Origin of the sequence: Ruficoccus sp. ZRK36 (assembly GCF_019603315.1) — a bacterium.
Lineage (GTDB): Bacteria > Verrucomicrobiota > Verrucomicrobiia > Opitutales > Cerasicoccaceae > Ruficoccus.
Window position 1 is genome coordinate 903124 of record NZ_CP080649.1, and the last position, 56091, is coordinate 959214.

The window sequence follows — 56091 nt, forward strand, 5'->3', positions numbered from 1 at the left end:
GCCTGCTCGGGGCTCATGCCCGCGAAGCTCGCAACCGGTTTAGCGGATGCGGTCTCTATCTGATCAGCCGCAGGTGTCGAGTGACAGCCGATTAACGGTAAACAACCGGCAACGACAAAAATCAGGGAAAAACAGCGGAAGACGCACACCACAGGTCCGCGCACCGAGTTGATCATTACCAAAAAGCTATTCATCGAGATAAACCATATCTGAAAGATGCCAAGCAGGCACGCAGGTCAGGATCATCACAAGCGTTTCGTCGCCGAGCGTCCAGATCTGATGATGCTGACCGGGACGTACCAGGATCGTGTCGCCGGGCTCAATGGTGCCCAAGTCTCCGTCTAATTCCACCCGACCGCGGCCCTCCAGAACGTAGAAGCTCTCTTCGGAAATCGGGTGGTAGTGCGGCCTGGAACTTGCTCCAGGTTTGATCTCAACCCGGAATAAACTGTGGATTTTTGTGCCGGCTGAGCGAGGGCCGACTAGTTCGTAAATGCTTTCTCCGTGGGGCCAGTGGATGGGCTCCAAGCGGCGGGTCTTGGACAGGTGATGCATATTACCTGCACTAATGTTTGAGACAAAAGAAGATGCAAACCTATTTTAGGGGTTAGTCCCTAACGCCGTTAGATTAATAAGACATCGTTGTCCCGAGATAATTCAGCATCCAAATCTCTTTCCACAGCCGGTAGCGCCCCTCCTGTGTCAGATGACCATACTCCTCCTGCAGATCCGTCGGCATGAGGAATCCCAGCTGGCGATTCAGGCGCTCCAGCGCCTGCTGCTCACGGTTTAGCTCCAGCACGGGCTCATCATCGGGGTCCCAGGGCTGCACCTTTACACCGTTGAGGCCAAGCTCATGGAGCCGCCGACGGTGGAAGCGGATCAACGGCTGCAGGCGGCGGATGAGCGGCTTGCGGCGGATATCCCAGGTCTCCGGGTAGTAGCCGCCAAAGGGCAGAAAGATGTTATCGCTGACGATCCGGCGGCCATCGGTGGTATTCGTCGTCAGGATGTAGGCGACATTGACCGCCCCGGCCCGCTGCGGGAAGAACAGGATCTGGCAACGCGTCTCGCCATTGCCCTCCTGATAGATCGTTGAGCGGATAGAGAAGGTGTTGGCGAACTCGGCCTTGACCGCCTGAAGCTTTTTAAAGCCCTGCCCACGCAACCAGTCACGCATGGCGATAAATTTACGCTGGGCCGGCCACTCATCCCCGTCGAGATTGGGGCCGAACTTCGGAAAAAGCGGGATCGGGCTCTTACTGATGGCAGCGATGAGCAGCCAGTTGTAAACGGTCTCGATCAGAAACCAGCCGATGAAAGCGACCAGCGTCAGCAGCCAGAAGGGCCGCGCGCTCCACTCAAAGGCATGAGCAAAAACCGCCATACCCACCGCAAACAGGATCCAGCGCAGCCAGCGGTTTAAAATACCGATCAGAGGCAGGCGCCAGTTGATGTTCCCCAGGCTGATAAGCAGGGACAACAACAACAATCCGATGACAATCTGGACGGCAAGGGACATAATACTATGTCAGGTGCTCGCTCAGTATTGTTCCGTCCTGACGAGTGGGTGAAGCAGCACTCCTTAGCTCAGGCGCAGCGGCATGATGACGCAGAGGAAATCATCCAGCGTCTTGAACACGCCCGGGCTCAGCTCATCCTTGAACTCGAAGTAAATCTCGTCGGCATTGAGGGCCTTGAGCGGGTCCATGAGGAAGTGCGGGTTAAAGGCGACCTGAACTTCCTTACCCTCGTAGGCGATAGCCATACGCTCGCGGGATTCACCGACCTCGGGGGACGAACCGCTGATTTCGAGCAGGTTGTTACCCAGCTTCAGCTTGACCGAGTTGTTCTTGTCGCTGGTGACGAGGGCGGCACGCTGCACACACTCGGCCATCAGCTCACGCTCGATCTTGATGCGGCTTTCGGTCTCCTTCGGGATGACCTGGCGGTAGTTCGGGTAGTTACCCTCGACGATCTTCGAGACCAGATAGATCGACTCGGTGAGGCCGGAGGAATCGGCCGCGTCCTCAGCGATGCGGATCTCAAAGGCGACCTGACGGTCGGTAAAGGTGATTTTCAGCTCTTCGCCCTGGCCGAGCAGGCGCTCGAGCTCAGTCACGGTCTTGGCCGGGAGGATAAAGTTACCGGCGTTTTCAGCGGTCACTTCCAGCTCCTTGCCGGTGAGGGCGAGACGGCGGCCATCGGTGGCCACGAGCGTCAGCTTTTCATCCCCGAAGACGAAGTACACGCCGTTGAGAATGTAGCGGTTTTCGTCCGAGCTCATGGCGTAGGACACGCTCTTGAGCATCGACAGGATATCACCCTGCTGGAGGTTGAAAACGTGCTGATCTGCAAAAGAGGGCAGGGGCGGGAATTCCTCCTGGGCGATGCCCATGATGCGGAACTCCGAACCGCCGGAGGAGCAGGTGATCTTGGCCTGGTTGCCACTGGAGGCATCCAGCTCGACTCCGGTATCAGGCAGGGCGCGAACGATCGTAGCCAGGCGGCGTACGGGCAGCGTGATACCGCCCGGTTGCTCCACTTCGCACTTGATGCGGCAGCGGATGCCCAGGTCGAGATTGGTCGTGGTCAGTGAAAGCGTGTCGCCCTCAGCCTGGATGAGCACATTGCTCAAAATCGGCATGGTGGCGCGGGTGCCAACGACGTTGAGCACCTGCTGGAGTCCGTTCACGAAGTGGTCCCGGTGAATCTTAAACTTCATGTGACAGCGAGAGTGAGTGGTTTTGGAATAACTGACAACCCTTGAATATTAATGTATTAGATATTTAAAAAGGGTATTACTCTTAATAAGGGCTGTCGGTGAGTGGAATAACCCGGTAAACCCGATGGCTACCAAGTGCTTGCCGAACAATTTGGCGGTGGATAACTCCGGGCGCAAGCCTCAATAACCCTGAATAAGTTACCCTCTTTTTTTACCGACACAGTTATTCCCAACTTACCGGCACCTTTTTGTTACCTTTCTCCACAGAGGCAGAAAACGGGTGACTTTTCATAAATTCTGGGCACGACAAAGTTGGTCGACCTGCTTGTTGTCGGCAATCAGAAGGGGGGTGAGATAGCCTCTCTCTTACTACTGCTCGGAGGCCATGGCCTGGAGGGCGTCCTCGACCTTGTACTTGTTGAGCTTGCGGCGCATCACATCGAGGGCACGCATGACGGCGCGGACCTTGACGGTGGAGCGTTCGCCCGGATAGACCATGCGCACGCACCAAGTACCGGCGGGGGCATGGTAGCCGATGTAGATAGTGCCGACCGGGTTCTCCTGGGTGCCGCCGTTGGGGCCGGCAAAGCCCGTCACGGAGAGGGCGTACTCGGTGGAGAGGCGCTCGGCTGCGCCGGTGGCCATGGCCACGGCGGTTTCGGCGCTGACGGCTCCGTGCTGGGAGATGATGCACTCGGGGACCCCGAGCAGCTCCATCTTGGCGTCATTGTTGTAGCACACGATGCCCCCGGCAAAGACCTTGGAGGCGCCGGGGATGTCGGTAAAGGCGTTTGAGAGCAGGCCGCCGGTGCAGGATTCGGCCACGGCGAGCGTTTTTTCGTCCGCACGCAGGTGGTCAAAGATGACCTTGGCGATGGAATCCTCGCCGTAGCAGACGAAGTCCTCGCCGAGCGCTTCGCGGCACTCCTTGGCGATGTTCTGCACGGCGCAGCGGGAGAAGTCTCCGCGCCCGCGGCTCAGGCGCACATCGACCATGCCCTGATGGGCACAATAGGCCACGCCGAGCCCCTCGTGCTTGACGAAAATCGGGGTCAGCAGGTGGTCGAGGGCACTCTCGCCAATGCCCATCGTGCGCAGCTGCACGTAGGCCTCGTCGAGTTTGCACATGCCCTCGGCGCAGAGGCGGGGCAGGACCTGATCGGCGAGCATGGGGATCATTTCATTGGCGGGGCCGGGCAGCATGGCCAGGCACTTGCCGTCCTTTTTCAGCCAGATGCCGGGTGCGGTGCCGTTGGGATTGGGTAAAATCTCCGCGCCCTTGGGCAGGTAGCACTGCTTGAGGTTGTTCGGGCTGACGGTGCGGCCCATGCGCTCAAAGCGCTTGCGGATGGCCTGCTCGATTTCCTCGGCGTAGATCAGCTCCAGCCCGAGCACGTCGGCGATGACTTCGCGGGTGTTGTCGTCGCTGGTCGGGCCGAGGCCGCCGGTGGTCAGAATGATGTCCGACTGGTTCCAGCTCTCCGTGAAAAAGCGGCGGATCTCGTCCGGGGCATCGTTAAAGCAGACGTTGCGCTGGAGAAAGAGGCCGTGGCGGGCCAGTTCGCGCCCGATGTGGGCGAGGTGGGTGTTCTCGCGGATGCCGAGCAGCAGCTCGTCGCCGAGATTCAGAAGTTCTACGCGGGGATTTGACGACATGGGTAAATACGGGTTCAGTCGGACCAGTGACCACCCGTTACCCTGCGCTCGCGCATTTTGGAGCGGACTTTGGCCGACTATTCCCGTCTAATTAACGCACGCGCCCGCAAATGCCAACCCCGCAAACCAAGAAAAAATTGAATGAGGCGGTGCGGCGACTGCCGCACACCCCCGGCGTCTACCTGATGAAGGACCGGGTCGGGACCGTCTTGTACGTGGGCAAGGCCAAGGACCTGAAGAAGCGCGTCAGCACGTATTTCCAGCCCTCTCGCAAGCGCCAGATCGCCCAGCCCAAAGTCACCGCCATGATCGAGTTGGTGCACGAGGTCGAGACGATCGATGTGAAAACCGAGACCGAGGCGCTGCTGCTGGAGGGCCGCCTGATCAAGGAGTACAAGCCCAAGTACAACACCGATTTTACCGACAACAAACAGTTCCTGCTCGTGCGGGTGGACATCGGCGCGGAGCTGCCGCGCTTCCGGCTGACCCGTAACCGCAAGGACGACGGTGCGCGCTATTTCGGTCCGTTTGTGCACGCCGGATTGTTGCGTAAGACCCTGGCGCAGATGCGGATAAAGTTTGGCATCCTCCTCGGGGACGCCCACCCGGTGCGTCTGCCCGATGGTCGCTGGATGCGCTACGACGACGCCCGGGCCGAGATTTACAAGGCCGCCGAACCGGTCAGCGTGGAGGAGTATCGGGGCTTTGTGGAGGAGGCCTGTGCCTTTCTCGATGGGAAATCCCGCGAGTGGCTGGCCAAGCTGAAGGAAAAAATGGCCGTCGCCGCCGAGGCCCGCGAATACGAGAAAGCCGCCGAGCTGCGCGACCAGGTGCAGGCTATGGAGGCGACGCTGGAGCCGGCCCGCCGTTTTACCCGGACCACGCTGCCGCTGCCGGACGCCCCGGCCGAGGCCATGGCCTCACTGCAGGCTTCGCTCGAGCTACCGACGCTGCCGCAGCACATGGAGTGTTTCGATATTTCGCACATCTCGGGTTCCTTCGTGGTGGCGTCGATGGCGTACTTCGCCAGCGGCAAGCCCGACCGCGCACAGAATCGCCGCTACAGGATCAAGAGTTTCGTGGGAAATGATGACTTCCGGGCGATGGAGGAGGTCGTCGGCCGCCGCTACCTGCGCTTGAAGGAGGAGGGCCGGGCCTTTCCGGATCTGGTCGTGATCGACGGTGGGCAGGGCCAGGTCCACGCCGCGATGAAGGCCTTTATGTTCCACGGGCTGGAGATGCCGCCGCTCATTGGCTTGGCTAAAAAGGAGGAGACGGTGATTTTCGCCGACGGGCGCGAGCCGCTCAACCTGCCGCACCACAACAGCGGGCTGCGGCTGCTCCAGCGTCTGCGCGACGAGGCTCACCGCCTGGCCAACGGCTACAACGCCCAGCTGCGGTCCAAGCGTATCCGCGAGACGATTCTGGACGAGTTCGAGGGGCTGGGCCCGGTCCGCCGCAAGGCCCTGCTGGATCACTTTCACTCGATCGACCGCCTCCGCAAGGCCAGCCCCGAGGAGCTTCAGCAGGTCGAGGGCATCGGCCCCAAGCTCGCCGCTGCGCTGCATGCGTTTCTGCGCCGCGAGCCGTCCGGCCCCGCCATGCAAAAGGGGGACCCTGCGGCCCCCCTACGTTTACACTAAAATGATCGGTGGTTTCAGAACAACTCAGGCAGCTTTGCGCTGAGCGTTACTGCGGATACGCCGGTAGGTCAATGCGCCCAGCCCGGCGGCGCCCATCAGCCAGATGCCGTCGGAGGGTTCGGGGACGAGTGTCAGCGAGCCGCGAATCATGTCCGCCCCGCTGTTACCGCTGAAGCGAATGATAAAGGCGTAGGTCCCGTTGGTGGCTTTTTCCGGGAAGAAGGTTTCGCCGGGCACCGGGAAGGCGATGTTTGCGTCGGGATAAGAGGCGTTGTTCCCCAGGATCATGTCGTATGGCTGGTCTTCGTCGGTGAAGTTGAACTCGATCGACATGACTTCGTTGCCGCTGACATCCGGTGCGACCACGGCACCTTCGACTCCGGAGGAAAAGCTCATGGTCAGCTGGTCGTAGTTGCCGGAGGGGGCGTCTGAGGTCGCATTGATTATGCTAATGCTGCCTGTGGTGGGGCTCACACTCTGAAACTCGGCACTGTACCAGCCATCCACGGTTACCTCGCCATTACTGACTGCGCCCCGGTAGGAGCCCGTCGTGGTGTAAAAGCTTAGGGGGAACGCATTGGACGGCTCCACACTGGTGTCGACATCCATGCTGATGCTGAAGGTATCTCCCGCGCTGAAGCTGCTCTGCAGCGACGTCGAGACATAGTTCAACTCGCCGGCAAACTGCCAGGTTTGGATTTCAGCGCAAACAGGCGAAGCGAGAGCAAAGAGGAAAGCGGCGGAATAAGATTTGTTCATGGTATTGATTAGCGGATGATGAGCGAACGCTAGGGCTCCTTCTCCTGCTGTCAACTGGTAAGCAACAGCTTATATAAAATCCACGGCTATCGGCCGGATCTGCGTATGGAAACCGTCCCTAGGCTGCTACAGTATTGGCGATGTGGGGCACTACAGGGTTTTACCAGGCGGTATCTACGAGACTTGTATAACCGTGCCTACGGCATTTTACTTTAAATAAAGTATTGTTTAACAACGCCTTACGTCATTGAATGATGGGTATGCGAGTTACCATTAAAAGCAAGCCCGACCTGTCGATGCTGAATAATGTGGCCTGCGAAGCACCCCGTGCCGCTGCGCCTTTACCGCGGGTTAGTTACCGCTCGGGTACGCCCGGTCTGTTGAATGGAGCCTCGCGTGATCAGGCCGGGGCCTGGAACTCTTTTTGGAGCCGCCTGTTGCGGCGCTAGTCCGGTGAGAGGACCGAGGCGGCGCGGCCTGTGGGAATGAGGTCGCGCCGCTTGCATGCGAGAAGGGCTTGCAGTAAGTTGCGCCCATGAAAAATCCCTTGCTGATTCTCGCCGGTGCGCTCGGACTGAGCAGTGCCGTTCAAGCTGAGCCCCTCAAAGTGGGGGATGACGCCCCTGTCATGGTTGTCGTCAATCAGGACGGTGAAGAAGTGGACCTAGGCAATGTCTATGCCGAAGGAACCACGCTCGTCTACTTTTACCCCAAGGCCGACACTCCCGGCTGTACGGCTCAGGCCTGCAGTCTGCGTGATGCCTACACAGAGCTGACCGATGCCGGGGTGACAGTGATCGGCGTCAGCGGGGACTCTGTGAAATCGCAGAAGGCATTCGCCGAGAAGTACAAGCTGCCGTTTACGCTGGTCTCCGACCCGGACAGCAAGCTGATGGAAGCCTTTGGAGTGCCCCATCGGTTGAGCTTTGCCTCCCGCCAGGCATACTTGATCCGGGACGGCAAGATCGTCTGGCTTGACTATAAGGCATCGACGAAGCAGCAGGCCGCCGATGCACTGGCCGCCCTTAAGGATGTTTCCGACGGCAGCTAAGCGTCGTTATTCTACCGCTACGTGTAGTAACCTTTGGCCCTACTGACATCATAGCGGTTCAGGTGTCCGAGGACTCTCTAAGCAGTCATCCATTACTGGCCCACGTCGGGCTCTTGGACACTTGTTATTGATAGATGTTTATCAACTAGGGTGGGGCACGCTAATTGAACATCACTAGATATGTGATGAGTGACATCCCTGCGCTGAATAGCAGTGCCAGAGTGCCTAGTATACGACTGGACCAAATGATCGTGCGGTGATCACCATTGCAAAAATCACTCGGCGACTCATGAGTCAGGCTATAGATCAGTGAATGATAGCGGTCTATAAGCTTTTCCTGGCTCGCAAGTACGAGATGTAATCCTAGCGCCGCAGAGATTAGGACCAATGCAGGTAGAAGCATATAAGGCATCATGTTTACGACCGCACCCATAACAGGGTTAATTGCCTAGGCACCCAGGGCCGCACAATCAATGTTTTATACCGCCGTATTGAGGCACAAACGAATAATAAGACAGGCGAAACGAGCCATTAGATATGCTGTCTTAAATCCCGGCACATGTATCTACGGGCTCCTAAGGCTGTCCTTGAAAGCCTCTTAACGTATCTGGACAGGTCTTTGCGTGACCTTACCTAGATCGCTACGTAAAAGATGACTCCGATGCTGAAGAGCAACAACACCACGCCGACCGCCTTAAGGCGCCAGATAATCTTCGGCATATTCCTGAAGTCTTCATCCTTCAGGGGCTGCATCGTCCGGGCCAGCTGGTAGTTCTGGTATTTTACCGTGAGGTTGTCTGCATTGGCCAGCACGAGATAGCACCCGAGAGCAGCGGGCACGCCGATTAATGCAGCGATACAAATCCAAAAAAGTCCTTCAAGCATTGCACTCGATATCAAAAAAAGCCATACACCTAGTTATTCTTCGTTCTTTTCAGAACTTATCACCATTCCCATAGAACCAAATTTGCAAAAAGGTAACCTCCGAATGCAGAAATTTCACATTTTTACAATTTTCTGTACTACGGTGTAGAAAAATCAGAAAAATAAAAAAGAATGGTTGACTTCGCCAAATAGAGTGATTCTATTGGGCGTATAAACTTTTTACGACTTCTCCTACGGGAGATGGGGTAACAAGCAACGAGATAAAGTAGAAAACAAATGGCGGAGCGTTTAGGGGTAGGCGCTCCGCCTTCATTTTATCTGGTCACAACGAGCCGCCAGAGTAATCCAGGCTCGGGGATGAGGATGCATTGATGCATCCGGACCCATCGGTAAAGAGGCGTTTCTAAGATCTGCATAAAATGCGCAAGCCTCCGACTACCAAGGATAAGCGAACATCGCCTCGTGCGTATGTGGCACTCCTGCGGGGCATCAATGTAGGCGGAAAAAACAAGATCCCCATGCCGGTGCTCAGGCAGAGCTTTGAGCGGGTGGGGATGACGAATGTCGCCACCTATATCAACTCCGGTAACGTCATCTTTACCGCTGGCGAGTACCCCCAGTCGGCACTGGCAGCGATCCTGGAAAAGGCGATCGAGGAAGACTTCGGACTGGAGATACCGGTGTTAGTGCGCAGCCGGGAGGAGATCGCAGCCGTCCACGCGGCTTTGCCGTCCCACTGGGAGAATGGAAAAGCTATGAAGGCGGACGTGCTCTTCCTCTGGGACGAGGTTGACGAGCCTGCTGTGCTGGAGCGCCTACCGCTCAAGCCCGGACTGGCCGAGGCCCTTTACGTGCCCGGAGCGGTGATAGTCGGAATTGACCGTGCCAACGTCAGCCGTAGTGGCCTGAGCCGTCTGGTCGGCTCACGTCTTTATGCGGCCATGACGATCCGCAACGTGAATACGCTCCGGCGTATCCATGCGCTGCTCTCAGGCGAAGAATAGTCGCGCGAGAGTGCGCTAGGTGTCCAGTGACTCGCGCAGCGTTTCCCAGGCCTTTTTCTGCGCCTCGGTTTGAGCCGGGGGAACGACAATCATGATGACCACGTAGAGGTCGCCACGGGTGCCATCGGCCTTTGCCATACCGAGCCCCTTGAGGCGCATGCGTCGCCCGGAGGGAGAGCCCGCTGGCACGTTGACCGATACGCGCTCTTTCAGCGTGGGCACGGTATGCTTCGCGCCGAGTGCGGCGTCCCAGGGCATGATTTCGAGCTCATATTCGAGATCGGCCCCTTCGACATGGAAGTCCGGGTGGCGCTCCAGTTTGACGTTTAGCAACAGGTCTCCAGCCGGACCGCCATTGCGGCCGCCCCGGCCTTTACCGCCGAGCCGGATCTGCTGCCCTTCGCGGACGCCTGCCGGGACTTTGACGCGCAAGGTCTCGACGCGGGTACTGCCTGCATGGTCAGGGCGCTTGAGACTGATTTCGCGGGTGGAGCCGTTGTTGGCCTCCTCCAGGGAGACGAGCAGGTCTGCCTGCAGGTCGCTGCCACGCTGGGGGCGCTGAGAGGCTCCACCGAAACCTCCGCCATAGCCGCTTCCGTCCTGATACTCGAAGCCTCCGACACCGCCTCGGCCTGCAGAGCCGAAGATGTGCTCGAAAAAGTCGCTGAAGCCCGTCCCGCCGAAGTGGAAGTCACGCGGGGTGCCACCGCCGGTACTGAAGCGCACGCCTTGGCCGCCACCCCAGTTGGGCGGCGGGGTGAAGTTCGCGCCCGCCTGCCAGTTACTGCCGAGCGCGTCGTACTTCTCGCGCTTGGCCGGGTCGCTCAGTACCTCGTAGGCCTCGTTGATCTCCTTGAACTTGGCCTCGGCACTTTCTTTGTCCTTGGCATGGTCGGGGTGGTATTCCCGCGCCAGCTTGCGGAATGCCTTTTTGATCTCGTCCTGGGGAGCCTCGCGGCTCACGCCCAGCACTTCATAGTAGTCACGATAACGCACAGACACGTTATAGAATTTGAATCAATTTTTTCTGAGAATCAACTGCTGCTTTACACTGTTTGCCGGGTTCCTTTCCTTAGCAGGGCATGAGAGCGGCTTCACTGACTCAAAAGTAGCATTCGGCGGCGGGTAAAAATCGGGATTGCCCCGATGGCAGGCAGCTTGCCATAGTCGTGGCCATGTCTGGAGCGGCTTTCACCTTCATCTGCGGGGACGACGATTTTCTCGTCGGCCAGGAAGGTCGGGCCCTCTTTACAGAAAAAACCCGCGACCTGGCGGACGATTTTTCCAAGGAAACGGTCGAGGCCGCCGCCCAGAACGTGGGCGAGGTCGAGGAGGTGGTGAATCGCTTCCGCGACTCCGTGCAGACGCTCTCCATGTTTGGAGACAAGAAGGTCGTCTGGCTCAAGGATGTGAGCTTCCTGGCCGACTCGGTCACGGGTCGCGCCGAGGGCACGAAAAAGCTGGTCGAGGACCTGCAGAGCGTGCTTGAGGGGCTCGATCCGGCCGCCGTCGAGGTGCTGATCACGGCCTTTCCCGTGGATCGCCGCCGTAAGGAGTTCAAGTGGTTCCAGAAAAACTCGGACTTCCATGACCTCAAGGGCGCCGGAGATGAGGACTCGCTCATCGAGCTGGCCCGCACCGAGGCCGCCAACCTCGACGCCTCGCTCTCCATGCGCGGGGCCGCCGCCCTCGTCGCCCGCGTGCAGGGAAACACCCGGCTCATCCTGGAGGAGACCCGTAAGCTCGCCACCTACGCCGGACCCGGCGGGGAGATCTCCGAGAACCACGTGGCTGAGCTCGTACCGGCCTTCGGGGAGGGGGACTTTTTCGAGGCCGCCGAGGCGTTCTTCTCCATGGACCTGGGCTGGACGCTGGAGGCCCTGCGCCGGCACTTTTTCACCAGTAATGAGGCGCGGCCGCTCATTGCCTCGATGCAGAACCGCAACCGTCTCATGATCCAGCTGCGGGTGCTGATGGATGCCGGAGAGCTGAAGCTGAGTCCGCGCGGCTTCGCCAAGCCTGAGTTTGACCGCGCCGCGCGCACCTACGCCAAGCACTTTGGGGGCTTCGACACGAAGGCCTCCTTTAACGTCTTTACCCAAAACCTCTGGTACCTCGGCAACAAGATCGCCCCCAGCGCCCGCCCGCTCAACCTCAAGCGCCTGATCGACTTCCAGCTGGAGTTCATGCGGGCCTTCGAGGACCTCATCCGCCGCTCCACCGACCAGGAGGCCGTCATGCGCGACCTCGCCATCCGTTGCCTGTCCTAGGCACTGCGAGCTTCAGTAAAAAAGAGACCGGCGCGGGGTTACCGGGCCGGTCCACATGGGTTGGTTGTTTGAGTGTGCCATGGTGCCGGCGCATGTGCGCCGGTCATCAGCAAAGTTTTATCCGTGGCCGTTGAGGGTTATCCCGAGGCCGCTCGGGGCCACATCCTTGACCAGCGAGCGGGGCAGGGTGCGGCGGCGGGGCCGGGGCTCCTCTACCTCGGGTGAGCAGGTCAGGTCGCTCCACGGGCACGGGTCGTAGTGGCCGTAGTTTTCGACGATTTCCTCGCCTGCGTAGATATCGCGCAGGGTGACCGAGCACAGCGGGTCCCCGTCGGAGGGGGCGCCGGAGTTGGGCTCGTCCGAGTGGTTGACGTAGCGCGCATTGTCCAGGCAGACGATGATGCTGTCCAGACGCTGGGAGTAGTAGCCATAGATGCGGGCGGCGCTGAGGATCCCGTTGATGGTTTTGTTGGTGCGCGAGGCGGCGAGGGTTTCGAGCTGGACGCGGCCCAGGAGCATGACGTTGTCGACGGTGGCTTTCCACCATGTGGTGCCGGCAGGAATAAACGTCCGGGCGAAAACGCCGCAGCCGTGGATCGGGCTGGGGCGGACCTCCGTGTAGATGTCGAGCAGACTGTCGGAGGAGGAGGGAACGGGATTCATGGACATGACGGATCCGGATTTTAAAGCTCCTGACCCTCACGCACTCCCGACGGTTTTGACCCCGTCCGCGGCCGATATTTCCTCTGTTGTTCCGCCGCCTCATCAGGTGCGACCACAAAGCAATAACCGGGCGCTCAAGCCAAGAATTGAAGACGTTTGTGGTGTGTTGATGATGGTTGCCGCGGGCCCGAAACGGACCGCTCGCGGGCGGTTATATCGACGGGGTAAATATCTGTGTTAATTTGTGCTAAATGTCGAGATTGATATACGCGGAAACCGCAGATTTTTAAGGGGGCTCAGCGGCGGGTTTCCCGCCCGGTAAAGCACTCGACACCGGGCCTGAATCCGGGCAGGCTTGCTGCCATGAAAATCCGCCCGATGTGTTCGCTTTCGCGCCTCTGCGCTGTGCTTGTTTTTGCCCTGCTGGCGACTCCGGCCTGGGCGCTGCCGGTACGCGAGGTCGCCGGTCGCGAGGCCGTGGACGCGTGGCTGAAGCTCGTGGACAACGGCGAGTACGCCGAAAGCTGGAAGGCGACGGCCCCGCTGTTTCGCGAGTCGATCAAGCAGCAGGAGTGGGTCGAGCTGATCAGTAAGGTCCGCTCACCGCTGGGCAAGGTCGAGAGCCGTACGCTCAAGGCCCTCTTTATCACCGATGAGCTGCCGGATGCCCCTCCGGGCGAGTACCTGGTTGCGCAGTTTCAGACGAAATTCGCCGGGCGCGAGGACATGGCCATCGAGACCGTCACCCCCATGTGGGACAACGATGCCCAAGCCTGGTATGTATGCGGCTACTACATCAAGTAGCGGATAGCGGATGTCGGACCGATTCTCCAGAGCCTCTCGAATGTCGATGAAACGCTTGCGCCTTTTCCGTCCGGATCGACGCAGACATGGCTTTTCCCGCAGCGGGTTGATCGCTGGGCTGGCCATGGCGGGCCTCGTCACGGCACTCGTGCTTTGGGATGATGGCTCACGGACGCCCAGCTCGCCCCCCACGCTTCAGCAGTCAACGCCCAATCAAGCGCCTCCTCCGCAAACGCCTGGCGCAGAGACGGCCTTCCAGCAGCACCTGGACAAGGTCTGGATCACGGGCGAGGGGGTTGTGGTCAGAGTGCTGCCAGACGACGAAAAAGGCTCCCGCCATCAGCGCTTCATCCTGCGCCTGCCCTTGGGTCAGACACTGTTGATTGCCCACAATATAGACGTCGCGCCTCGCATCCCTGACCTGAAAAACGGCGACAGCGTCCGCTACTACGGCGAGTATGTCTGGAATAAGAAGGGCGGCCTCGTGCACTGGACGCATCGCAAATCTGCTGCCGTATCCGCCGGATGGCTGGAAAGGGACGGCGTCAGGTATGAGTGAGAGTCGGCTATCCCGGCTCTACGCCAGATAGAATCCGTGGCTCGGGTAGTAGTCGGGCTCGGTGGCTGCTCGTCGCTTACGCGTGCTGCGATACTCGGCCTCAAGCAGGCCGGCCCAGGTGCGTAGATATAGGGCGACATCCGCGGGCTGGTTACGCCTCAGGTAGCGCATCCCTCCGGGTAGCGCCATGAGTACACGCACATCGCTCAGGTACTCGAGCCGATGGAGGTCGCGCCGGTCGAGTCCGGCCGCCATCATGCGCGAAATAATCTCGTCGATGGGCAGGCCGCTGGAGGGGCAGTAGTCGTTGGCATACTCGGACCACTCGGTGAGCTCGTGCTGTTGGGCACACTGGAAAATTTCACTCGGGCTCAGCCCGGTAATGACTTGGGCGAGGTGGCCACAGTTGCACTTACCTGCGTGTGCCCAGTGGTACCCGTCGCCCCGCTCGATTTGCCGGGCGGTTTCCCGGAGAGCTTGTATGAGTTGCGGGCGCGCTTTGGCCATGACGCCCTAATTTGCCCCCGAGTCGGCTTAAATTCAAGTGGTTGACCCAGTTTTTATCTGAAGCGCTCTCTGGCAGATGAGTGAGAAATAGCCGTGCAATTTGCCGCGATCCTCTTTTTATCGGTGCCATGGAGAGCATTCCCAATGTGCTGGCCGACCGCTATGCCAGCGAGCCGATGAAGAAAATCTGGTCGCCCCGCGGCCGTATTATCCTTGAGCGCGAGTTCTGGATCGCCGTGCTGAAGGCGCAGGCCGATCTCGGCCTGGGCGTCCCCGAGGGCGTCGTCGCCGACTACGAGAAGGTACTGGAGCAGGTGGATCTGGAGGCGATTAAGAAGCGCGAAAAGATCACCCGTCACGACGTCAAGGCGCGCCTGGAGGAGTTCTGCGACCTGGCCGGGCATCAGCAGCTCCACAAGGGGATGACCAGCCGCGACCTGACCGAAAACGTCGAGCAGCTGCAGGTTTATCGTGGGCTGGAACTGCTCCGTGAAAAGACCGCCGCCGCGCTGGTCGCGCTCAGCCGCAAGGCCGTGGAGACGCAGAGCCTGCCCGTCACCGCCCGTACGCACAACGTGGCCGCTCAGCTCACGACCTTTGGCAAGCGCCTCTCGATGTTCGGTGAGGACCTGCTGCTGGCCTTCGAGAACCTCGACCGCCTCATGCAGCACTACCCGGTGCGTGGCCTCAAGGGTGCCGTCGGCACCCAGACCGACCAGCTCCGCCTCTTCGAGGGTGACAGCGCCAAGGCCGCCCAGCTCGATCAGCGCGTGAGCGAGCACCTCGGGCTGCCCGCTTCGCTCGACTGCGTAGGCCAGGTCTATCCGCGCAGCCTCGACTTCGAGGTGGTGAGCGCGATTTACCAGATCGCCTGCGGGCCGGCATCTTTGGCCAAGACCCTGCGCCTGATGGCCGGGCACGAGCTGGCCTCCGAGGGCTTCGCCAAGGGCCAGACCGGCTCCTCCGCCATGCCCCACAAGATGAACTCGCGCAGCTGCGAGCGCATCAACGGTTTTCACCACATCCTGCGCGGCCACGTCACTATGGCGGCCGAGCTCGGCGGGGACCAGTGGAACGAGGGCGACGTCTCCTGCTCGGTCGTGCGCCGGGTTGTCCTGCCGGATGCCTTCTTCGCGCTCGACGGCCTGCTGGAGACCCTGCTCACGATCCTGCGTCAGATGGAGGTCTACCCGGAAATGACCGCCAAGGAAAACGCCTACTACCTGCCCTTCCTCTCGACCACGGCCTTCCTCATGGAGGCGGTCAAGGCCGGGGTGGGCCGCGAAGAGGCGCACGAGGTGATCAAGGAGCATGCGCTCGCTACCGTGCGCGACCTGCGCACCGGCAAGATCAAGGAGAACGACCTAGTCGATCGCCTGGCCAAGGACTCGCGCCTCGGTCTGGCCGAGGACAAGCTCCACGCCGTGGTCGAACGCGCCAAGGAGGAGACCGGAGCCGCCGTCAAGCAGGTGGGCCGCTTCGCCGAAAAGGTCGTCCCCATCGCCGAGATCTTCTCCGCCGCCGCCGAGTACGTCCCCGAAGAGATTCTCTAGGGGCAGGACGACGCGCCTTAGCGCCCGCTAACCCGTTTTTCCGAGCCCGTGGAGCCCGCCGCTTCACGGGCTTTTTTTGTCTTCGTTGTCTATGGACTGATTTGCCTCGCGAATAAGCTCAACCGACCAGCTGTCAGGGCCATTTCTTTTGATGACACTTTCCACGTAGGCGTCGCGTTCGGCTTTAGGTTTTGGCCGCAATGGTAGTCCCCAGAAGAGTGGTCGTTCGTACAATCCGGGGCGGTAATAAGATATGCGGGGTTTTCCATCGATGGATTCATCGTAGGCGAGCTGGTACAGTATGGAATGCAATTCGGCGTGATAGAAAACCGGACCATCGCGTTCGCCGATGCGCCAATAACCGGCAATGAGAGGACCGGCGAGATAGAGGCATCCGAGTAGTACCGTGCCTACCGCGAAAGTCTTCTTTTTGCTCCAGCGCCTCATCTAGATTTCTGTCGTATATCACGATTGGGCAGTTATTGCGTACATACAGGCTCATTTTTTATCTCTTTCCCTGTTTCTAGTTGAATTTAAGGCCTAAATAAGTTTTATTTATGGAGTAACCCCAACCCAAGGATCTCTCCATGAGCGACGAAACCGCCAAGCCCCAAGGCCACGTCGATTACGAACACGAGGATTACGGTGACTACCCGCAACCCACCGGTAAGGACAAGCTGGTCCTGGTCGGCATGCTGGGTGGGCTGGTCCTGCTCTTCCTGTTCATCATCGTGGCGGTCGGCTTCTGACCCGAAACCTTTTCTTGTGTCGACTCCGGCTGTGTGAATGCGGCGTGCAGCTTCCGCGGTCGGTAGTCGGCCCCTTTTATTCAGATGAACGGCCCGCTGCGGGCCGTTCTGCGCTGGGAGAGTGTCCCCAAAAACGCCGGTACAGGCGAGAAAAGTAGAGCGGGTCCGGGTAGCCAACCTCGGCAGCGATGCGCTTGAGCTGCCAGTCCGTGGCGCGGATCAGCTGGCGGGCACGCCGCAGGCGCAGCCGCTGCACATACTCGCCCGGCGTGCAGTGCATGGCCTGGCGAAACTGCAGGCGAAAGTAGTTTGGGGTCAGCTCACAGGCGGCTTCCAGTCGCGCCAGTGCATCGGCCTCGTAAGCATGGGCCTCCAGCCAGCGCAGGGCTCTCTGCACCTCCGGGTGTGGCGAGGGGAGTGCCTGAAAATCGTCCCCCTGCAGCGTCGGCTCGGCCTCGGGCCAGAAGCGGGCCAGTAGCGACTTTAGCTCAGCCTCAAGCTTCAGCTTTATTAGGGCGCTCTGCGGCGCTTGGGCCTGCGCCCACAGCGCAGCCATGTCGGCCAGTGTGCGCTTGTCGCGGGTAAAAGCCGCTTTGTTTGGCCTGCGCCGGTAGCCCTGCACGGGAGCGAGTTCGCGCGGATCATCGTCAAACTCACACCAGGCGATTTCGCAGTCCCCCTGCAGCGGTGTCGCCCACATCCGCCGCGTCCACGCCGGTACAAACAGCTCGTCCCCGGCCTCAGCGATAAATGTCCGGCCCTCGATCGTATAGCGCATGGACCCGCGCAGGATCAGGATCAGGCGGCAGGTGGTGACGATCTCGTCCTCTGCCCCAAGCCCGCTGCTGAAGACACCGCGCGTGGCCCGGCTGACCACAAGCGGAGCGCGCAGCACGCGTGCGAGCAGGTTCTCCGCGGTTTGTGGGGGAAGAGTATTCATGAAAACATAGAATATTGTGTATAAATTGTTGATTTTGTCTATATCATTGAGGGTCTCGATCATGTGTCTGCGCTGGCGAGTGGAGAGGGGGGTAGGTGAAAATGCTGACCATGCAGACAGATGTTATCCGCGAACCCGCTCGCGACCTGCCGGTGACGGGCGAATACGATCTTTGCGTCCTCGGGGGCTCCTGCACGGGTGTCTTTGCGGCGATCCGTGCGGCCCGGCTGGGGTTGTCCGTGGCGCTGGTTGAGCGCATGGGCACGCTGGGTGGCGTGGCCACGCTATCGCTGGTCAATATCTGGCACAGCGATCTGGACGAAGCCTTTGAAAAGCGGATCTTTGCCGGGCTCTCGACCGAGCTGATGGAGCGCCTGAAAAAGCGTGACGCAGTCACCGAGCGCCCCCGTGATGCCGGCATCGCATGGACCTTTAACAGCGCCGAGATGCAGATCGAGCTGGACGAGGTCATCGCCGAGGCGGGCGTCCACCCGTGGCTGCACACGGCATTCTGTGCTCCCCATGTGGAGGATGGGCGACTGACCGCCGTTATCGTGGAGAATAAATCCGGCCGCTGTGCCCTGCGGGCCCGGTTCTTTATCGACGCCACCGGCGACGGGGACCTCTGCCATCGCCTCGGCCTCCCCACCTACACCTCGGCCCGCTTCCAGCCCTCCACGACGTGTGCGCTTCTGGAGGGATGGAACCGCGAGTGGGGCAATGTGATCGGCCGCCATGCCGCCGAGTATGGGCTGCCCGAGGGTTTTGTCTGGTCCGCGCCGGTACCGGGGACCCAGCTCGGGATGCTGGCTGGGACGCGTGTCTTTGAGAACTGCTCCGAGGCCGAGGGGCTGACCCGTGCCGAGATTGAGGGTCGCCGCCAGATACGTGCGATCCAGGCCCTCGTTCACGAAAAAGTGCCCGGCTCGCGGATGGGGTTGGTCGGCCTGCCAGCCCGGATCGGTATCCGGGAGACGCGTCATGTGCGCTGCCTGCATCAGCTCAGCGGCGAGGAGGTGCTCCACGGCCGCAGCTTCCAGGACGCCATCGCCAACGGCTCCTACCGCGTGGACATCCACCACACCGACAAGCCGGGCATCACGTTCCGCTACCTGAACGGCACCGAGGTCTACGCGCGCCCTGGTTTTCCCTCTGAGGAGCGGCGCTGGCGCGAACCTCAGGCCGTGGACCCGACTTTTTACCAGATCCCGTACCGCTGTCTCGTGCCGCAGGGGCCGTACGATAACCTGCTCGCAGCCGGGCGCTTTATCGACGCCGATGAGCAGGCCCACGCCGCCATCCGCGTCATGGTCAATATGAACCAGACCGGCGAGGCCGCCGGGACCGCTGCTGCCCTTGCCCTGCGTGACGGCATCAGTGCAGCCGCCGTTGATCCGGCCAAGCTTCGCACTGCCCTCGCCGACGGTGGCTCCGTCATGCTGTAGCGGTTGCTCGGCGTTTGATCCGAATGTGGGGCTCCGCTCCTACACGGCCCAAAGCCCGCACCCCCCAATTGCTTCTCCAGCTGGACTGCCGTGTACTGTCACACTATTGGTCCAGCTGGATCGCCGCACTTTTTATGCTGGCAAGGTGGGAGCGTGTTGGTAGGACTTGTGCCCACGCGTGGAAGAAGGGCTCTTTTTCATCATCGGATACATCCTGGCCGGGCTGGGGCTCTTTTTTGTGGGCATCCAGATCATCGACCAGCATTTGAAGCGGTTGACTGGCTGCCGACTGCACGCGATTTTCCTGCGGCTGACCGCGACCCGCTGGCGGGCCGCCTGGTGGGGGTTCTGGATCGGGGCTGTTACGCAGACGGCGGCGGCTATCACCTTTCTGACCATCAGCGTGGTCTCCAGTGGCCTGATGAAGCGCCAGCGGGCGATCTCGCTGCTGAACTGGTCCAACCCCGGCACCTGTTTGCTGATCTTCTTTCTGGTACTGCCTCTGAATCTCTTCATCGCCTATCTGGTGGGGATTGCGGGGATTCTCTACGCCTTTCAGGTGCCGCGTCGCGGGCGTGACTTGCTGGGTTTTCTCTTCGGGATGGGGCTGCTGTTCACGGGATTGTTCACGCTTCAGGACTACGGGGAGGATTTTCAGAACTTCGTCTGGTTCCGGCATATCATGGAGGCCACAGCGGGCCAGTACCTGCTGGTGTTTGCCGCCGGGTGCGCGCTGACGGTTATCGCGCAGTCCGGTAACGCCGTCATCCTCGTCACCATCGTGCTGGCTCAGGCCGGTCTGATGGGCCGCCTGGAGGCGCTGATGGCGATCTACGGGGTCAACCTCGGAGCGAGCCTGATCACGCATCTGCTCACACTTCGCCTCAAGGGCACGCCCAAGCAGATGGCGATGTTCCAGGTTTACTACGGGTGGATCGGTACGCTGATCCTGGTGCCGCTGTTTTTCATCGAGGTGTGGGGCGGAGTGCCGCTGGTAGCGGCGTTTCTGGACCGGTTTTCGACCTCGCTCTCGACCGAGATGGCCGTGGCCAACCTGCTCTACTGCGTGCTGACGACGCTTGTAATCATGCCGCTGGAGGGGCCGCTCTCGCGCTGGCTCAACCGCGCCTATCCGCCCCCGGTGGACGAGGATGCCAGCCGCCCGAAGTTCCTCTATCCCCGCTGCGAGGCCCAGCCGGAAACCTGCCTGGACCTGATCGAGATGGAGCAGACGCGGCTCGGTGAGCAGCTCGGGCGCTACCTCCGGCTCGACCCGCACTCAAACTTCCTGAGCGAGGAGGCACGGGCCATCCACGAGAGCTGCCAGAGCCTGCGCGGCACGATCGAGCATTACCTTCAATTGCTTGTCCATCAGTCACTTGCCACGGATACCGTTCACCGGGTCGGCATCCTGAACGAGCGGCTGGACGTCTACGGAGCGCTGGAGGCAGAGTTTTATAAAACCCTGCCCCGTGCCAAGGTCCTCGCCCGGCGGCGGGACACCAGCGGCGGGCGGCTCTATGAGGGCTTCGAGGCGGCTGCCTTGACGGTGCTGGACGCGGTCGAGTCTCGCAGCGCGGACGATATTGCCCTGGCCCTGTTGATCACAGAGGACGGCAGCGATACGCTCTCGCGCCTGCGACAGGGCGTGGTGGAGACGACTCGCGAGGTCGCCCCGCGTGAGCAGGCCGAGCTGCTTCAGCTCGTGGCCGGTGTGGAGCGGCTGATCTGGCTCTCGAACTCTCTGGTACGCTCGCTTGAGCACGCTGCCACCCGGCCTGTTCTCAAGGCTGACGCCGGTTGAGGCCGCTGCTAAATTTTTGTCAGTGTGCGCGAGGGCGCGCTTGATCGCGTTTTTACGTTGCCAAGCCCTGTGGCGGTGCTCAAAAGTTGCGCTCTTTTAAACACTTGAACCCACAGACAGACATGTCCGAAGAACTCACCGGAAACATTTTGATCATCCAGGACGGCGAACCCACCGCCACCGTTAATTCAACCCTGGCTGGCGCCGTCACCGAGGCGCTGAACCACGGCTGTATCGAGGAGATCTACGGCGGGCTCAACGGCCTGCGTGGCCTCATGAACGAGGAGATCATCGATCTGGCCGAAGAATCCCAGCAAGTGATCCGCGGCCTGCGTGTCACCCCCGGCGCTGCTTTGGGTGTCAGCCGCGGTGCTGTCCGTCGCCCCGAAGAATTTGAGCGCATCCTGACGGTGCTCGAGGCCCACAACATCTGCTTCCTGCTGATCATCGGCGATCGCGAGACGATCGAAGCCGGTGCCCGCCTGAGCGAAATGGCCGAAGCCAAGGGCTCCAGCCTCCGCGTCATCGGGATGCCCAAGTCCCTGACCAACGAGCTTTCCGTCACCGACCACTGCCCCGGCTATGGCAGCGTGGCCAAGCTCATCGCCACCACCGTAAAGGAACTGGCCGTCGATGCAGCCTCTCAGGGGAACCATGACCTGGTCTCCATCCTCGAAGTCGGCGGTGGCCACACTGGCTGGTTGGCAGCGGCTTCCTCGCTGGCCAAGCGCCGTAACGAGCCCTCCGATCCGCCTCACCTGATTTTGATGCCCGAGGTTGCTTTCAGCCCCGAGACTTTCGTGGAGCAGGTCAGCCAGATCCTCAAGACCCACAGCTACTGCCAGATCGTGGTGGGCGAAGGCCTTGTGGACAGCGACGGCAACTACCTGGCCACCTCCATCCCTGCGGAAATGGCCTCCCTGCCAACGATCACCAGCCCGCTGGTCTTCCTGCGCACGCTGCTGGAGCAGCACCTCTCGATCAAGGTCCAGGGCGCGCAGCTCGGCTCCACCCAGCGTTGTGGCTCCCATGCCGCTTCCCTGACCGACAGCAACGAAGCTTTCCTCAGCGGCCAGTCGGCTGTCACCGCCGCCGTAGGTGGCGAAACCGGTAAGATGGTTACCCTCTCGCGCGGCGACACCGATACCTACAGCTGCGAAACCGGTCTGGCCTCGCTGGCCGATATCGCTGACAGCAGCAAAACCTTCCCCGCCAACTGGATCAACGAGGACGGAATCAGCATCAGCTACCAGTTTTACAAGTACGCCAGCCCCCTGATGGTCGGCGAAGTGACCGTCCCGTTCGAAAACGGTACGCCTCAGTTCGTCGCCTTGGTCGCCAACCGGGTGGACAAGCGCCTCGAAGCCTATTCGATGGCTTAAAGGGAACTTGGGCCGTTTTGGCCTGACGTATTTTCCGACTCTTACGCTCCCCGCATCTCATGATGCGGGGAGCCCCATTTTCGCCTCTGACTCACCGGACAGCTAGGAGACCCAACGACCATGACATTTCTGGACAGGCTTGAGCGCCGCTTCGGCGGCCTGGCCATCAAGAACCTGACCCTCATCCTGATCATGGGGCAGCTCGCGGTCTTTGGGCTCACGTCTATGGGGGTGCTGTCCACCCAGCAGCTCACCCTGATCCCGGCCTATGTGCTGCAGGGCGAGGTCTGGCGCCTCCTGACCTATCTTTTCATTCCGCCGGCCACGGGCATGATCTTTCTGATCATCGCCTGGTATGTCTTCTTCATGCTGGGGCGGGCGCTGGAGGAGACCTGGGGCGATTTTCGCTATAATCTTTTTATCCTCGTGGGGACACTGGCCACGGCAGTGGCATCTTTCGCCGCACCGGGTCAGGAGACGGGTAATGCCTTTCTCGCCGGTTCGGTCTTTCTGGCTTTTGCCTTTCTGTACCCGAACTTCGAGTTCCTGCTTTTCTTCATCCTGCCGGTTAAGGTCAAGTGGCTGGCTGCCCTGACCTGGGGGATGTATGCCTTCCAGTTCATTGCCGGGCCGGGCTCCACCCGGTTGATGGTTCTCGCCGCCACGGCGAATTTTTTCCTCTTCTTTGGCCCGTCCATGCTCCGGCGTGGCAAGGCCATCAAGCGCCGTCAGGCTTTTGAGCACAAACAGCGCGTCGAGGCCGAGAAGCCCTTCCACCTGTGCTGCATTTGTGGGGCGACAGACAAGACCAAGCCCGACGATCAGTTCTACTACAAGGACGGGCGCGGCTACTGTGAGAAGCACACCGGCCTCATGGATAAGCCCGAGGCCGAACAGCTTGCCGCTGCCGGCGGCCAGTTCCAGAGCGAGTAAACGGGCACCTATCCCCGTTTACAGAGGGGACTGAGGAGGTGGTCGCGAGGCTCGCCGCGTTTAGCTAAAGCCCTGCGTGGCAAATGTCTCTGCACTGAGTCTTACTCGGCGAACCGCTTACTGCGGTGCATTCGGGCCGAAGTCTCCGGGCAGGCGTCCATCGGGATCGGTGTTGTTCATGCCGGCCATCTTGCGGGCGATTTCCCCCTCCAGATAGAGCGAGCGGGTGGGGAAGGCCACAGACAGGCCACGGGCCTTGATGGCGCGCATGATCTTGCAGTTGATGCGCTGGCGCGCGTCCATGTGTACGAGCCACGCGGTGGACTTCGTAAAGTAGTACACGAGAATGTCCAGCGAGCTGTCCCCGAAGTCCGTGAAGTTGACCAAAATGAAGTCTTGATCCACGCCCTCGTCCTCTCGGAGGATCTGGCGGATGTCCTCCACGATGGCTTCCATGTCATCGGCGCTCGTCTCATAGGTGACGCCTACGTACTGCTTGACGCGGCGTTTCGGCATCCGGGACCAGTTGTTGATGTACTCGTTGGCGAGGATGGAGTTCGGGATGGACATCACGGTCTTGGGCCAGGTGCGCACCTTGGTCGAGCGCAGGCCGATCGACTCGACGTCCCCGTCCACCTTGTCCCCGACGATGATCCAGTCTCCGACCTTGAAGGGCCGGTCCAGTACGATCATGAGCGAGCCGAAAAAGTTGGCCACGGTATCCTTTGAGGCCAGGGCGATCGCCGCGCCGCCGATACCGAGGGTGGCGAAGATCCCCGCCACGTTGTAGCCCATGTTATCGATGATCATGAGCGCGCCCACGCACAGGATAAAGGCCTTCGTGGTCTTTCTGAGCAGCGGGATGAAGCCGAAAAGCGCCGACTTCTTGTCTTTGATGCGACTGCCCAGCACATTGGCGAATACATCGGTCAGCCGCAGCATCGCCCATACGATCAGGAGCATCGTGCCCCCGTGGAACATGTTCTGGATCAGCAGGGCGATGGTCGTGTCCAGCGGCAGGATGGCCAGCGAGACATAGATGCCGATGCACATGATAAACCACGAGACGGGCTTTTCCAGTGCATCGATGATGTGGTCATCAAATTCGACCCGCGTCTTGGTGGTCAGCGCGCGGATACGCCGGAAAATGAATGCCGCGATGATGTTGCGGAAAATCACGGCGAAGAGCAGGACGATGAAGCTCACCGTCAGCTGCCCGGTGGTAAAGCCGAAGATCGAGACATTCCAGTAGCCACCCTCCAGGACAAACGGGGCGTGGATGTGGTCGAGCTTCTCCTTGGGGTCTTCTTTCTTCTTGGCGGTCTGTGCGTTCTGGCCCTGAGCGTTGCTTTCCGCATTAAGGGTTTCGGCGGTTGTAATCGCCGCTGCGGTAGCGCTGTTGGCGGTGCTCTCGTCCTCCCCGGTCTGCGGGGTGCCGGTGTCAGCTGCGCTGCTGTTGCCCTGCACGGTGGCCGGGGCCTGCTGGCTGGCTGTTTGGGGCTGCTCGGCGGCATCCTGCGCCGGGAGCTGCGCGGGGAGGGCCGTAAGAAGCAGACAGGTGCACAGGGCAGTCAGGGCTCGCATAGGCCAAACGTATAGCAGAGCGCTTCGGGACCAAAAGAAAAAAAGGCCCCGATCTCCGCCCCGTAAGACTCGCAGGACTTCGTATTAAAAGTTGCACTTCGGCCTAAAGGGGCGAACAATCTCAGGCATTCTCGGCCATGTATCAGGTCAACTTTAGCGAACAAGCCATGCACGAGCTCAATGGACTCGATATCGAGGTCCAGATGCCGCTCATTGAAAAATTCACCAGCCTCACGAATGAGGAGCTGGCTCATCCCAAGGACGAGCTGGGCCACTTTGAGCGCAACGGGCGCACCTACTACCGGCTGCGGGCGGGCGAGTTTCGCATCTATTTCGAGCAGCGGGGCGATACGCTCTACAGCCACTACATCCTGCACCAGCACTCGCTGGCCGACTTCATCTTCCGCTTCAAGCTCCCCTACAAGGAGGAGACTCTGGTCGAGCAGCACCAGTCCTTCTGGAAGTACATCGAAAGCCTCTACAAATGACGGGGAGGCGGCCTGCGTCTCGTCATGAATAACCCGTAATCGGCGTTATTCCACCATCACACTCTCACTATGTCCGATCCGACCAACGAAAAACCGGATAACCTCTGGAAAGACACCGCCGAGGCGGGTCGCATCTATATCCTGCCGAACCTTTTCACGGCGGGTAATCTCTTTTTCGGCTTCCTCGCCATCATCTGGTGTATCCGTGGTAAATACGCCTCCCCCGATGAGGTTCAGTCGGCACGCTTTTTCACCGAGGCAGTCTTTTTCATCCTCGGTGCGGGCTTCTGTGATGCCCTCGACGGGCGGGTGGCCCGCCTCGGCGGGCGCGAATCCCTCTTCGGCAAAGAGTTCGACTCGATCGCCGATGTGGTCTCCTTCGGGATGGCTCCGGCGCTGATGATGTTTTTCCTGATTCTCGACCCAACGAATGGCTACCCCTTCTTCCGCCAGATCGGCTGGCTTATCGGCTTTATTTACCTGCTGTGCGCAGGGGTGCGCCTGGCGCGCTTCAACGTATTGACGAACCCCTACATCCCGCGCGGGGACATCGGTGCCGCAAATGCCCGGGCGGACGATTTCCTGGGCCTGCCCGCGCCCATGGCTGCGGGTACGGTGGCCTCGCTCGTGCTGGTGATTCTGAACTTTGACCTGAAGGCTTTTACGCTGCTGTTGCCGCCGCTCATGCTGCTGATTGCCTGGCTCATGATCAGCCTCATCCCGTACCCGTCGTTTAAGCATGTGGGCTGGCAGACACATATGCAGGCCCGGCACTTCATCGGGTTGATCATTATGGCCGCGCTCATGTTCCAGTTCTGGCGCTTCTCTTTCGCGGTCGGCTTCCTGCTGTATATCTTCTGGGGGCTGGGAAAGAGCATCCAGTACCGCCGCCAGCAAAAGAAAGCTGCCGCTGCCGAAACACCTACCGAGCCGACCAGTCCACACGAAGAGTAGGATCCCCTGCGGCAATGGTTCGGAGGTTGTTGGAGCCCCGTATTGACAGCGAGTGCAACTCGTGGGGTAGGCACGCAGTGCCGTAGGGGCAGCGCCCCTCAATGTTCAGTGCGATTACGCACGGGGCAGCGAACGCAGTGAGCGATGGGGCAGAGCCCCATTGAGATGCGAAGCATCTCGGGTGAAGGGCTATGCCCTTCCGTACCAGTTGTGGAAGGCGATGATTTTGCCCGCCTCGTCAAAGTGCAGGTGCAGGGCGTTGGCCATGTCAAAGGTCGTCGCGTCGCTGTTCTTTCCGGCCACGCGCACAATGCAGGCTACAGCCCGCCCCGGTACGTCCACGACGCGGTCGGTGTAGCTGGCTTCGAAGTGATCGACCAAGTCGAAAAAGCGCCGGTATTCGCCCTCGATGGCAGCAGGAGTCGAGGCGGCTTTGGAGTTCCACGCGCTCGCATCATCCTCCATCCCGTGTACGCGGTAGAGGTGTTCCCCGGCAAAGCAGTCGGCCACGGCCTGGGCGTCGCGGTTATTCACGGCGTGCCCATAGGCATTCAGCAGGGCGTTGGGATCGATGCTCATCCTGCCCTTTTATGCAAAGGCGACGATAAGCGGCAACCGGTTTTTACGGGCGAGCCACCGTGATCAAGAGCCCCCTCACAGAGCGTTCGGCTCAGAGCCGAACGATATCGAGCTCTTCGGCCAGATCGCAGCAGCATTCGGTCATGTGCTCGACGAGCGCGCGTTTTTCGTCTGTGTAGGGGAGTCCGAACTCCAGATAGATGAGCGTGCCCTTATGGAGTTCGAGAAAGCCGTTACCCCGCCCCCATTCCTTCTCGATGGAGCGCCGGCGTTCGCGGTTGAAAAACTCGGCGGTAGACTCGGGGGCATTGCTGCGGATGGAGTACAGGCGATCAAATTCGCTGTCCCCGGTCGGTGTGTACTTCAGCCGTCCGATTTGTCCGAGCTTGGAGAGGACCTTTTGGCGTACGAGCGTGAAGGAAAGGCTTTCGGGGGCGCGGGTGGCGACCCGGATGGCGATGTCCGTCTGGCGTGTGTTGTCGAGCCCGTAGCCCTTGGGGGCGATGGACATCTCGCGCCCGCGGTAGCGCCCGTAGAGGGTAGGGTTGCGCCGGTAGATCCCAAACATCGAGGCCTCGGGGACGGTCAGCTCCAGTCCGAGCTTTTCGGACAGCACGCGCATCTGCGCCTCCAGTTTGTGGAAGTTGCGCAGGTGGGTCACAACGGCTGCGATGCACACAATGATGAATGTGCCGCCAACCACGGCGAGTAGGATCCATTGCATGGCAATGAGCTTTAGCGACCCCGCGCCGCTTGCCAAGCGTGTTCGACCCGTCGGGGAGGATTATTGTGCGTATATCTGCGGGCTTGCGCCGCCCGCACCCGCGGCAGGCAAAGCCTGCACTTTCGATGCTGCGCATCGTGTCATCGATTACTTAAACCAGCGTCGCTGGTTTAAGTAATCGATGAGCAAAGCATCAAAACGGGACCAGCATCATAATACCGGGTGCCAGTTGTCGGGGCAGCGAACGCAGTGAACGATGGGGCGGTAGCCCCATGAAAGCTGCTCCAGCCGGAGTGTCCAGTGCGGTCACGCACCTCTGCACTGGCCGGTGCCGTGGACCTGGTACTTGTAGGTGCACAGTTCGCGCAGGCCCATGGGGCCGCGGGCGTGCAGGCGGTCGGTGGAGATGCCGATCTCCGCGCCCAGCCCGAACTCGTTACCGTCGGTGAAGCGGGTCGAGGCATTGTGGTAGATCGTGGACGAGTCCACCCCGGCAAAGAAGGCCTTGGCGGCGGCTTCGCTGTCGGTGATGATCGCCTCGGAGTGCCCGGAGCCGTACTGGTTGATGTCGGCCACGGCCTCTTCGAGCGTGTCGACCACCTTGATGGAAATAATCGTGTCGAGGTACTCGGTGCGGAAGTCCTCTTCGGTCGCCGGGACGGTCGGGATACCGGTGTCCTTTAAAATCGCGGCAGCTTTTTCCTCCACGCGCAGCTCGACATCCTTTTTGCGCAGGGCGGCGGCGATCTTCGGGAGCAGGGCGGGGGCGGCGTCTTTGTGGATAAAGAGGTTCTCGGCCGCATTACAGACGCTGACGCGCTGGGTCTTGGCGTTGACGGTGACGGAAACGGCCATCTCGGGGTCGGCGTCCTTGTCCACGTAGACTGAGCAGATCCCGTCGTAGTGCTTGATGACGGGGATGCGGCTGTTGTCGGTGATAAAGCGGATGAGCCCCTCGCCGCCGCGGGGGATGATGCAGTGCACGTATTCGTTGAGCTTGAGCAGCTCGTTGAGGGCGTAGCGGTCCGTGGTCGGGATGATCTGCACGGCGTGCTCGGGCAGTTCGCACTTTTTCAGGGTCTGGCTGATGAGCTCGGCCAGGGCCATGTTCGAGTGGATCGCTTCCTTGCCGCCGCGCAGGATGCAGGCGTTACCGCTTTTGAGGCAGAGGACGGCGCAGTCGATGGTGACGTTCGGGCGCGACTCGTAGATGATGCCAATGACGCCGATGGGCACGCGGACCTTGCGGATGTCCAGCCCGTTCGGGCGCAGGGTGCGCTCGATCTCCTCGCCCACGGGGTCGGGGAGGGCGGCGACTTCGCGGACCTCGTCAGCCATGGATTTGATACGCTCGGAGGTAAAGGTCAGCCGTTCAATCATCGGCGTGGGCAGCTCCAGAGCGCGTGCCGTGGCCAGGTCGCGGGCATTCTCGGTCATGAGCATGACCTCGTTTTGCTCGATCAGGTCGGCCAGGGTGTTGAGGGCACGGTTTTTCTGCTCGCTGGTGAGCATGGCGGTCTGCAGGGCCGCCTGTCGGGCCTGCCGGGCGATGCCTTCTACCAGTTCGTGGATGCTGTCCTTCTCCTTCATGGGTGCGCTTAAATAAAAGCATCTAATGTACGCCCGCTCCGCCAAAAGGCAACCCCCGGTTGCGAAGCGCCGGGACGCCACGGGAGAGATGCGTGGGCGGGCCCACCATTTGCGGTTGTCAACGGCAGGCGGACCGCTTGAGGTGTTGGCATGAAATCCCGGCCCATCCCCGGCTCGACCGGCGAAGTCCTCACCTGCCTGCCCTCACCGTACGAGGCACACCCGGCCACCGGCCTGCTCTACCTGCCGCGCTTTATCGCGAAAATCCGCTACACGCGCGACCACGGCGAGCTGCCCAAGAGCTACCGCAAGAACTACAAGCGCGGGCTCGACCGCTTCCTGTGCCAACATCTTGGGGTGGAGCCCGCAGACGTGGAGGAGGCCATCGCCGGGGCCTCCGATGAGGCCGACGCCGAGACGCGCCTGCTGGCGGTCCTCCCGGCGGATGCGCGTGCGCCAGTCTGGAACCGCGACCTCGTCCAGAAGGGCATGACCGAGGCTGGCCGTGAGTTTCTGGCCGAGGCCCTCGAAAAGATGGGCTGCTCCGACCGTGTGGGGGAGATTAAGTCCGTGCCCGACCTGATCGACTTCGACGAGGGGCGCATCGAGTAAACCGCCGGTTGCGCTTGCGCGGGGGACAGGTGTGGCTTAAATCACCCGCAACGTTTTCCTTTATTGCAACTCCGCACCCCCTTTGGGGTTTATAGCGCCATGTCCCTGTCTGCCAAAAAAGTTACCCTGCTGTCGGTCGCCTGGGGTGTGACCGTTCTCGTCGCCTATTTTGCGGGCTCGTCCCTGACCGAGTCCGAGGCTCCCGCCACGACCGCTAGTCGGTCCGGGCTCTCCTCCTCGGGGAATAACAAAACCTTTCTGGTGACCGAATCTCAGGCCCAGAAAAACGCCGACCTGATCGCCGAGGCCGAGGAAGACGTCGATCTGATGCAGGGCGTTGACGGGCTCACGCTCAATCAGGCGCTCGCCGCCTACCTCGCCAATCCCGGGAGCCGGGCGGCCCGCATGCAGCTCAGCGCGATGATCCAGTCACTCGGGCCGGACGAGATTAACGGCGCTCTGGAGATGATTCAGGAAATGCCTGCCGGCTCTAACCGCGATCGCCTCATGCTCGACCTGATCGGGCAGTGGGCTTCCTACGATCCGCAGGCGGCCATCGCCTATGCTCAGGGGCTCCCGAACATGCAGCTCTCGAGCCGCGCCATGAACGAGGCCCTCCAGGGCTGGGCGCGCGTCAACCCGCAGGAGGCGCTGGCCTGGTGGTCTTCGCCGGACAATGTCGTTTCTTCCCGTATCGGCACCCGTCAGCTTGACTCGATTTTACGCGGCTACGCTGAGCTCGATCCCTTTGGGGCCTTCCAGTACGTGGCAGGTCTGCCCGATGACACCGTCGAGGGGCGCCGCATGCAGAACCGCGCCATCGAGACCGTGGTAGACGCCATGCTCGATCAAGGCCGGCTCGATGATGCGCTGGCCTGGAGCAATCAGCTCCCCGCCGGTGAAGCCCAAACCTCTGCCCTTTCGGAAATCCTGGAGGACTGGACCCGTTTCGACCCCGATGCCGCGGCCCGGTATCTCGACACACTGGCCGACCGTGAGGACTTCAGCCAACTGCGTTCGAGCATGCTCCGCTCGCTGACGCGCACCGATCCCTCCCAGGCGGCCGAGTATATTTCATCCCTCGACACCGCCGACCCGGACACCAGCCGCTTGACCACGATGCTGATCGCCGAGTGGGGCCGCTACGACATTGGCGCTGCCGCCGAGTGGCTCAACAGCCTGCCTGCCTCAGAATCGACCGACCGCGCGGTGGCGGTGTTTACCTTCCAGGCCGCTTCCGAAGACCCTGCCGGGGCCATGACCTGGGCCGAGTCCATCACCGACGATCGCATGAAGTCTCGCCTGATGGAGCGCGTGGCCCGCGAGTGGAAGGCGCAGGATCCCGAGGCGTTTGACGCGTATCTGAACGAAGCGGAAATCTCCGACGAGGAGAGGACCAAACTTCAAAACGTCGAGGCCAGCAGCAGCCAGGGACGCGGCTTTTGGGGCCACTGGCGCCGCTAGGGGATCAGGCGGTCGCCTGAGCCCGTTCTTTAGCGGGCCATATCCTGTACCTGCCGGGGGCTCAGGCCCCGCTCACGCAGTGTCCGCAGGCTGAGGGCATCGGAGCGCTTGGCCAGACGCTTGCCCTGCTCATCGCGTATCAGTGGACAGTGGGCGAAGCGGGGAGTCAGCTCGGCACCCAGCACCCGGTAAATGAGCAGCTGGCGGGCGGTGGATTTGATCAGGTCGGCACCCCTTACGACCTCGGTAATGGCCATCGCAAGATCGTCCACGACGACGGACAGCTCGTAGGCGGGGACGCCGTCCCGCCGCCAGATGAGGAAGTCCCCGAAATTCTGGCCGGCGGTGAAGCTCTGCTTCCCGGCCAGCTCATCCTCGAAGCTTATCCTCTCGCCATCAGGGACGCGAAAGCGCCAGTTAACCTCGCCGGGTTCTTGGGCGTCTTGCCCGGTGCCGGGGGCTGGGCGCCACTCAGGTGGATAAAGCGGCTCGGCCTCTTCGTCTTCTTCGTGAGGGGCGGCCACGCGTTCACGCAGTTCCCGGCGGGAGCGTGTGCACGGGTAGATGACACCGGCGTCGCGAAGCTTTGCCCAGGCTTCTAAATAGTACGGTTGGCGTTCGCTCTGATTGTAGGGACCGCAGGGGCCGCCACAGTCCGGCCCTTCGCTCCAGCGCAGTCCGAGCCATCGGAGATCATCCAGCGCGTCCTGCGCATACTCGGGACGGCACCGCTGCGGGTCGAGATCCTCATTGCGAAAGATGAGTGTGCCGTCCGCCGCCTGACAGCGCTCCTGTGCCCGTAGAAATGTAGCCGCGTGGCCCAGATGGAGCCGCCCGGTAGGGGTGGGGGCGAGCCGCCCCCGGTACGGTCTGTCGCCTGCCGTCTTCAACACGGCTCCTACCTGAATCCCCAGCCCGGCAGGGAGCAACGCTATAGTGCGCTGGAGGTGTTCGCGCGTTTATTTTTCTCATTTTCGAGTTTGGGTTTGTCTTAAGCCGTCAAGTTGACAACTTAACCAGCGCTTATGCTGCGATACGTAAAAGAAATAAATCTAATGGCCTCTTTGGTCTTGTCGGGAGTGGGGATTTCCGTGCAGGCCGCTGAAGAAGCTGTCGCCACGCCGGTGGCCGAGTCTTCTGCCAGTGGGGACGTCGAGGCCGCCGATGCGTCAGCACCTGCCATGGTGGACCGCTTCATCGAGGGAGCCGGTAACGCCTCCGATGCGCCCGAAGTGCCTGCGGAGCCGGATGCGAACTACGTGCGTTTCTCGCTCGGTACGGAGTATTCCGGGACTTTTGACAAGGATTCGCTCGATGCCAAGGGCAGCTGGTGGCAGTTTCGCGCGCGTATCCACTACTCGCTCGGAGTCGCCGCGACGGAGATCGGCGATGTTAAGCTCAAGGGGCTTGCCGGGACTGGCGCCTTTTTTACCCACTCGTGGATCAACCTCGTGAGCACGATGGGGCAGCCGGTCACGAGCCGTCCTTTTAACATGCGCCAGATCTATCTCCAGTACGACTACGAGGGCTGGCAAGTCCAGGGCGGCGTGCTCCCTCCCAACGGCGGTGATGTGACCGACCTGGGCTACGACTCCGACGGCTGGGTGCGCGGGGGCCGCGTGACAGCCCCGTTGGGCGAAGGCCGTTTCGAGGCCGTGACGGGCATTATCGATGACCTTTACGATCCCAATGCCTTTAACTCATGGGGCCAGTGGAACTACCTGGGCACGAAGTTTATCCAGCCCCTGCCCTGGTACGAGCTGCAGGGGTGGCTCGCCTATGAGTACCTGGAGGACAACAGCTACATCGACTTCGAGTTGCAGCGCGAGTGGGACCTCGATGACGGCATCAAGCTGCTCGGACAGGCTGAGGCGCTCTACAACTTTACCACACCCAGCTGGGCCTGGGGCGCGTCCGCCCGGCTCCAGACCGAGTATGTCAACGTCATCCTCGAGTACAGCTACGTCAATCCGGACTTCGGTCTGCGCGGTGAGCTTTCGGAGGACTTCTTCACCTTTGGGCATCGCCTCGACTTTGAGCTCAACGGCGACGTCCCCTTTGTCAAAGGTCTGAACTGGTTCGTCATGACCGACGTGGCCGAGCAACTGGTCCGCGTGCGTGCCGGGTTCAACTTCGGCTTTGGTGCGAGTACGCCCGGCTACCTGATGCGCTTCTAGGGCGACCTTCTCTTTACCTGCTTCAGGGAGGCGAGCTCGTGCCTCCCATGGCTTCCGGTCATTTTATGCACCCGGTACGGGATTGCGCAGGCGTTGTATAATTTTTACAATGTTAAATATATTTTACAGATAGGCATGTAACCTGCCTCCGTGTCAGGTGCTATGCTTATACGTAAAATTGCTATAATTCTCATCGCTAATGGACTGGCCGCTTGTGCCATGACATCTTCCTGGGGGGCCGGACTGGAGCCCAGTTCGATCAAGTTCCGCCTGGGGGCACGCTATAACTCCGTCTTCAACGACGCCATGGCACCTCAGACGGGATGGGCTCAGTGGCGTACGACGATCGACTATAACCTCGGGTTGGCCTCCACGCCGATCGGCGACTTTACCCTGCAGGGTGAGGCCGGTACTGGCCGTAACTACACGGTCTCGTGGAATAGCTTCGCTACCACGCTGGACAGCAAGACTGTGCCCGATCAGGTCTTTAATATGCGTAAAATATATTTGCAGGACGTGGTTGAGGGCTGGGTCCTGCAGGGCGGTGTGATTCCCCCCAACAGCGGAGACATTCCCACCGTCGGCTACGATGTGGACGGCTGGCTACAGGGCGGGCGCGTGGTGGCCCCGGTCCTCGACGGTAATGTGCAGGTAGCCACCGGCGTGTTGGCCAATGTCGCCGACCCTAATGCCTTCAAAGAGTGGGCGAGCTGGAACTACTTCAGCCTGAAGGCCGTGCAGCAGCTGCCGTGGGAGCTTCAGGGCTCTCTCTCCTATGAGTACATCGGCGACAACGGCGTCGATTACCTGCAGGACAGTAACTATGTCGGCGCCGAGCTGACCCGTAAGTGGACGCTCGACGACGGCATAGTCCTCAAGGGCGGGCTGGAGGCGATCCACAACTTCAGCCAGCCCAGCTGGGCCGGAGCGGCTGCTGTGTCTCTGAAGCTGAAGCCCGTGACGATCAAGCTGCGCTACACTTATATCAACCCGAACTTCGGACTGCGCGGCGAGCTCTCCAACGACTACTTCGTGGATGGAAACCGTGTCAGCATCAACTTTGGGGGCGATATTCCCGGCGTGAAAAACCTCAAATGGTTCGCCAACACCGACCTCACTGACACGAAGTCCAAGTTCATGCGCATCCGTGCCGGTCTCACCTACGGCTTCGGGGCGAGTGAAGCCGGTTACTTGGCGCTGTTTGACTAAACGCTGCCCCCCCTCCTGCCATATGCGGTGGGGCAGGGCGCTTGCTCTGCCCCGCCTGCTTGTGGCGGCTATATCGGGATAATCGCTTATCTGGCCGATAAGAAACCATTGGGATCGGCACAAAAAACCGCATTTGAGCAGCTTTGGCTTGCTCGCATCAGTTCTGACAGCCTAAGCGTTTCGTCACAATTGTAACAATCGTCATGATTGTCACAATGAGCAGAACTTCTCTGCCCTCGAAACGTTATGCTACTTCGATCCAGTTTTACCCGTGCGGGCCTGATGATGGGCCTGGTTGCTATCTGCGCCATGCAGCCCCTCGATGCTGCCGAGCTTGAGCCCAGCACGATCAGCTTCAAGATAGGTTCCCGCTACAATACCGAGTTCTACAAGGATACGATGGACCAGCGCACCGGCTGGTTCCAGTGGCGCACGCAGATCAACTATGCCCTTGGCCTTGCGGCTTCTCCTGCCGGTAACTTTACCCTGCGCGGGGTGGCCGGGACCGGTGGTTCCTATACCTCAGCCTGGAACAAGTTCGCCTCCACCACAGGGCAGACCGTACCCGATCAGGTCTTTAACATGCGCCAGATCTACCTGCAGGATGATTACGAGGGCTGGCGTGGCCAGGCGGGCGTCATCCCTCCCAACGGTGGAGACATCCCGACGCTCGGCTATGACTCCGACGGCTGGGTACGCGGTGGACGTCTGATTGCCCCGCTCGGCGACGGCGATTTCCAGCTCGTCACGGGGGCCATCGACAACCTCGACGACCCGAATGCTTTCAACGGCTGGGAGGAGTGGAACTACTTTGGCTCCAAGCTCGTGCAGCCCCTGCCGTGGTGGGAGCTCAAGGGCGCTCTTTCCTACGAGTACCTCGCCGACCAGAACTACGTGGGCGCCGAGCTGGGCCGCGCCTGGGAGCTGGACGAGGGGATGAAGCTCCACGGCGGCCTCGAAGCTCTTTATAATTTCACCACACCGAGCTGGGCCTGGGCAGCCGCTGCCAGGCTCAAGACCTCGCCCGTCAACGTCACCCTGGCCTACACGTACATCAACCCCCGCTTTGGGCTGCGGGGCGAGCTCTCGGACGACTTCTTCACCCTCGGTCACCGCCTCAGCGTCAACTTCGGGGGCGAGGCCTTTATCAAGGACCTGAAATGGTTCGCGAATACCGACATCGCCGAGCAGCTCGTGCGTTTCCGCGTCGGCTTTACCTACAGCTTCGGGGCCAGTGAGCCGGGCTATCTCGCCCGCTTCGATTAAACAAGTTTCTAACCGATTGAGCCCTCAGGTGTTTTACTTGAGGGCTTTTTATTGAGCGGATAAATTGTATACAGTATTCAATTGACGCCACCGAAGCACTCTCACTAGGGTAGGGCATTCTTCGGGCGAACTGCCCGCCCCACGCTTGAACTCGTTCAGACCCTGACCATGAATACCCGCTCGTTATCTCTGTTTCGCCGTAGCCTGTTCCTGCTCGCGTTGTTCTGCCTGCCTATTGCCGCTCAGGCCGCCAAGCCTATCCCCGGCCACATGGCTGTTGAGGGTGAGCTCTACATCTCAGAAGAGGCCGCCGCACAGGCCGACGACTATCAGCTCGAGATGTGTCGCCTGGACCTCTATGTGCCCGACGACGTGAAAGACTTCCCCACCGTCATCTGGCTGCATGGTGGTGGCCTGACCGGGGGTAAGCGTTGCATCCCACGTGACCTCAAGGACAAAGGCCTGGGGGTTGTCGGGGTCGAGTATCGTCTTTCGCCCCAGGCTGATCTGCCCGCTTTCCTGGAGGATGCCGCAGCCGCGACCGCGTGGGTCCTGGACAACATCGCCAAGTATGGCGGTGACCCGAACAAGGTCTTTATCTCCGGGCATTCTGCCGGCGGTTATCTGGCTGCCATGGTCGGCATGGACCCTCGCTGGCTCGCGCAGTATGGCCATCAGCCCAATGACCTGGCTGGCGTTATCCCGTGCAGCGGACAGATGAGCACGCACTTCACGGTGAAAAAGCTGCGCGGTGACACCGAGCCGCAGTGGCGAATCGTCGTGGACGAGTACGCACCTTTTACCCATGCCTCCAAAGACTTGCCTCCGATCTGTCTCATCCTCGGCGACCGCTATCTGGACTACCCGAACCGCACGGTGGAGAACGACCTGCTCGCCACCAGCCTGCGCAACCTCGGCCACCCGCATGTTGAGTTCTACGAGCTCAAGGGCCTCAATCACGGCTCCATGGCCCGGGCGCAGTTTGTTATCATCCCCGAGTTTATCGAGCGCGTGCTCAACGGCGATCCTCCTCCCAAGGGGCAGATCTAGGGCAGCCTCACCCGTCGGCTCAGAATACGTCGTACGCCACTTGGCTTTACTGTTATCATTATTAAATCTCAGAGCTATTATGAAATTACGAGATCGCGTTACTCCCTCCGGCTTACGAAAGGGCCTGGCTGGTGCACTCATGACACTTGCGGCTGCCGCAGCCTTTGCCGGTGGGCGCGTAGAATGGGCGATCCCCTACCGGGCCTCTGACGCTCAGCTCCCCGAGGATGCCTATCAGCGTACACAGTGTAAGCTCGACATCTACATCCCCGAGGGGGTGGAGGACTTTCCCACGGTCGTGTGGTTCCATGGGGGAGGTCTTGTCAAAGGGGGGCGCCACTTCCCCGATCTGAAGGACAAGGGTATTGCGCTCGTTGCGGTGGGCTACCGCCTGCATCCTCAGGCGAACTACCCGGCCTTTCTCGATGATGCCGGGGCAGCTGTCGCTTGGACGCTGGATAACATCGCCAAGTACGGCGGCGATCCGAACAAGGTCTTTGTCTCCGGGGCCTCTGCCGGTGGCTATCTCTCGGCCATGGTTGGAATGGACCCCCGATGGCTTGAGGCCTATGGGCACGCACCGGATGAGCTTGCCGGGATCATCCCGGTTACCGGGCAGATGACCACACACTTTAATGTCAAAAAATGGCTTGGCGACGAGGGCTTGCAATACCGCCCCGTGGTCGACGAAAACGCCCCTATGTACTACGTCCGGCGCGGCTTGCCGCCGTTCTGCATCATCGTCGGTGACCGTGACCTCGACTTTCCCGCGCGTGTCTCCGAAAACCAGTTTATGGCCGATACGCTGAAGGTGCTTAAGAACAAGCAAGTCGAGTTCTACGCGCTGGAGGGCTTGAGCCATACGCAGGTTAGCGCTGGCGCTGCGATTATTATACCGGGCTTTATTGAAAGAGTAACTGAAACCGGCCCTGCCAAGAAAAAGTAGCGTAATAGCCTCGCCGTACCGATTGCCTGCCAGGCTCGGGTGAAAAGAACGCGCTCCCGACTTGCCGGAGTGGGTAGACTTGCTAGCTTGGGCCTATGGATGAAGCGAAAATGCGACGTGCGATCTTCGGGGTTGCGCGTGAGTGCGGCCCGACGGGATCGATAAGCCCGCTGGACGTGGCGCGAAAAATTTCTCCCTACAAAGCACGGGCCTTGATGCCGCAGGTAATCGGTGCTGCCCGTAGGATGGCAGTAGATGGTGAGATTGTTATGCTTCAGAACGGCAAACCCGTTGATCCTGCGGTTGCCAAGGGTGCTTTTCGTCTTCGCATCCCCACCGACAAGCTGTCCTGAATCGCCCGTGGACGGATGGTTTACGTGCTCGAAAGTAGCACCTCGACTCATATGTAAGCATTCCTAATTGGGTCAATTAGTTGACGTATGCCGACTATGCGTTATGATGTTAGCTTAGCAAACGATTACTAACGCGAACACAAACCAGAAAAGGAGTTACCTATGTTAGGATGGGCACTTGTATTCCTGATCATCGCCATTATCGCCGGTGTACTCGGCTTCGGCGGGATAGCCGGCGCCGCCGCAGGTATAGCCAAAATCCTGTTTTTCATCTTCCTCGTGCTGCTGATTGTGGCGGCCATATCCGCTGCTGTACGCGGCAGAGCACCGTAAGTGTGTGTGAAAAAGGCCCGGCCCTGAGGGGCCGAGCCTGAGGTAGCAAATCAAGTTGCTATCAGAATGAGTTTAGGTTCCCCGGCTGGCTTTTGCTGGTCGGGTTCTTTTTATCTCAACCAAAGATCGGCAGGATGTGCCGCTTGTAGAGGTTGTCCGTTACCCCTTGGTTAATGATCGCAGCATGCTCGTCGAGCGCGTTGAGATAGCGGTCACCCATCTTGGCGGCGATTTTGAAGCCGACGTGGATCAACTGGCGCAGGTGAAGATTGTATTCAGCATTGGATACATCATGCTCCAGTGCGGCCACGAACTGCTCTGAGCTCCACCCTGCGACGGTCTCGGCGCTGGGAAGCTTGTCGGTGTCGATGTCGATCACGGTGCTGTACGGCGCTGTCAGCTCGGCGTAGTGCGCCAGGCTCTTGGCGTAAATTTCCTTGGCGATGGTGAGTCCTTCGCCTCCGGCGCGTGCCAGACCGATGACTTCCTCCAGCCAGGTCGTACCAGCGGTTTTGACGTGCAGGCCAGCTCCGTGCTGCTTGATCAGGCGCTTGATGATCGGGTACAGGGAGAACTTGTCGCTGCCGGAGTGGACGCTGATCTTCAGCTGCTCGGGCAGGCCAAACTCCTTCACCGCGAACGTGATGATGCACAGGTCCGCGTGAAACTCCTGCTCGAACTGCTCCAGGTTGCCGACGTAATCGACGCCCTTGTTAAAGCGGCCCGTGAACTTCGGGGCCACGGTCTGCGCGGGGATCTGCTGCCAGGCCATCATGCTGAGCAGGTAGAAGATATCGGCCGGGCCCTGCGGCTGGTCCGTCTCGTCGATGGAGACCTCGGTCACAAAGGCGTCTTCGCCTTTCTTGGCATCGATGTGGCGGAAGAGTTCACCAGCCTTGACGATCGCGCTCAGGTACTTGGCGGCTGCGGCCTTGGCGGCCTCGCTGGAAAGCACGAGCGGTTCGCTCAAGCCTTCGATCTTCTGCTCGCCAAAGAAGGGTTCAACGACCTTGAGCCAGACTTCCACATCCACCTCGGAGGGTGTTTCACCGACATAGTCGGCCACGTCGAGCGTGAAGAAGTTACTGCCCGCAAGGAAGCCTTCGACGGTTTCCAGGCGGATGTGGTCGGCGTCCACGTAGTAGCTGCCGTCCCAGTCGAGAGCTTTCACAGCGTCATCGGCTTCGGTGCGCAGGGAGCAGGGCTCGGTGCCGACGATCGTGTGTTCGCGGTGGGATTTATTCCAGACCGGATAGATGTCGATGCCCTTGGCGCGTGCGTTCAGCACGGCCTGAAGCTGTGCCTGGCCCTGATGGCCGAAGCGGTCGCCCATCCCGAAGGTAAAGGATTCAATAGTTTTAACCATGTCTATTGTGTCTATGGGGTTGTGTATCGATAGATTGGATACGTTTATGCGGATGTGTTTCCGTGTTAGGGGAGCTTGACGAGATCGTCGACCTGGACGGGCAGCCCAGTGGCAAATGAGGCATTCGCGGCGATACCGGTCAGGATGGAGCGGGCACCGTCGATATGGCAGGCAGCGCGCTTCCAGGGGTCTTCTTCGCCGGTAGGCTCAAAGATGTCCGTCAGCATGCGTACGTCACCGCCGCCATGCGAGCCTTTACCCTCCTCGATTTCGACTTCGTAGGGCTTGTCCCACAGCGGGCGAACGAGCAGCGTGCGGCCCTTGGACTCACCCTCGCCGCTGGTGCCGCCGCCGGCGTTGACGTAGGATTTCTCGACCTCTTCGAGTTCGATGCGGCCCTTGTCGCCGGTGAAGACGATGCGCAGGCCTTCCCACGGGCAGTAGGCGTTGAGCGAGTAGGTCATCTGGGTGCCGTTGCGGTAGCGAACCATGACGCTCATGGTGTCCTCGATGCTGATGCCGTCGCTGAAGACCGAGCGGTCGCGCAGGTAGGCGTCGTCTTCCTTCTCGGCGTTGAAATAGAGGCCTTCGAGCTCGGGGGTCTCGTGCAGGTCCAGGGCGAAGGGGTCGTCCTTGGCGCGCGGGTCATCCGTGCTGCGCACGTAGAACTTTTTCACGCCGCGTTTTTCGGCATTGTCGCGGCCATAGAAGGCGAGCTGACCCATCCCGAATACGGTTTCCGGGGAGGAGTCGATCCACCAGTTGACGAGGTCAAAGTGGTGGGTGGACTTATGTACCATGAGCCCGCCGGAGTTGCGCTTGTCGCGGTGCCAGCGGCGGAAGTAGTCGGCCCCGTGGCGGGTATCCAGCAGCCACTCGAAGTGGATGGAGTGGATTTTTCCGATCACGCCGGTCGCGATCAGCTCCTTGACCTTTGTGCGGGAGGGAGCGTAGCGGTAGTTAAAGGTGACCTTGAGGCTCTTGCCGGTGCGCTCGACGGCGTCGAGGATGGCGCGGCACTTCTCGGTGTCGGTCGTCATGGGCTTTTCGCTGATGACGTCGCAGCCCAGCTCCATCGCGCGGATGATGTACTGGTGGTGCGTGCGGTCCATGGTGGTGACGATGACCGTGTCCGGCTTCTGCTCGGCGATCATCTTGTCAAAGTCCTCGGCCTTGTAGGTCGGGAACGGCCCGGCTGAGTACTTCTCCTGGAAGCGGCTGTTGTGGTAGTCCATGCGCGTCTGGTTGATATCGCACAGGCCGACCAGCTCACAGGCGTCCTTGAAGGTGTCGAGGAGGGCTTCGGAAAAGAGGCTGGAGCGGCCGCCGAGACCGACGATCACATAGCGCTTGGGGGAGGAAGGGTTGTTAGACATAGTGAGGACGATCATACCGGAAAAGCGGTTTTTCGTCCATGGCAGGGGCGCTCAAGTATTTGACATTTTCGCTCATTTTTGCAGCCTAAATAGCCCCATGCTGACGTATTTTAACAGCGGTAAGCGGCGCTATTTCGAGCAGCCCATCTACGAGAAGATGCGGCCTTGCTGGGAGTTTCAGGCTGTGGTTCAGGGGGCTATCGGCCGACTCAGCGCCGATGGGAACGATGAATCCGAGCCGAGCGAGCGGACGCTGTGGCTCTCGCCGCCGGGCTCCTCACACGGGTGGACGGGGCTGCCCGGTCAGGCCGCCGCGATCGTTGTTTTTCATTTTCGCTACATCCCCGAGGTGCTTCATCAGGCCATCCCTGCGCGTGGCTGCAGTATCAAGCTCAGCGCGGGCGATTGTACCCGTTTGAGGCGGCTTGCCAGGCAGGTCCGCGTCTATTGGGAGAGCCCGGCCCCCGGCATGATGCTCTGCTACGAGCACGCGCTGATGGAGCTGTCCCTGCTCATGTATGAAAGCTGGTGCGACTCCCAGCCTCCGGCCAGCAAGCGTGTCCACGAGCGCGTGCAGGGCGCGCTTTCATGGTTTAGCGAGCATATGCGTGAAAATCCCGGCCAGGAGGAAGTCGCTCGCGCCGTACATGTCTCCCCGGCCCATCTGAGGCGGCTTTTTCACGAATCGCTGCAAAATGCCCCCAAGGAAGTCTTTGACCAGCTGCGCTTTCAGCGCGCCATGCAGTTGATCACCGATACCGACCAGTCCGTGGGCGACATCGCCCTGGCCTGTGGCTTCGAGGAGCAAAGCTCCTTCACGCGGGCCTTTAAGCGCCGCTTCGGGGCCAGCCCCAGTAAGCTCCGCTCCGGCGTAAAAATCTACAACTAGAGCGGCACGGCGTGCCTGCCCCTTGCGGTGTTGAATCACACGTCAGCGGAGTTCGTTTGAGTTGGCGTCAACCTCCGTTGCCCATGGCTCCACCTTAGTGGGGCCATCAATGCCACCGGGTGCAACCTGGCCATGGCTCTACCAGGGTGGGGCCATTAATGCTACCGGGTGCAACCCGGTTCAGCCGATCAGCTTGAGCAAGAACTTGGCCAGCAGGGCCATCATGATAACGGCCACCGGATAGACTGTCGCGTAGCTGACGATAGGTGCCTGCTGATGGGTTTTTGAGACGATGGCCCCGAGCGCGGGGGTACTGGTCATCCCGCCGCAGATCCCGCCCAGGCTCTGGGCGACGGTCAGCTTCATGATCTTGCGGGCGGTGATATAGCCCACGATCATCGGCACGATACTGATCAGCGCACCGACCAGAAAGATCTCCGCACCCTGCGTCTGGATGGCTGAGCCCATGGAGGCTCCGCCTTTGATCCCGGCATCGGCGAGGAAGAATACCAGCCCCATCTCCTGGAGGAGGACGCGCGTCGGCCGCGGGATGAAGCCGACCACACCGCCGACACGTCCGAAGTGTCCCAGCAGGAGCGCGACGAGCAACGGGCCACCGGCTAGTCCGAGCGAAAAGGTATCCCCCCAGGGCATGGGGATGGTCAGCTTGCCCAGGGCGACCCCCAGCGCCAGCCCGATAGCGAGCGAGGCGAGACTGGTTTCGGAAAAAGCCTGCGTGTGGTGACCGACTTCCTTGGCAAAGGCGGCGAGCTTGTCCTGAGCACCGACGGTGGTGAGGATGTCGCCCTTTTCCAGGCGGGTCTTCGCATCCGGGACAAAGGTAAACTCCAGGCGGTTGATGCGGGTCACGACCACGCCGTGGTTACGCAGCGGATCGATGTCGCTCAGCGTTTTGCCGATGAGCTCCTTTTTCGTCACGACGAACTGGCTGCGCTCGTTATCGGCATCGAGCACGATGTTCTGCTCGCTCACCCGGCCGATCAGCTCGGTGGCGATTTTGACAGCCTTGGCGTCACCCACGAGCAGCAGGAGCTGGTCAGGCTGGAAAACGTCCTCGTAGCTGACCGGTTCGAGTCGGTTGTTACGCCAGATGCGTGAGACCTGGCAGCCGCCCAGGTCCGCCAGTGAGCTGTCCCCGAGGCGCTTGCCGAAAAGGTTCTCGTTGCGCACTTCGACCAGCTTGCGCTCGATGACAATCGAGGACGCGCCCTTGGTTTCCGGCGTGTCTTCCTCGATCTTGAGCTTGAGGAGCTTCGGGATGAGCTGGACGAAAAGCACGACCCCGATGACCCCAAAGGGGTAGGCGATCCCGTAGCCGACGACTACATCAGTCGCTCCCGGCCCGGCACCTTCGCTGGCCGCAGCCAGTGCGGGGGTGCTCGTCATGGACCCGGCAAAAGCGCCGACGGCCATGGCCGCATCGACGTGGAAAAGCTTGGCCAGCCCCCAAGTGGTTAAGGCCCCGGCTCCGACGACGACCAGCGCCAGCTTGGCCAGCTGGCTGCCCTCTCGCTTGAGCGCCCCGAAGAACCGATTCCCCGCGCTGATGCCGACGCAGTACACAAAGAGCGCCAGCCCGATGCTGCCGATACCGGCGGGCACGGTGCAGCCAAAATGCCCGGCCAGCAGCGCCACGAATATGACGGCGGAGGAGCCCAGGGTGATGCCCTTGATCTGGATGCTGCCCAGGGCGAGTCCGATGCCGATCAGCCCGAAGAGGGTCAGCAGCGGATTGCTCAGGATGTTTTGGAAAAAGTCGCTCGGCATGGTCAGTAAATAGTGGTGGAGGCCCGGAAAGCCGGTCTCCAGCCTGTCCCCGGTTTTATCCGCGGGCACGCCGTGCGACCGACATCCCTAGCGCGAAGATGTCTGGTGATTCGGGCATTCTGGCTTCCGAGACTGAGGTCCGGTCACAGTTGCGCGTCAGCTCCTGGTTCTCACAGGATTTCCCCGAAGGTGTTCGCTATTGGAAATAGCGTGCGAGATCGTGGGAGCGAGGCGAAACTGAGTCAAGCCGTGTTTATGAATGGATTACCTGGTATGAGAGGGATTAATCGTTTGGTGAGAGAAAATGGGTCGTGATCCGCGTTTCAGAGCTTGCGCTGTTCCAATTTGGCGATGAGCGCGCGGGCGGAGAAATCCTGTACGGTGATAGCGGCGGTGCGGGCACCTGCCTGCATGGCCTCAAGCAGCGCCTCCGAGTCTGGGTGCGGGCATTGGGCGAGTGTGGCCATGAGCGCTCCGGCATAGCTGTCTCCGGCTCCGGTGGGGTCGACGGGGTTGTCCACGAGCTGAGCGGGCACATGCCAATCCTTACCCTGGCTGAAGCCGAGAGAGCCGCGGGAGCCGAGCTTGACCACGGCGAAGCGCGGCCCCAGCTCAAGCAGGGCGCGCCCGGCCTGGCGGGGATCTTCGCAGCCGGTGAGCAGGGCGGCTTCTTCGTCGTTGAGCAGCATGAGGCTGGTCCGCCGGATCATGTCCAGCAGCTCGCTGCGACGCTCCCGGATCCAGAAGTCAATCGTGTCCAGTGCGACGAAGGGCTCGCCCTCCATCTGCTCCAGGACGCGCCCCTGAAAGTCCGGGCGCATGTTCGCCAGTAGCAGGTAGGGGCAGCGTCGTTGGGATGCGTTGAGCTCAGGCCGAAACGATTCCTCAACATTCGGGTGCAGCTCCAGTGTCTTGCGTTTATCCGGGTCCTGGTGATAGCGGCACTTCCAGGCAAAGGTCTTCTCGTGCGGCAGCACGGTGATGCCCGTGGTGTCCACGCCGAGGCGTTCCAGGTGCTCACGCTCCTCCAGCGGAAAGTCACCCCCGACCGCTCCGAACAGCTGCGGCCTGAGAAAGAACGCTGCCGCCAGCGAGGCAAACCAGCCCGAGCCACCGATCTCGCGGCGCTCCGAGCCATCGGGCATGAGCAGGGTGTCCAGCCCAAGACCGCCGGCGACCAGCAAGGGTGGGGTCTTTGGCGGTTGCTCGTTCATACGGAGGGGAGGTTAATCCTTGAGGTGCTCTTTGATCTTGAGCCAGCGATCATGCGGGATGGCGGCGCCCATCACCTGCACGATTTCCGCGCCCAGGATGGAGCCGTAGCGTCCGCACACATCCAGCGGGCGACCACGCAGCCAGCCATAGAGGAATCCGGCTGCCCAGAGGTCTCCGGCACCCGTTGTGTCGACGGGGTTTTTGACGGTGATCGGAGAAATCTTCTCCAGATCTTCGCCCTGCTGGACGAGTGAACCGGCTTTACCGAGCTTGACCACGGCGACGTCGCAGAGCTTTGCCAGCTTGGCGACCATGCCTTTGTAGTCTTTTCCGCCGAAGAACGCTTCGGCCTCGCCCTCGTTAGCGAAAACCAGATCCACGTACTCTTCTAAAATGTCGGGCAGGATGTCCTTGGTCGCGCCCACGACCTCAAATGAGGCCAGGTCGAGGCTCACGGTGCAGCCGGCGGCCTTGGCCGAGTTCAGCACCTTGAACATCAGGTCGCGGTTAAACAGGATGTAGCCCTCGATGTGGGCGTGGCGGCAGCCCTTAAAGTCATCCGCGCTGATCTCGTCGGGATCGAGCGTCATGGCAGCTCCGAGGTCGGTACGCATCGTGCGCTCGGAGTCCGGGGTCACCAGAGAGAGGCAGCGCCCGTTGGGGACCTCGCCGACCTTGAAGCGCGAGCCATCGCCGCCCAGCTCCATGAAGCGGTCGCGGTAAAATTCGCCGCCGGAGTCGTTACCGATCTTCCCGAGGAAGGTCGTCGGCAGGCCCAGGTGGGCCACAGCCACGGCGGTGTTACCGGAGGAGCCGCCGGGCGCCTCTGTCATCGGTGAGTCAACCTGCGCCATGAGCTCGCCCATGGTCGTGGCATCGACCAGCTCCATGCCGCCTTTATCGCCAGGGATGGAGGCGACAAAGGCCTCCGGCACTTGGGCCAGTACGTCTACGATAGGCGATCCGACGCCGATCAGTTCAAAGGTTTTGATGTCCATGAAAAGGGTCTGTGAGAGGTCTTATTGAGACACGATAAAGGAGGTGACAAGGATCGGCTCGTCGTCAACTTCAATCGCGGCTGTGTAGTCGCCCGGCTTTTGGAAGGGCACATTCTTCAGCTGGTTGATCAAGTGGATGCGATGCAGCGGGCTTTTCGACTCAAAGGGCCGCTCCACGGACATAAGGGGTGCCTCACCGGGCAGGCCCAGGCTGAGCTGCAGCCGGTGCTCGCCGATGCTGACATCTGCCAGGCTGACGAACCACACCATGTGCGGGTGCATCATCGGATACTCCTGAGAGCGCAGATTGGAGAACACGCCCAGCAGGGTATGCTTACCGGTGGAGGGGTCGATATGGACGCCGTCGCAGGTCGCAAAGATCAGCAGTTGTGGCTTCGATTGCATGTGGGGGATACGCTGACACCCGCTCCCGCGAACCGCAACGACGAAAGCGGCTGCTGGGTGGCGCTGTTCTCCCGGCTGGCCCTCTTATCGAGATGGCATTGCCGCTAGGTAAAGCCGTTCAGTCCTCTCCCTCGGCCAGATCGTCAAGCAGGTCGGTAGCGGTCTGGACGGTCGTATTCATCCGGGCAGCGAGGCGGTTTTTCATGATAAAGTACGCCACCATGGCCGGGATGCCGATGAGCAGACCGGTGGCAGTCGTGATCAGCGCCTCACCGATGCTGCCCGCAAAGGCCTGCGGCTGACCCATGCCGATGCGCTCCATAGTCTGAAAAGCGCCAATCATCCCGCTGACCGTTCCCAGCAGGCCGATCATGGGGGCCGTCGCGGCGATGACGTTGAGATAGTTGATCCACTGGCTTACCGCGCTCTCCTCGGCCTCCAGTGTCTCGACCAGCAGGGTCTCGACCTTGGCGCGGTTGGACTCGGGCAGCTCGGGGCGGGCTTTGGTCAGGGCTTTTCCCAAGGCGCGTCCCAGCATCGTGTCGTCCTCGGTGAGTAGGGAGCGAGCGCCCTCCAGATCGCCTGTGCGCAGGCTGGATGCGATCTCAGGGAGTCGGGCGATGGGCACGAAACACCGCACGGATGTTTCCCGCCAGGCGTAAAAGAGCAGAAATAAAAGTGCCAGCGAGCACGCCCCCAAGGGCCACATCGCCCATCCACCTTCACGGATCATGGCCCACAGGCTGTGGCTGGCTGGCTCGGATGCGGCCTCCTGCGCGGAGGCGTACAGGGGGCTCAAGAGCAGAATGACGATGGCGGTCAGGCGGCGCATGGTGTAAAATGACAAAGTCTATTTAGCCTCCGAGGTCAAACCCGTCTTGTCGGGGGGCGGAGGAGGTTGGAGCAGTTTTTTGTACAATGGCTTGTGGTTATCCAGGCCATCATCCGTCGGCCAGGGAAGGTGCCGGGCAGCCATCTCTACCGCGAGGGCGCGCGCCTCAGTCTCGTCATCGAGGGCATCGGCGGCCAGGATGGCGACCGCGTAGCAATGCTGCAGATACGCCATCGGGTACTGGCTGGAAAAGGTGATCGGCTCCAGCGCGGTTAGTAGTGCTGCCTCGTGCTGGCCGTCGTCGAGATCGAGCCGAGCGAGGATATATGAGCCCAGCGCCGAGGTGCCATAACGCGGGTGATTCATTATCCACTCGAGGGCCAGCTGTCGAGTGTCGTCGCGTAGCGGGAGCTGATAATAACCAAGTAGAATCAGTGACTCCAGCTGGTCGCGTACGGTCTCATCCTGGATATAGGGAAGGAGGGTCTTTGCGACGCCGACGGACAGGTACGGCTCCTCGGCCTCGCGGGCGGCTACCACGAGCTTCAGGAAGTAGGCTCGGTCCGGCTCCGGGATAAACGCCAGATAGGGCGCCTGCTGCTCGTAGATCACCTGTAGCAGTGGAAGCGCTTCATCGGCACGGCCTGCCGCCAGCAGCTGAGCTGCATTGGTCTTCACGGCTGCGGTGCGGAAATCGATCCGCTCAACCTCATCCGGGGTAAAGGTGTACTCGGCCTGACCTCCTGCGCTGGGCCGTATAAATATCAGGTGGTCATCCCGAACTCCCTGCACCTGACCCTCATAGGCCTGTCCGCTGCGCAGGATGAGCGTCTGCGTTGAGGAGACTTTGCTTTCTGCGAAAATGTATGTATTCAAAAAAGAATACAAGCAAAGGGCTACGAGGTGGAAGAGCTTCATGGTGTTACCTCCACTGCGCTGGATGAGTCGGTGGTGTTTGGGGCCAGCTTGGTCCGCAAGTCGTCGAGCAGGGCTTGGGCGGGGGAGTGCTCGGGGGTGTCTTCCAGTCGAGGGTCGAGCATCATCTCTTCGAGCGTGCGTCGGGAGGCTTTCAAGTCGCCGAGTTGATAAAATATATTGGCGCTATGCCAATAGGCGCGCGCGATCAGACCAGGCCACGCACGGTAAACGGTGTAGACGCGCTGGTCGCAGGCGATGGCTTCTTCGAGGTTGCCACGCGCCTCGGCGCAGGCGGCGATCATAAGTAATGCCTCGGCCTTATCCCGGCCCCGCATGAGCGGTGACTGTAGCGATTTTTTCAATACGTTTTCGGCTGCGTTTGTCTCGTTGTCCGAAATCAGTATATCGGCGTGTAGGAGCGCTGCCTGCGGGGCGTTATTGTCATAAGGCGTTTCCGCCTCGAAGCGTTTGAGCCACTTGATGGCTTGCTCGTTGTCGCCCTGGTCCGCTGTCAGCTTCGCCATGCCGTAGAAGGCTGATCCGCTACGGGGGCTACGCGGGAAGTGCTCAAGCTGGTAGGTGAAGTACTCGGTGGCGGAGGGGAGCCTCTCCTTGGCGAGCAGGCTTCCCAGCGCGGAGAGTCCATCAGCGTCGAGGCGCTCCAGAGGGACCTGTCCCATGGTTTCGTAGAGCACGGCGTCTGCCCGATCATCACGCTTGTCGCGGCGATAGATGCGCGCCAGGTAAAGCGCGTAGCGTGAGGCCCGCGTGAGCTCACCGCGCTTCAGGGCGTTTTCGCGCTGAGCCTCCAGCCAGTGGGTGTATGACTCGGCGCGTAGCAGGCCAGCGGAGGCGGTGTTGTTTTCCTCCAGCTTCAAGTCGTCTTGTCGGGCTCGTGTATAGAGTGATTCCAGTGCTTGTAGTAACAGGCTCGTATCCCCGGCTTGCGTGTCGTTTCCGGTGCGCGCAAGGGCATCCATGAACTGCGGGAACCCCGCCGCCGGATCGCCTTGTTGCGCGTGAGCCCACCCGACCCAGTATAACGCCTCGGCCAGACGTGGGCGGGGGCTGTCTGGCGTGTCGTTGGCATAGGCTTCGAAGTGCGCAATGAGTTTGTCGTAATTTTCCAATACGCGGTAAATTTTGCCTGTCTGGAAAACGGCGTATGGGTAAAGCGTTCCAGCCTCTGGGCCGACCTGGGTGAACTGATCCGCTGCGGAATCGAGTTCGCCGAGCCCCATGAGGGTGTCTCCCAGCAGGACTCGAGCCTGCGCTGTGTATGGGCTGCTGGGGTATTTTAGAAGATGATTTTTAAGGGCTTCTTTTGCTCCTGCGTAGTCTCGCATCGAGTACAGGGTGGCGGCGCGGCGGTAGGCGGTCTCGCCCTCCAGCTCCGTGCCAAGCGTGTCCGGGGTGAGTGCGTCAAAGGCGGCGAGAGCGTCCGGGTAGTTGTATTCAAAAAAGTATGACAGCCCGATCCAGAGCCGGGCGCGCAGCACCAACTCGTCGTCAGGGAAATTATCAATGAGAGCGCTGAAGGTGTCGCGAGCAGCGACGTAGTCCTGGTTCAGGGCGAGCGCATAGCCGAGGCGAAATCTCCACCGTGGCTGTCGGGGATCGTCCGGGTAGGTGTCTATAAGCCAGTATAGGTCATCGATAGCCTCTGTGTATTTGCCCTGCCGTAGCTGGGTTTCAACTATGAGGTAGTATATGGTCGTCAATCGGGGGCCGACTGGGTGGGCGCCGATAAAGCGGTGCGCTCGGATGAGGGCGAGATTCCAGTCTTCGCGTGCCATGGCGCAAAGGATCCAGCGATAGTGGGCTTGCTCCCGAAGTGCCTGCGGCAGTGCTTCGTCTGTTGCTACAGCTCCGAATAGCAGCCCCGCCTCACGGCTCCGCCCTGCTCGGAGGAAGGCGTCCCCGAGTTTGAGCTGCCAGGCTGGAGTGTAGTTATCCATGGATACGAGGTCGTCGAGCTCGGCTTCCACCTTATCGATGATTCCGGAAAAATACTCCTCCCAGAAGGCTGCGGTCTGGATGCCCTCCGGGTTACGGCGTGTGCGCTCGGTGCGGATGCGCTCCAACTGTGCGAGGCGCTCGCGCTGAAGCTCGATTAATTGCTGATACGGGGGGACGTTGCGGTAGGCGAGGATGGCCTCCGTGTATTTGCCCTCACGGGCGAGTGCATCGCCTGCCCGCAGGCTGGCAAAGGCGAGCATGGCCAGCTCGGGCATGGTGGTGACGGCCCACGGCTCGCTTAGGAGAATCTCGCTTGCGCGGGTGTCCTCGCCGTTCGCCTGGGCGGCCTGGACGGCACGCAGCCGGGCCTGGGCCCGCAGGGTGGGCGGGACGCGTGGATCGGCGGCAAAGGCGAGCAGGCTGGTGATGCCCGCTTCGATTTCGCCCTGGGAAAAGTCCAGTTCGGCCTCGCGCAGGACGCTGATCAGGGCCTCGGGGCGCTCAGGGAAACGCTCGCGGTAGGCGCGGTAGGCCTCGGAGGCGCGGGCGTTTTCACCGAGTGCCTGGCAGGCCTGCGCGAGCCCGAAAAGCACATACGCGGCCTGCGTGTCGTCCTCGGGATAGCGTTCGAGAAAAGTTTCGTAGAGTTCGGCAGCGCGGGCATGGTCCCCGTTGATGCGGCAGGCATGGGCCCAGACCGGGAGCAGTTGCTGCTCGATTTTCTGATAGGCGGGCTCGCTCGCGTAGTTTTTTTCCAGATACGCAAAGCCCTCGGCGGCGCGTGCGTAGTCAGCCTCCTCAAAGGCGGTGACGGCTTCCTGCAGCGTGGCTTGCAGCCCCTGTTCACGCGCAATCAACTCGGCCTGCAGCCCGGCTGGAATGATGGCAAGCAGTAGGCAGAGGGCACAGAGAAGGACTGTGCGCGAGCGTAACACAACCCGTGTATTCTCAGCAGCGTCGGCTCAGGCGGCAAGCGGGAAAGCACCCGCTACTGCGTATAGGCGTAGACGAAGATGTTGACGCCCAGCTGGGTGTAGAAGCCGTGGGCGTAGTCGCTGATCTCCTGTGTATAGTAGTAGCGAAACAGCCGCCAGCTGCCGTCCGGTTCGCTCACCCAGGCGGGCATGGCCTCCTCTTGGGTAAATATCTGGTCCTTGCGGCCGTCTTCACGGGTCACCTCAAAGCTCGTGCCCGTGTAGGCCGCATCGGCCAGGCGCTCGTCGATGCCCTCGGCCCCTTCGCGGATGCGGAAGCCGATGAAGGTCGTCCACTGCCCGAAGTCATTCTTCCCCCATCCCATGGCCAGGATCGGCATCGCCAGCACGGCCAGGCGGCCGTTGACGGTCAGCCCCATGGCGGCATAGGTGCCCTGCGGCCACTTTTCGTTGACGACGAAGTCGCGCACAGTGTCGGGCAGGATGGTGGCGTCGGGCAGGCCGGAGTAAAATGCCCGGAAAAGCGGGTGCGAGCGGGGCAGGGGCAGGAAGGCCTTGTCCGGGTAGATCGAGGAGAAAGCCTCCTGCAGCTCCGGGGTGACGCTCCACTCTGCGAAGCTGTGAAACTGGCCGTACTGGGTGCTGTCGCGTAGAAACGAGGGCGTGATGCCCGCGTCGATATAGATGAAGCCGCCCCGGTCGAGGTACGCGTTGATGGCTTCTTTCTCGCTCTCGGAGAGCGTCCAGTCCGCCCGGTCGGCGTAGTTTACATAGATGAAGGGGTGCTCGAAAATGCGGGGGTCGTCAAAGGTCTGGATGACGAGCGGGTCCGGGTCGAGGGTGAGCGTGGTTTTGTCGTTGATCTCCTCCAGCAGGCTGGTGAGCCCTCCGGGATAGTTACGGCGCAGGGTATCGCCCTGGATGAGCTGGATGACCTGCACCGGGTCCGGCGGAGTCAGCTCCGTGGGTTGGGGCGCAGGGGGTGTCGACTCGGGCTCTGCGAGAGTGGTCGGCTGTGCCGACACATTCAGAGCGGCTGCGAGCATGATGCAGCCGGAGATGAGCCAGTGGCGGATGTTGTGCGGCGTTTTCACAGGCGCTCCTGACGTTGGAAGATAGTGGGGTCCTCCAGGTAGAGGCGGATGAGTGGAGCCAGCGGCGTGTCCGGCTCGCTCTGCAGGAGCTGGCGGAGGGCCTCGGTACCGCCGGGCATCTGGGTGCGCATGATCAGCTCAGCGGCGCTGCGCTGGATCATGAGGTCTTCGTCATTGAGCGAGGCGAGGAGGATGTCCTGCCAGCCGGGCAGCTGCCGCCGGGCGATCTCGCGCAGACTCTGCTGGCGGATGGCGGTCTGGTCATCCAGTAATAGGTCGAGTAAAAGCTCCGTGGCAATGTCGTCCGGCATGGTTACGCTCATCGTGGCGAGGCTCTGGCGTACCTCTGGGTGGCGGCTGGTGAGCATAGCCTCCCGTAGCTCCGGTGGCATATTGCCATGGCGGCGCTCGTAGTACTTGAGGACGACGGTGCGTACCTGCTCAGAGGGATCGGCGATAAAGATCAGCACCTGCTCGGGCCGTTGCTGGGCGTAGCCCATGTCGAAGAACAGGTCGACGGCTTCGCGGCGCAGGAGCGGGTCATCCAGGCCGGTGAGTGCCTCGATGTGGCCGGGGACTTCACCTGAGTGCATACGCATCATCTGGAGAAAACGCTGCGCTTGCTCCTGCTTGAGGCGGTCCTCATTCAGCCGCGCATAGAGCTTCTCAAATGTGGCGTCCGTGCCGAGCGCGCGGAAGCGCGCGAGCATGGCCTCGGCGGCGATCTCGTCGTCTTCGTCTTCGCTTAGCATGCGCAGCAGCTCAAGCTGGGCGGTGCTGGGTCTGGGGGGCAGCTCGCGGGAGAGGCGGAGGCGCTCGGCGCGATTGCCGTTTTCTATCCAGCGCTGAGCCTCGCGGGTAAAGGCGTCCGGCTCAGCAAAGCGTGCGGCGAGGCCGACGGCTTCGAGGCGCACCTGTGGGTCTTCGTCGCCCATCAGCGCGATAAAGGTCTCTCCCGGTACCGGCAGGTTGAGATAGAAATGGTTGGTCAACATGTTGCGCCGGACGATGACATCCTCATCCAGATAGGCCTCGACCAGGGTCTGACGAACATCGTCGGGGATCACAACACGGACGCCCGGCCTCAGGGCCTCTGTGGCGGCGCGGATAGCCATCATCGGCTGAATGGCGGTGGAGGCCGAGCGGCGCAGCTCGACATCTTCGTCCCCGACCAGGCGCAGCACCGGTACGATTGCTTCGGCGGGGGCGGCCCGGTTCCACTCCATGACGGAGACCATGGCAGCCCGGCGCACACGTGTGCTCGGGTCCTCCAGCGCTTTGATCACCGCCTCGCGTGCCTGAGCGCTGTCGTATTTCCCCAGCAGCATGACGGCTCCGGCGCGGTACTCGCTGTTGTCGGATTTGAGGTCCTCCAGCGCGCGCTCGATGGTGGCTTTTTCCTCGGGGCTGAGCCGCGGCTCGGGCATGAGGCTGGGGGGAAACAGATTGCGGGGGATGCCGGATGGCCGGTTCTGGGCGGACAGCGGGAGGGCTGCCGCGGCCAGGGCGACCGTGGAGAGAAGGACTTTGATGGAGGAGGTCAAAGGCATCAGTTCAGGCCTGTCCTGCGGCGTAGTATCCACTCGATACCGACGGTGAGGACGAGGATCAAGGTAAAGGTAAGATTGCGGGTCCAGTAGAGGCGCGTCTCAAGCATCGGGGTATCTGCCCTTAGCGGCACGGTGTCCAGGCTGTCCACCTCCCGCCAGGAAACATACTCCCCACCGGTGACACGGGCCAGGTCGCGCAGTTCCCGCTCACGGAAGGCCAGGTCGGCGTTTTCACGGCCGAGGTGCGCCCCGGCGAACCACGCTTCCTGGCGCAGTTCTTCGCCATCCGGGAAGCTCACCCGATACTCGACATGGGCCTCACCGGGAGTGTCGAGTTGGCTTGTGCCCTGATAGCGTCCGGGCAGGCTGGGGTCGGGTACGAGGTTAACAGGCGGCCCCGGTTCGCCACTGGCGGGTGTCATCACGGCGCTCACGCGGGCGTTTTCGGCGGGCAGGAAGTCCGGTCCGCGCACGTCCACATCGAGGGCGAGCGGCTCGTCCACGGGGACGATGCGGCCCTGCAGGGGCATTTCCAGCCGTGGCTTACCGCCGCTGCCGAGCCAGCCCAGCAGGTAGCGCCAGAACAGCTCATGCTGGCGCAGGCCGTGCTCACTGCTGAGCCGCCAGCGCCAGGTCGAGGAGGTGCCGAGGTAGGCCACCCGCCCGGCCCCGTAAGCGTGGAGCGTGAGCAAGGGCTGGTCTAGCTGGGCAGTCGATAGAACCGTGCGTGCCCCGCGCGAAAGCTCGCGGCCGACATAGGCGGTGCGACCACCGGGCAGGAAAAGCGGGGGCGGGCGAAACAGAGTGCCACCGGCCAGCGCGTCAAAGAGCGGCTCCGGGCTGAGCTTGAGCGGGGCCTGTGCCGGACGGATCAGCGTCTCGGTTTCACGGACAGGCAGCAGGTAGCGCAGCTCGGCGGGGAGATTATCCGGCGGGCCAAAGAAAACGACACCTCCGCCGCGTCGGGTGAGGAAATCGAGCAAGGCCTGCCGCTCATCGGCGTTCATTTCGCTAACGACGGCGGTCTCGACGATCAGCACGCTGTGGTCGACCAGTCTGTTTTTGATCCAGGCATAGCCCAGGTTCTCCTCGTCGGGTGCGTCTTCAAAGCCCAGCGCGGCGAAGCGCTCGGCGTTGAGCCGGATGAGCGCGTGCAGCTCCCAGTCGGGGTCCTGCCGGAGGGCTTCGCGCAGAAAGCGGTAGGTGTCGTTGAGGTGCGTGCTCAGGTAGAGGGCCTTCATCACGCGCGGCTCGGCGACCTCGGTCGCGGCAAAGGCGAGGTCGTCACTCTGGTTGCGGTCACCGGGAATGGTTTCCACGATGCGCGCCCGGTAGCTGTGGAAGCCTGAGCGCTCGGGACGGGCTGTGGCCTCGATGCGTACAGTGGCGCCGGGCTGCAGCGTCACGTCCTGGCGGGTGAGCACGGTGTCGCCGTCAGCGATTTCGACGGTGGTGGAGACGGATTGGCTAAAGGTACTGGTCAGGGCGGCTTCCAGCTCCAGCGGCTCGCCGACGAGCGGCTCGGCGGTGCGGACAGTCAGCTCGACAGCTGCGTTTCCGCCCTCGGAGGCGTCCCCGACTCCAACCACACTGATGGGGATACCAGCCTCGCGGTAGGCGCGGGCGGCGTCCATCAGTGGCTCGCCACGCAGGGAGATGCCGTCGCTCAGGAGAACGGCAGCCGACAGCGGTCCCTGGCCGCTGTTGTGGTTCAGGGTCTCGCGCAGGCTATCCCCGATCGCGGTTTGGCCACCCTCCAGAGAAAGGCCGGAGGTTGGCAGGGGGCTGAGGCGTTCGCTGAAGGCATAGGTGTCGAGCTGTCCGGCTTGGGCATCAAGGCGTGCGCGGAGGTTATCCGGGGTGGCTTCGTCGACCTGGCTGGCGGTGAACTCGATCCGCGCGGTGCCGTCGAGATCGCGCGTATGCATGGAGCCGGAGGCGTCGGCCAGCACTGCGATACGCAGGCCAGCCGGGTCCGGATCCTGCCGGGTGAGGTAGGGGTTCAGTGCCAGCAGGCAAATCATCAGCACGGCCAGCAGGCGCAGGACGAGGCTCGCCCACCACAGACCGCGTGGCATGTCGCCACCCTGCCGGCGGGCCAGCCG

At 61.2% G+C, this 56091-nt stretch carries 53 protein-coding genes and 1 riboswitch (2 of these 54 cut by a window edge); of the genes, 24 read left to right on the top strand and 29 right to left on the bottom strand.

The genetic code is table 11. The features are described from left to right. The 5 genes from K0V07_RS03955 to K0V07_RS03975 all read right to left on the bottom strand — a co-directional run. Positions 1-194, bottom strand: the 5' portion of a protein-coding gene (locus K0V07_RS03955) for a hypothetical protein (protein ID WP_220623240.1). The gene continues 130 nt to the left of window position 1, outside the view; the window shows 194 of its 324 coding nt (coding positions 1-194); it begins with the start codon at positions 192-194; its stop codon lies beyond the left edge, outside the window. Next, positions 187-555 carry a cupin domain-containing protein gene (locus K0V07_RS03960; protein WP_220623241.1) on the bottom strand — a complete coding sequence of 123 codons (369 nt, stop codon included), beginning with the start codon at positions 553-555 and terminating at the stop codon, positions 187-189. Before K0V07_RS03960 ends, K0V07_RS03955 begins: the two co-directional genes overlap by 8 nt. A 73-nt stretch (positions 556-628) precedes the next feature. Next, positions 629-1522, bottom strand: coding sequence for a hypothetical protein (locus K0V07_RS03965; RefSeq protein ID WP_220623242.1), 894 nt, complete (start codon positions 1520-1522; stop codon positions 629-631). Positions 1523-1585: 63 nt separating this feature from the next. Further along, the gene (dnaN, locus tag K0V07_RS03970) at positions 1586-2725 is read right to left on the bottom strand and encodes a DNA polymerase III subunit beta (protein WP_220623243.1); all 1140 of its coding nucleotides are present in this window, start codon (positions 2723-2725) and stop codon (positions 1586-1588) included. Positions 2726-3094: 369 nt separating this feature from the next. Continuing rightward, on the bottom strand, positions 3095-4381 hold the full coding sequence (locus K0V07_RS03975) for a competence/damage-inducible protein A (protein WP_220623244.1): 1287 nt from the start codon (positions 4379-4381) through the stop codon (positions 3095-3097). Between the two features lie 110 nt (positions 4382-4491). On the opposite strand from K0V07_RS03975, the gene K0V07_RS03980 reads away from it, so the two are divergent. Further along, positions 4492-6024: an excinuclease ABC subunit UvrC gene (locus K0V07_RS03980; protein WP_220623245.1), complete on the top strand. Its 1533-nt coding sequence runs from the start codon at positions 4492-4494 to the stop codon at positions 6022-6024. 24 nt (positions 6025-6048) lie between these two features. Here K0V07_RS03980 and K0V07_RS03985 read toward each other — a convergent pair whose 3' ends face one another. Next, positions 6049-6783: a hypothetical protein gene (locus K0V07_RS03985; protein ID WP_220623246.1), complete on the bottom strand. Its 735-nt coding sequence runs from the start codon at positions 6781-6783 to the stop codon at positions 6049-6051. Positions 6784-7318: 535 nt separating this feature from the next. Here K0V07_RS03985 and K0V07_RS03990 point away from each other — a divergent pair. Further along, positions 7319-7834 carry a peroxiredoxin gene (locus tag K0V07_RS03990; RefSeq protein ID WP_220623247.1) on the top strand — a complete coding sequence of 172 codons (516 nt, stop codon included), beginning with the start codon at positions 7319-7321 and terminating at the stop codon, positions 7832-7834. Between the two features lie 633 nt (positions 7835-8467). Here the strand turns inward: K0V07_RS03990 and K0V07_RS03995 are convergent. Continuing rightward, on the bottom strand, positions 8468-8674 hold the full coding sequence (locus K0V07_RS03995; RefSeq protein WP_220623248.1) for a hypothetical protein: 207 nt from the start codon (positions 8672-8674) through the stop codon (positions 8468-8470). Positions 8675-9138: 464 nt separating this feature from the next. On the opposite strand from K0V07_RS03995, the gene K0V07_RS04000 reads away from it, so the two are divergent. After that, the gene (locus K0V07_RS04000) at positions 9139-9723 is read left to right on the top strand and encodes a DUF1697 domain-containing protein (protein ID WP_220623249.1); all 585 of its coding nucleotides are present in this window, start codon (positions 9139-9141) and stop codon (positions 9721-9723) included. 15 nt (positions 9724-9738) lie between these two features. Here K0V07_RS04000 and K0V07_RS04005 read toward each other — a convergent pair whose 3' ends face one another. Further along, positions 9739-10725, bottom strand: a complete 987-nt coding sequence (locus tag K0V07_RS04005) for a J domain-containing protein (RefSeq protein WP_220623250.1) — start codon at positions 10723-10725, stop codon at positions 9739-9741. A 173-nt stretch (positions 10726-10898) separates the two neighbouring features. On the opposite strand from K0V07_RS04005, the gene holA reads away from it, so the two are divergent. Continuing rightward, a complete protein-coding gene (holA, locus tag K0V07_RS04010; protein ID WP_220623251.1) occupies positions 10899-11993 on the top strand; it encodes a DNA polymerase III subunit delta in 1095 nt (364 codons plus the stop codon). 117 nt (positions 11994-12110) lie between these two features. On the opposite strand, the gene K0V07_RS04015 is transcribed toward holA, so the two are convergent. Then, complete coding sequence (locus tag K0V07_RS04015) at positions 12111-12662, bottom strand: SET domain-containing protein-lysine N-methyltransferase (protein WP_220623252.1); 552 nt, start codon at positions 12660-12662, stop codon at positions 12111-12113. A 357-nt stretch (positions 12663-13019) separates the two neighbouring features. Here K0V07_RS04015 and K0V07_RS04020 point away from each other — a divergent pair, with 357 nt between their 5' ends. After that, on the top strand, positions 13020-13460 hold the full coding sequence (locus K0V07_RS04020; protein WP_220623253.1) for a DUF4019 domain-containing protein: 441 nt from the start codon (positions 13020-13022) through the stop codon (positions 13458-13460). 46 nt (positions 13461-13506) lie between these two features. Next, the gene (locus K0V07_RS04025) at positions 13507-14019 is read left to right on the top strand and encodes a DUF3465 domain-containing protein (protein WP_220623254.1); all 513 of its coding nucleotides are present in this window, start codon (positions 13507-13509) and stop codon (positions 14017-14019) included. 18 nt (positions 14020-14037) lie between these two features. On the opposite strand, the gene K0V07_RS04030 is transcribed toward K0V07_RS04025, so the two are convergent. After that, positions 14038-14526, bottom strand: a complete 489-nt coding sequence (locus tag K0V07_RS04030) for a hypothetical protein (protein WP_220623255.1) — start codon at positions 14524-14526, stop codon at positions 14038-14040. Between the two features lie 128 nt (positions 14527-14654). Between K0V07_RS04030 and purB the strand changes: the two genes are divergently transcribed. Beyond that, complete coding sequence (purB, locus tag K0V07_RS04035) at positions 14655-16079, top strand: adenylosuccinate lyase (protein ID WP_220623256.1); 1425 nt, start codon at positions 14655-14657, stop codon at positions 16077-16079. Between the two features lie 63 nt (positions 16080-16142). On the opposite strand, the gene K0V07_RS04040 is transcribed toward purB, so the two are convergent. Then, on the bottom strand, positions 16143-16526 hold the full coding sequence (locus K0V07_RS04040) for a hypothetical protein (protein ID WP_220623257.1): 384 nt from the start codon (positions 16524-16526) through the stop codon (positions 16143-16145). A 140-nt stretch (positions 16527-16666) separates the two neighbouring features. Between K0V07_RS04040 and K0V07_RS04045 the strand changes: the two genes are divergently transcribed. Beyond that, entirely contained in the window at positions 16667-16828 is a 162-nt protein-coding gene (locus K0V07_RS04045) for a hypothetical protein (protein WP_220623258.1), read from the top strand. Between the two features lie 76 nt (positions 16829-16904). Here K0V07_RS04045 and K0V07_RS04050 read toward each other — a convergent pair whose 3' ends face one another. Beyond that, entirely contained in the window at positions 16905-17768 is an 864-nt protein-coding gene (locus K0V07_RS04050; RefSeq protein ID WP_220623259.1) for an AraC family transcriptional regulator, read from the bottom strand. A gap of 110 nt (positions 17769-17878) precedes the next feature. On the opposite strand from K0V07_RS04050, the gene K0V07_RS04055 reads away from it, so the two are divergent. The 4 genes from K0V07_RS04055 (at position 17879) to K0V07_RS04070 (ending at position 23332) form a co-directional block, all read left to right on the top strand. Beyond that, positions 17879-19213, top strand: a complete 1335-nt coding sequence (locus K0V07_RS04055; protein ID WP_220623260.1) for an FAD-dependent oxidoreductase — start codon at positions 17879-17881, stop codon at positions 19211-19213. 178 nt (positions 19214-19391) lie between these two features. Continuing rightward, positions 19392-21017, top strand: coding sequence for a Na/Pi symporter (locus tag K0V07_RS04060; protein ID WP_220623261.1), 1626 nt, complete (start codon positions 19392-19394; stop codon positions 21015-21017). 122 nt (positions 21018-21139) lie between these two features. Beyond that, positions 21140-22399, top strand: a complete 1260-nt coding sequence (locus K0V07_RS04065) for a diphosphate--fructose-6-phosphate 1-phosphotransferase (protein WP_220623262.1) — start codon at positions 21140-21142, stop codon at positions 22397-22399. A gap of 120 nt (positions 22400-22519) precedes the next feature. Continuing rightward, positions 22520-23332 carry a rhomboid family intramembrane serine protease gene (locus K0V07_RS04070; RefSeq protein WP_220623263.1) on the top strand — a complete coding sequence of 271 codons (813 nt, stop codon included), beginning with the start codon at positions 22520-22522 and terminating at the stop codon, positions 23330-23332. A 117-nt stretch (positions 23333-23449) separates the two neighbouring features. Here the strand turns inward: K0V07_RS04070 and K0V07_RS04075 are convergent, their stop codons facing one another. Beyond that, positions 23450-24916: a mechanosensitive ion channel family protein gene (locus tag K0V07_RS04075; protein ID WP_220623264.1), complete on the bottom strand. Its 1467-nt coding sequence runs from the start codon at positions 24914-24916 to the stop codon at positions 23450-23452. A 137-nt stretch (positions 24917-25053) separates the two neighbouring features. Here K0V07_RS04075 and K0V07_RS04080 point away from each other — a divergent pair, with 137 nt between their 5' ends. Next, a complete protein-coding gene (locus tag K0V07_RS04080) occupies positions 25054-25404 on the top strand; it encodes a cytotoxic translational repressor of toxin-antitoxin stability system (RefSeq protein WP_220623265.1) in 351 nt (116 codons plus the stop codon). Between the two features lie 69 nt (positions 25405-25473). Next, the gene (gene pssA, locus K0V07_RS04085) at positions 25474-26358 is read left to right on the top strand and encodes a CDP-diacylglycerol--serine O-phosphatidyltransferase (protein WP_220623266.1); all 885 of its coding nucleotides are present in this window, start codon (positions 25474-25476) and stop codon (positions 26356-26358) included. 189 nt (positions 26359-26547) lie between these two features. On the opposite strand, the gene K0V07_RS04090 is transcribed toward pssA, so the two are convergent. The 3 genes from K0V07_RS04090 to K0V07_RS04100 form a co-directional block, all read right to left on the bottom strand. After that, the gene (locus K0V07_RS04090) at positions 26548-26937 is read right to left on the bottom strand and encodes a hypothetical protein (protein WP_220623267.1); all 390 of its coding nucleotides are present in this window, start codon (positions 26935-26937) and stop codon (positions 26548-26550) included. 91 nt (positions 26938-27028) lie between these two features. After that, positions 27029-27661 (bottom strand): hypothetical protein, encoded by a 633-nt coding sequence (locus K0V07_RS04095; protein WP_220623268.1) that lies wholly within the window; start codon positions 27659-27661, stop codon positions 27029-27031. Between the two features lie 306 nt (positions 27662-27967). After that, entirely contained in the window at positions 27968-29251 is a 1284-nt protein-coding gene (locus K0V07_RS04100) for a glutamate-5-semialdehyde dehydrogenase (protein ID WP_220623269.1), read from the bottom strand. A gap of 150 nt (positions 29252-29401) precedes the next feature. Between K0V07_RS04100 and K0V07_RS04105 the strand changes: the two genes are divergently transcribed. Beyond that, positions 29402-29863 (top strand): DUF5069 domain-containing protein, encoded by a 462-nt coding sequence (locus tag K0V07_RS04105; protein WP_220623270.1) that lies wholly within the window; start codon positions 29402-29404, stop codon positions 29861-29863. A 99-nt stretch (positions 29864-29962) separates the two neighbouring features. Continuing rightward, positions 29963-31327, top strand: coding sequence for a hypothetical protein (locus K0V07_RS04110; protein ID WP_220623271.1), 1365 nt, complete (start codon positions 29963-29965; stop codon positions 31325-31327). 29 nt (positions 31328-31356) lie between these two features. On the opposite strand, the gene gluQRS is transcribed toward K0V07_RS04110, so the two are convergent. Next, positions 31357-32220: a tRNA glutamyl-Q(34) synthetase GluQRS gene (gene gluQRS / locus K0V07_RS04115; RefSeq protein WP_255568148.1), complete on the bottom strand. Its 864-nt coding sequence runs from the start codon at positions 32218-32220 to the stop codon at positions 31357-31359. Positions 32221-32382: 162 nt separating this feature from the next. On the opposite strand from gluQRS, the gene K0V07_RS04120 reads away from it, so the two are divergent. The 7 genes from K0V07_RS04120 (at position 32383) to K0V07_RS04150 (ending at position 38661) form a co-directional block, all read left to right on the top strand. Continuing rightward, positions 32383-33504, top strand: a complete 1122-nt coding sequence (locus tag K0V07_RS04120) for a hypothetical protein (protein WP_220623272.1) — start codon at positions 32383-32385, stop codon at positions 33502-33504. A gap of 219 nt (positions 33505-33723) precedes the next feature. Then, a complete protein-coding gene (locus tag K0V07_RS04125) occupies positions 33724-34713 on the top strand; it encodes a hypothetical protein (protein WP_220623273.1) in 990 nt (329 codons plus the stop codon). Positions 34714-34959: 246 nt separating this feature from the next. Beyond that, positions 34960-35979 carry a hypothetical protein gene (locus tag K0V07_RS04130; protein ID WP_220623274.1) on the top strand — a complete coding sequence of 340 codons (1020 nt, stop codon included), beginning with the start codon at positions 34960-34962 and terminating at the stop codon, positions 35977-35979. A 168-nt stretch (positions 35980-36147) separates the two neighbouring features. Next, a complete protein-coding gene (locus K0V07_RS04135) occupies positions 36148-37029 on the top strand; it encodes an alpha/beta hydrolase (protein WP_220623275.1) in 882 nt (293 codons plus the stop codon). Between the two features lie 79 nt (positions 37030-37108). Beyond that, the gene (locus K0V07_RS04140) at positions 37109-37975 is read left to right on the top strand and encodes an alpha/beta hydrolase (protein WP_220623276.1); all 867 of its coding nucleotides are present in this window, start codon (positions 37109-37111) and stop codon (positions 37973-37975) included. A gap of 95 nt (positions 37976-38070) precedes the next feature. Continuing rightward, entirely contained in the window at positions 38071-38328 is a 258-nt protein-coding gene (locus tag K0V07_RS04145; protein WP_220623277.1) for a DUF3253 domain-containing protein, read from the top strand. 162 nt (positions 38329-38490) lie between these two features. Then, positions 38491-38661, top strand: a complete 171-nt coding sequence (locus K0V07_RS04150; RefSeq protein WP_220623278.1) for a DUF1328 domain-containing protein — start codon at positions 38491-38493, stop codon at positions 38659-38661. 115 nt (positions 38662-38776) lie between these two features. Here K0V07_RS04150 and K0V07_RS04155 read toward each other — a convergent pair whose 3' ends face one another. Next, on the bottom strand, positions 38777-40027 hold the full coding sequence (locus K0V07_RS04155) for a tagaturonate epimerase family protein (RefSeq protein WP_220623279.1): 1251 nt from the start codon (positions 40025-40027) through the stop codon (positions 38777-38779). A 65-nt stretch (positions 40028-40092) separates the two neighbouring features. Continuing rightward, the gene (locus K0V07_RS04160; RefSeq protein WP_220623280.1) at positions 40093-41403 is read right to left on the bottom strand and encodes a Gfo/Idh/MocA family oxidoreductase; all 1311 of its coding nucleotides are present in this window, start codon (positions 41401-41403) and stop codon (positions 40093-40095) included. Between the two features lie 97 nt (positions 41404-41500). Between K0V07_RS04160 and K0V07_RS04165 the strand changes: the two genes are divergently transcribed. Beyond that, positions 41501-42292 (top strand): AraC family transcriptional regulator, encoded by a 792-nt coding sequence (locus K0V07_RS04165; protein WP_220623281.1) that lies wholly within the window; start codon positions 41501-41503, stop codon positions 42290-42292. 180 nt (positions 42293-42472) lie between these two features. Here the strand turns inward: K0V07_RS04165 and K0V07_RS04170 are convergent, their stop codons facing one another. The 10 genes from K0V07_RS04170 to K0V07_RS04215 form a co-directional block, all read right to left on the bottom strand. After that, positions 42473-44080, bottom strand: a complete 1608-nt coding sequence (locus tag K0V07_RS04170) for an aspartate:alanine exchanger family transporter (protein WP_220623282.1) — start codon at positions 44078-44080, stop codon at positions 42473-42475. Positions 44081-44192: 112 nt separating this feature from the next. Continuing rightward, positions 44193-44264, bottom strand: a riboswitch (cobalamin riboswitch). A gap of 139 nt (positions 44265-44403) precedes the next feature. Further along, on the bottom strand, positions 44404-45294 hold the full coding sequence (locus K0V07_RS04175; protein ID WP_220623283.1) for a PfkB family carbohydrate kinase: 891 nt from the start codon (positions 45292-45294) through the stop codon (positions 44404-44406). Between the two features lie 12 nt (positions 45295-45306). Further along, complete coding sequence (locus K0V07_RS04180) at positions 45307-46293, bottom strand: adenosine kinase (RefSeq protein ID WP_220623284.1); 987 nt, start codon at positions 46291-46293, stop codon at positions 45307-45309. 21 nt (positions 46294-46314) lie between these two features. Further along, positions 46315-46698 carry a hypothetical protein gene (locus K0V07_RS04185; protein ID WP_220623285.1) on the bottom strand — a complete coding sequence of 128 codons (384 nt, stop codon included), beginning with the start codon at positions 46696-46698 and terminating at the stop codon, positions 46315-46317. A 118-nt stretch (positions 46699-46816) separates the two neighbouring features. Next, positions 46817-47530, bottom strand: coding sequence for a MotA/TolQ/ExbB proton channel family protein (locus K0V07_RS04190; protein ID WP_220623286.1), 714 nt, complete (start codon positions 47528-47530; stop codon positions 46817-46819). Between the two features lie 18 nt (positions 47531-47548). After that, positions 47549-48406: a hypothetical protein gene (locus tag K0V07_RS04195; protein ID WP_220623287.1), complete on the bottom strand. Its 858-nt coding sequence runs from the start codon at positions 48404-48406 to the stop codon at positions 47549-47551. 38 nt (positions 48407-48444) lie between these two features. Then, positions 48445-51342, bottom strand: coding sequence for a tetratricopeptide repeat protein (locus tag K0V07_RS04200; protein ID WP_220623288.1), 2898 nt, complete (start codon positions 51340-51342; stop codon positions 48445-48447). Positions 51343-51395: 53 nt separating this feature from the next. Further along, positions 51396-52436 (bottom strand): DUF4159 domain-containing protein, encoded by a 1041-nt coding sequence (locus tag K0V07_RS04205; RefSeq protein WP_220623289.1) that lies wholly within the window; start codon positions 52434-52436, stop codon positions 51396-51398. Continuing rightward, positions 52433-53986, bottom strand: coding sequence for a HEAT repeat domain-containing protein (locus K0V07_RS04210; RefSeq protein WP_220623290.1), 1554 nt, complete (start codon positions 53984-53986; stop codon positions 52433-52435). The genes K0V07_RS04205 and K0V07_RS04210 overlap by 4 nt, the downstream gene beginning before the upstream one ends. Continuing rightward, positions 53986-56091 carry the 3' portion of a vWA domain-containing protein gene (locus tag K0V07_RS04215; RefSeq protein ID WP_220623291.1) on the bottom strand. 72 nt of this gene lie beyond the right edge of the window, so the window shows 2106 of its 2178 coding nt (coding positions 73-2178); the start codon falls outside the window, past its right edge — the gene reads right to left on this strand; its stop codon occupies positions 53986-53988. The genes K0V07_RS04210 and K0V07_RS04215 overlap by 1 nt, the downstream gene beginning before the upstream one ends.

Coding starts and splice junctions, on each gene's coding strand:
- K0V07_RS03960 (WP_220623241.1), bottom strand. CDS start 555: ATGCATCACCTGTCCAAGACCCGCCGCTTGGAGCCCATCCACTGGCCC.
- K0V07_RS03965 (WP_220623242.1), bottom strand. CDS start 1,522: ATGTCCCTTGCCGTCCAGATTGTCATCGGATTGTTGTTGTTGTCCCTG.
- dnaN (WP_220623243.1), bottom strand. CDS start 2,725: ATGAAGTTTAAGATTCACCGGGACCACTTCGTGAACGGACTCCAGCAG.
- K0V07_RS03975 (WP_220623244.1), bottom strand. CDS start 4,381: ATGTCGTCAAATCCCCGCGTAGAACTTCTGAATCTCGGCGACGAGCTG.
- K0V07_RS03980 (WP_220623245.1), top strand. CDS start 4,492: ATGCCAACCCCGCAAACCAAGAAAAAATTGAATGAGGCGGTGCGGCGA.
- K0V07_RS03985 (WP_220623246.1), bottom strand. CDS start 6,783: ATGAACAAATCTTATTCCGCCGCTTTCCTCTTTGCTCTCGCTTCGCCT.
- K0V07_RS03990 (WP_220623247.1), top strand. CDS start 7,319: ATGAAAAATCCCTTGCTGATTCTCGCCGGTGCGCTCGGACTGAGCAGT.
- K0V07_RS04000 (WP_220623249.1), top strand. CDS start 9,139: ATGCGCAAGCCTCCGACTACCAAGGATAAGCGAACATCGCCTCGTGCG.
- holA (WP_220623251.1), top strand. CDS start 10,899: ATGTCTGGAGCGGCTTTCACCTTCATCTGCGGGGACGACGATTTTCTC.
- K0V07_RS04015 (WP_220623252.1), bottom strand. CDS start 12,662: ATGTCCATGAATCCCGTTCCCTCCTCCTCCGACAGTCTGCTCGACATC.
- K0V07_RS04020 (WP_220623253.1), top strand. CDS start 13,020: ATGAAAATCCGCCCGATGTGTTCGCTTTCGCGCCTCTGCGCTGTGCTT.
- K0V07_RS04025 (WP_220623254.1), top strand. CDS start 13,507: ATGAAACGCTTGCGCCTTTTCCGTCCGGATCGACGCAGACATGGCTTT.
- K0V07_RS04030 (WP_220623255.1), bottom strand. CDS start 14,526: ATGGCCAAAGCGCGCCCGCAACTCATACAAGCTCTCCGGGAAACCGCC.
- purB (WP_220623256.1), top strand. CDS start 14,655: ATGGAGAGCATTCCCAATGTGCTGGCCGACCGCTATGCCAGCGAGCCG.
- K0V07_RS04040 (WP_220623257.1), bottom strand. CDS start 16,526: ATGAGGCGCTGGAGCAAAAAGAAGACTTTCGCGGTAGGCACGGTACTA.
- K0V07_RS04045 (WP_220623258.1), top strand. CDS start 16,667: ATGAGCGACGAAACCGCCAAGCCCCAAGGCCACGTCGATTACGAACAC.
- K0V07_RS04050 (WP_220623259.1), bottom strand. CDS start 17,768: ATGAATACTCTTCCCCCACAAACCGCGGAGAACCTGCTCGCACGCGTG.
- K0V07_RS04055 (WP_220623260.1), top strand. CDS start 17,879: ATGCAGACAGATGTTATCCGCGAACCCGCTCGCGACCTGCCGGTGACG.
- K0V07_RS04065 (WP_220623262.1), top strand. CDS start 21,140: ATGTCCGAAGAACTCACCGGAAACATTTTGATCATCCAGGACGGCGAA.
- K0V07_RS04070 (WP_220623263.1), top strand. CDS start 22,520: ATGACATTTCTGGACAGGCTTGAGCGCCGCTTCGGCGGCCTGGCCATC.
- K0V07_RS04075 (WP_220623264.1), bottom strand. CDS start 24,916: ATGCGAGCCCTGACTGCCCTGTGCACCTGTCTGCTTCTTACGGCCCTC.
- K0V07_RS04080 (WP_220623265.1), top strand. CDS start 25,054: ATGTATCAGGTCAACTTTAGCGAACAAGCCATGCACGAGCTCAATGGA.
- pssA (WP_220623266.1), top strand. CDS start 25,474: ATGTCCGATCCGACCAACGAAAAACCGGATAACCTCTGGAAAGACACC.
- K0V07_RS04090 (WP_220623267.1), bottom strand. CDS start 26,937: ATGAGCATCGATCCCAACGCCCTGCTGAATGCCTATGGGCACGCCGTG.
- K0V07_RS04095 (WP_220623268.1), bottom strand. CDS start 27,661: ATGCAATGGATCCTACTCGCCGTGGTTGGCGGCACATTCATCATTGTG.
- K0V07_RS04100 (WP_220623269.1), bottom strand. CDS start 29,251: ATGAAGGAGAAGGACAGCATCCACGAACTGGTAGAAGGCATCGCCCGG.
- K0V07_RS04105 (WP_220623270.1), top strand. CDS start 29,402: ATGAAATCCCGGCCCATCCCCGGCTCGACCGGCGAAGTCCTCACCTGC.
- K0V07_RS04110 (WP_220623271.1), top strand. CDS start 29,963: ATGTCCCTGTCTGCCAAAAAAGTTACCCTGCTGTCGGTCGCCTGGGGT.
- K0V07_RS04120 (WP_220623272.1), top strand. CDS start 32,383: ATGGCCTCTTTGGTCTTGTCGGGAGTGGGGATTTCCGTGCAGGCCGCT.
- K0V07_RS04125 (WP_220623273.1), top strand. CDS start 33,724: ATGACATCTTCCTGGGGGGCCGGACTGGAGCCCAGTTCGATCAAGTTC.
- K0V07_RS04130 (WP_220623274.1), top strand. CDS start 34,960: ATGCTACTTCGATCCAGTTTTACCCGTGCGGGCCTGATGATGGGCCTG.
- K0V07_RS04135 (WP_220623275.1), top strand. CDS start 36,148: ATGAATACCCGCTCGTTATCTCTGTTTCGCCGTAGCCTGTTCCTGCTC.
- K0V07_RS04140 (WP_220623276.1), top strand. CDS start 37,109: ATGAAATTACGAGATCGCGTTACTCCCTCCGGCTTACGAAAGGGCCTG.
- K0V07_RS04145 (WP_220623277.1), top strand. CDS start 38,071: ATGGATGAAGCGAAAATGCGACGTGCGATCTTCGGGGTTGCGCGTGAG.
- K0V07_RS04150 (WP_220623278.1), top strand. CDS start 38,491: ATGTTAGGATGGGCACTTGTATTCCTGATCATCGCCATTATCGCCGGT.
- K0V07_RS04155 (WP_220623279.1), bottom strand. CDS start 40,027: ATGGTTAAAACTATTGAATCCTTTACCTTCGGGATGGGCGACCGCTTC.
- K0V07_RS04160 (WP_220623280.1), bottom strand. CDS start 41,403: ATGTCTAACAACCCTTCCTCCCCCAAGCGCTATGTGATCGTCGGTCTC.
- K0V07_RS04165 (WP_220623281.1), top strand. CDS start 41,501: ATGCTGACGTATTTTAACAGCGGTAAGCGGCGCTATTTCGAGCAGCCC.
- K0V07_RS04170 (WP_220623282.1), bottom strand. CDS start 44,080: ATGCCGAGCGACTTTTTCCAAAACATCCTGAGCAATCCGCTGCTGACC.
- K0V07_RS04175 (WP_220623283.1), bottom strand. CDS start 45,294: ATGAACGAGCAACCGCCAAAGACCCCACCCTTGCTGGTCGCCGGCGGT.
- K0V07_RS04180 (WP_220623284.1), bottom strand. CDS start 46,293: ATGGACATCAAAACCTTTGAACTGATCGGCGTCGGATCGCCTATCGTA.
- K0V07_RS04185 (WP_220623285.1), bottom strand. CDS start 46,698: ATGCAATCGAAGCCACAACTGCTGATCTTTGCGACCTGCGACGGCGTC.
- K0V07_RS04190 (WP_220623286.1), bottom strand. CDS start 47,530: ATGCGCCGCCTGACCGCCATCGTCATTCTGCTCTTGAGCCCCCTGTAC.
- K0V07_RS04210 (WP_220623290.1), bottom strand. CDS start 53,986: ATGCCTTTGACCTCCTCCATCAAAGTCCTTCTCTCCACGGTCGCCCTG.